The 57,671-nt window shown below is 49.4% G+C and carries 46 protein-coding genes and 1 pseudogene; 24 read left to right on the forward strand and 23 right to left on the reverse strand.

All coding sequences use genetic code 11. From position 1 onward, the window contains the following. On the reverse strand, window positions 1-523 hold a 523-nt coding region (locus C7379_RS07415), incomplete at its 3' end, for an IS30 family transposase (protein ID WP_116616728.1). 291 nt (window positions 524-814) lie between these two features. Between C7379_RS07415 and C7379_RS07420 the strand changes: the two genes are divergently transcribed. Together C7379_RS07420 and C7379_RS07425 are read left to right on the forward strand one after the other, a co-directional pair. Further along, on the forward strand, window positions 815-1,735 hold the full coding sequence (locus C7379_RS07420) for a hypothetical protein (protein ID WP_116616729.1): 921 nt from the start codon (window positions 815-817) through the stop codon (window positions 1,733-1,735). Then, the gene (locus C7379_RS07425) at window positions 1,716-3,998 is read left to right on the forward strand and encodes a hypothetical protein (RefSeq protein ID WP_165815044.1); all 2,283 of its coding nucleotides are present in this window, start codon (window positions 1,716-1,718) and stop codon (window positions 3,996-3,998) included. Before C7379_RS07420 ends, C7379_RS07425 begins: the two co-directional genes overlap by 20 nt. A gap of 178 nt (window positions 3,999-4,176) precedes the next feature. Here the strand turns inward: C7379_RS07425 and C7379_RS07430 are convergent, their stop codons facing one another. Further along, a complete protein-coding gene (locus tag C7379_RS07430) occupies window positions 4,177-5,562 on the reverse strand; it encodes a BspA family leucine-rich repeat surface protein (RefSeq protein ID WP_243406749.1) in 1,386 nt (461 codons plus the stop codon). Window positions 5,563-5,869: 307 nt separating this feature from the next. After that, window positions 5,870-6,810 (reverse strand): annotated as a pseudogene (locus C7379_RS07435) (IS30 family transposase). 256 nt (window positions 6,811-7,066) lie between these two features. Between C7379_RS07435 and C7379_RS07440 the strand changes: the two are divergent. From C7379_RS07440 to C7379_RS12955, 3 genes are all read left to right on the forward strand, one after another. Next, window positions 7,067-7,378, forward strand: coding sequence for an integrase core domain-containing protein (locus tag C7379_RS07440; protein ID WP_116616731.1), 312 nt, complete (start codon window positions 7,067-7,069; stop codon window positions 7,376-7,378). Between the two features lie 294 nt (window positions 7,379-7,672). Beyond that, window positions 7,673-9,751 (forward strand): outer membrane beta-barrel family protein, encoded by a 2,079-nt coding sequence (locus C7379_RS07445; RefSeq protein WP_243406750.1) that lies wholly within the window; start codon window positions 7,673-7,675, stop codon window positions 9,749-9,751. Next, complete coding sequence (locus C7379_RS12955; RefSeq protein ID WP_262500762.1) at window positions 9,751-9,954, forward strand: cysteine peptidase family C39 domain-containing protein; 204 nt, start codon at window positions 9,751-9,753, stop codon at window positions 9,952-9,954. The genes C7379_RS07445 and C7379_RS12955 overlap by 1 nt, the downstream gene beginning before the upstream one ends. 316 nt (window positions 9,955-10,270) lie before the next feature. Here the strand turns inward: C7379_RS12955 and C7379_RS07455 are convergent, their stop codons facing one another. The 7 genes from C7379_RS07455 to C7379_RS07485 form a co-directional block, all read right to left on the reverse strand. Beyond that, window positions 10,271-12,004 (reverse strand): M6 family metalloprotease domain-containing protein, encoded by a 1,734-nt coding sequence (locus tag C7379_RS07455; RefSeq protein WP_116616733.1) that lies wholly within the window; start codon window positions 12,002-12,004, stop codon window positions 10,271-10,273. Between the two features lie 27 nt (window positions 12,005-12,031). Beyond that, entirely contained in the window at window positions 12,032-12,829 is a 798-nt protein-coding gene (locus tag C7379_RS07460) for an EFR1 family ferrodoxin (RefSeq protein ID WP_116616734.1), read from the reverse strand. 124 nt (window positions 12,830-12,953) lie between these two features. Next, on the reverse strand, window positions 12,954-13,562 hold the full coding sequence (locus tag C7379_RS07465; RefSeq protein ID WP_207773406.1) for a tetratricopeptide repeat protein: 609 nt from the start codon (window positions 13,560-13,562) through the stop codon (window positions 12,954-12,956). A 6-nt stretch (window positions 13,563-13,568) separates the two neighbouring features. Further along, on the reverse strand, window positions 13,569-14,810 hold the full coding sequence (locus tag C7379_RS07470) for a M64 family metallopeptidase (RefSeq protein WP_116616735.1): 1,242 nt from the start codon (window positions 14,808-14,810) through the stop codon (window positions 13,569-13,571). Window positions 14,811-14,834: 24 nt separating this feature from the next. After that, window positions 14,835-15,761 carry a glucosaminidase domain-containing protein gene (locus C7379_RS07475; protein WP_116616736.1) on the reverse strand — a complete coding sequence of 309 codons (927 nt, stop codon included), beginning with the start codon at window positions 15,759-15,761 and terminating at the stop codon, window positions 14,835-14,837. A gap of 63 nt (window positions 15,762-15,824) precedes the next feature. Beyond that, a complete protein-coding gene (rho, locus tag C7379_RS07480) occupies window positions 15,825-17,831 on the reverse strand; it encodes a transcription termination factor Rho (protein ID WP_116616737.1) in 2,007 nt (668 codons plus the stop codon). 374 nt (window positions 17,832-18,205) lie between these two features. Next, window positions 18,206-19,384, reverse strand: a complete 1,179-nt coding sequence (locus tag C7379_RS07485; protein WP_207773407.1) for a M20 aminoacylase family protein — start codon at window positions 19,382-19,384, stop codon at window positions 18,206-18,208. Window positions 19,385-19,938: 554 nt separating this feature from the next. On the opposite strand from C7379_RS07485, the gene C7379_RS07490 reads away from it, so the two are divergent. The 13 genes from C7379_RS07490 to C7379_RS07545 all read left to right on the forward strand — a co-directional run bounded on the left by C7379_RS07490 (window position 19,939) and on the right by C7379_RS07545 (window position 32,055). Continuing rightward, complete coding sequence (locus C7379_RS07490) at window positions 19,939-21,189, forward strand: MFS transporter (RefSeq protein ID WP_116616738.1); 1,251 nt, start codon at window positions 19,939-19,941, stop codon at window positions 21,187-21,189. Window positions 21,190-21,316: 127 nt separating this feature from the next. Next, the gene (locus C7379_RS07495; RefSeq protein ID WP_207773410.1) at window positions 21,317-21,916 is read left to right on the forward strand and encodes a DUF151 domain-containing protein; all 600 of its coding nucleotides are present in this window, start codon (window positions 21,317-21,319) and stop codon (window positions 21,914-21,916) included. Next, window positions 21,913-22,635, forward strand: coding sequence for a 16S rRNA (uracil(1498)-N(3))-methyltransferase (locus C7379_RS07500; RefSeq protein WP_116616739.1), 723 nt, complete (start codon window positions 21,913-21,915; stop codon window positions 22,633-22,635). The genes C7379_RS07495 and C7379_RS07500 overlap by 4 nt, the downstream gene beginning before the upstream one ends. Next, the gene (locus C7379_RS07505) at window positions 22,635-23,963 is read left to right on the forward strand and encodes a DUF4836 family protein (protein WP_116616740.1); all 1,329 of its coding nucleotides are present in this window, start codon (window positions 22,635-22,637) and stop codon (window positions 23,961-23,963) included. Before C7379_RS07500 ends, C7379_RS07505 begins: the two co-directional genes overlap by 1 nt. 4 nt (window positions 23,964-23,967) lie before the next feature. Beyond that, on the forward strand, window positions 23,968-24,612 hold the full coding sequence (locus C7379_RS07510) for an ATP-binding cassette domain-containing protein (RefSeq protein ID WP_116616741.1): 645 nt from the start codon (window positions 23,968-23,970) through the stop codon (window positions 24,610-24,612). Continuing rightward, window positions 24,609-25,808, forward strand: coding sequence for an ABC transporter permease (locus tag C7379_RS07515; RefSeq protein ID WP_116616742.1), 1,200 nt, complete (start codon window positions 24,609-24,611; stop codon window positions 25,806-25,808). Before C7379_RS07510 ends, C7379_RS07515 begins: the two co-directional genes overlap by 4 nt. A 17-nt stretch (window positions 25,809-25,825) precedes the next feature. Continuing rightward, the gene (locus tag C7379_RS07520; protein WP_116616743.1) at window positions 25,826-26,740 is read left to right on the forward strand and encodes an RluA family pseudouridine synthase; all 915 of its coding nucleotides are present in this window, start codon (window positions 25,826-25,828) and stop codon (window positions 26,738-26,740) included. 384 nt (window positions 26,741-27,124) lie between these two features. Then, on the forward strand, window positions 27,125-28,690 hold the full coding sequence (locus tag C7379_RS07525; protein WP_116616744.1) for an acyl-CoA carboxylase subunit beta: 1,566 nt from the start codon (window positions 27,125-27,127) through the stop codon (window positions 28,688-28,690). 36 nt (window positions 28,691-28,726) lie between these two features. Further along, window positions 28,727-28,876: a hypothetical protein gene (locus C7379_RS12735; protein WP_165815045.1), complete on the forward strand. Its 150-nt coding sequence runs from the start codon at window positions 28,727-28,729 to the stop codon at window positions 28,874-28,876. A gap of 6 nt (window positions 28,877-28,882) precedes the next feature. Next, window positions 28,883-29,320, forward strand: coding sequence for a biotin/lipoyl-containing protein (locus tag C7379_RS07530; protein ID WP_116616745.1), 438 nt, complete (start codon window positions 28,883-28,885; stop codon window positions 29,318-29,320). Window positions 29,321-29,540: 220 nt separating this feature from the next. Further along, entirely contained in the window at window positions 29,541-30,347 is an 807-nt protein-coding gene (locus C7379_RS07535; protein ID WP_116616746.1) for a glycogen/starch synthase, read from the forward strand. A 53-nt stretch (window positions 30,348-30,400) separates the two neighbouring features. Then, on the forward strand, window positions 30,401-31,927 hold the full coding sequence (locus C7379_RS07540) for a DUF4270 domain-containing protein (protein ID WP_116616747.1): 1,527 nt from the start codon (window positions 30,401-30,403) through the stop codon (window positions 31,925-31,927). Continuing rightward, entirely contained in the window at window positions 31,927-32,055 is a 129-nt protein-coding gene (locus C7379_RS07545; protein ID WP_116616748.1) for a dehydrogenase, read from the forward strand. The genes C7379_RS07540 and C7379_RS07545 overlap by 1 nt, the downstream gene beginning before the upstream one ends. A 303-nt stretch (window positions 32,056-32,358) precedes the next feature. On the opposite strand, the gene nqrF is transcribed toward C7379_RS07545, so the two are convergent. The 6 genes from nqrF to C7379_RS07575 are packed head-to-tail and all read right to left on the reverse strand — an operon-like array spanning window position 32,359 to window position 38,154. Next, window positions 32,359-33,630, reverse strand: coding sequence for an NADH:ubiquinone reductase (Na(+)-transporting) subunit F (nqrF, locus tag C7379_RS07550; protein WP_116616749.1), 1,272 nt, complete (start codon window positions 33,628-33,630; stop codon window positions 32,359-32,361). A 9-nt stretch (window positions 33,631-33,639) separates the two neighbouring features. Continuing rightward, window positions 33,640-34,248, reverse strand: a complete 609-nt coding sequence (gene nqrE / locus C7379_RS07555) for an NADH:ubiquinone reductase (Na(+)-transporting) subunit E (RefSeq protein WP_116616750.1) — start codon at window positions 34,246-34,248, stop codon at window positions 33,640-33,642. A gap of 2 nt (window positions 34,249-34,250) precedes the next feature. Beyond that, entirely contained in the window at window positions 34,251-34,883 is a 633-nt protein-coding gene (locus tag C7379_RS07560; protein ID WP_116616751.1) for an NADH:ubiquinone reductase (Na(+)-transporting) subunit D, read from the reverse strand. A gap of 6 nt (window positions 34,884-34,889) precedes the next feature. Continuing rightward, the gene (gene nqrC / locus C7379_RS07565) at window positions 34,890-35,588 is read right to left on the reverse strand and encodes an NADH:ubiquinone reductase (Na(+)-transporting) subunit C (RefSeq protein ID WP_116616752.1); all 699 of its coding nucleotides are present in this window, start codon (window positions 35,586-35,588) and stop codon (window positions 34,890-34,892) included. Continuing rightward, a complete protein-coding gene (locus C7379_RS07570; protein WP_116616753.1) occupies window positions 35,585-36,760 on the reverse strand; it encodes an NADH:ubiquinone reductase (Na(+)-transporting) subunit B in 1,176 nt (391 codons plus the stop codon). Before C7379_RS07570 ends, nqrC begins: the two co-directional genes overlap by 4 nt. A gap of 41 nt (window positions 36,761-36,801) precedes the next feature. Continuing rightward, the gene (locus tag C7379_RS07575; protein WP_116616754.1) at window positions 36,802-38,154 is read right to left on the reverse strand and encodes a Na(+)-translocating NADH-quinone reductase subunit A; all 1,353 of its coding nucleotides are present in this window, start codon (window positions 38,152-38,154) and stop codon (window positions 36,802-36,804) included. Between the two features lie 359 nt (window positions 38,155-38,513). Here C7379_RS07575 and C7379_RS07580 point away from each other — a divergent pair, with 359 nt between their 5' ends. Next, on the forward strand, window positions 38,514-42,998 hold the full coding sequence (locus tag C7379_RS07580) for a translocation/assembly module TamB domain-containing protein (protein WP_243406751.1): 4,485 nt from the start codon (window positions 38,514-38,516) through the stop codon (window positions 42,996-42,998). 170 nt (window positions 42,999-43,168) lie between these two features. Here C7379_RS07580 and C7379_RS07585 read toward each other — a convergent pair whose 3' ends face one another. From C7379_RS07585 to C7379_RS07595, 3 genes are all read right to left on the reverse strand, one after another. Further along, the gene (locus C7379_RS07585; protein ID WP_116616755.1) at window positions 43,169-44,674 is read right to left on the reverse strand and encodes a DUF5687 family protein; all 1,506 of its coding nucleotides are present in this window, start codon (window positions 44,672-44,674) and stop codon (window positions 43,169-43,171) included. Between the two features lie 33 nt (window positions 44,675-44,707). Continuing rightward, entirely contained in the window at window positions 44,708-45,316 is a 609-nt protein-coding gene (gene lolA1, locus C7379_RS07590) for an outer membrane lipoprotein periplasmic chaperone LolA1 (protein WP_116616756.1), read from the reverse strand. An 83-nt stretch (window positions 45,317-45,399) separates the two neighbouring features. Further along, window positions 45,400-47,850 (reverse strand): FtsK/SpoIIIE family DNA translocase, encoded by a 2,451-nt coding sequence (locus C7379_RS07595; RefSeq protein WP_116616757.1) that lies wholly within the window; start codon window positions 47,848-47,850, stop codon window positions 45,400-45,402. Between the two features lie 820 nt (window positions 47,851-48,670). Here C7379_RS07595 and C7379_RS07600 point away from each other — a divergent pair. From C7379_RS07600 to C7379_RS07615, 4 genes are all read left to right on the forward strand, one after another. Continuing rightward, window positions 48,671-49,444, forward strand: coding sequence for a 3'-5' exonuclease (locus C7379_RS07600; RefSeq protein WP_116616758.1), 774 nt, complete (start codon window positions 48,671-48,673; stop codon window positions 49,442-49,444). Then, complete coding sequence (locus C7379_RS07605; protein ID WP_116616759.1) at window positions 49,441-50,631, forward strand: class I SAM-dependent rRNA methyltransferase; 1,191 nt, start codon at window positions 49,441-49,443, stop codon at window positions 50,629-50,631. The genes C7379_RS07600 and C7379_RS07605 overlap by 4 nt, the downstream gene beginning before the upstream one ends. Before the next feature lie 9 nt (window positions 50,632-50,640). Next, window positions 50,641-52,008 (forward strand): tRNA lysidine(34) synthetase TilS, encoded by a 1,368-nt coding sequence (gene tilS / locus C7379_RS07610; protein WP_116616760.1) that lies wholly within the window; start codon window positions 50,641-50,643, stop codon window positions 52,006-52,008. A gap of 111 nt (window positions 52,009-52,119) precedes the next feature. Beyond that, window positions 52,120-53,640, forward strand: coding sequence for a DUF4301 family protein (locus C7379_RS07615; protein ID WP_116616761.1), 1,521 nt, complete (start codon window positions 52,120-52,122; stop codon window positions 53,638-53,640). Window positions 53,641-53,768: 128 nt separating this feature from the next. Here the strand turns inward: C7379_RS07615 and C7379_RS07620 are convergent, their stop codons facing one another. From C7379_RS07620 to rsmG, 4 genes are all read right to left on the reverse strand, one after another. Next, window positions 53,769-54,251 (reverse strand): hypothetical protein, encoded by a 483-nt coding sequence (locus tag C7379_RS07620; RefSeq protein ID WP_116616791.1) that lies wholly within the window; start codon window positions 54,249-54,251, stop codon window positions 53,769-53,771. A 138-nt stretch (window positions 54,252-54,389) separates the two neighbouring features. Further along, the gene (gene ruvC, locus C7379_RS07625; RefSeq protein WP_116616762.1) at window positions 54,390-54,971 is read right to left on the reverse strand and encodes a crossover junction endodeoxyribonuclease RuvC; all 582 of its coding nucleotides are present in this window, start codon (window positions 54,969-54,971) and stop codon (window positions 54,390-54,392) included. Window positions 54,972-55,002: 31 nt separating this feature from the next. Further along, window positions 55,003-55,650, reverse strand: a complete 648-nt coding sequence (locus C7379_RS07630; protein WP_116616763.1) for an MBL fold metallo-hydrolase — start codon at window positions 55,648-55,650, stop codon at window positions 55,003-55,005. Between the two features lie 40 nt (window positions 55,651-55,690). Continuing rightward, entirely contained in the window at window positions 55,691-56,317 is a 627-nt protein-coding gene (gene rsmG, locus C7379_RS07635; RefSeq protein ID WP_116616764.1) for a 16S rRNA (guanine(527)-N(7))-methyltransferase RsmG, read from the reverse strand. A gap of 56 nt (window positions 56,318-56,373) precedes the next feature. On the opposite strand from rsmG, the gene C7379_RS07640 reads away from it, so the two are divergent. After that, window positions 56,374-57,021: an HAD family hydrolase gene (locus C7379_RS07640; protein WP_116616765.1), complete on the forward strand. Its 648-nt coding sequence runs from the start codon at window positions 56,374-56,376 to the stop codon at window positions 57,019-57,021. Window positions 57,022-57,671: the final 650 nt, after the last annotated feature.

Here is a 57,671-nt window from a genome sequence, read left to right on the forward strand (position 1 = left end):
GGTCTACGATCAAGTCCATCTCAAAATCTCCGAATCTCTTTCCGTCAACTTCCTTACTTCTTTCATGGATGCTCACCCTGTCTTTGATTGGAAGAAGTCTGCCCTTGGGACGATGCCTATATTTCATCTTATGCCTTGTGTGCTTGGCAAGTTCCCCTGATGTGTCATTGTGGATGATGTTATAGATGGATTGGTGGGACACCTTTATCCCCTCATTCATGCGCAGATAACCTGATATTTGTCTTGGAGACCACTGGTCATTGATGATATATTCCTTGATTCTCCAGACCAATTCGTCGGAGAGTTTGGCGTTCGTTACCGTCCTCTTTCTGCGCTGCATGGCCATATCGTGCGCCTTCGTCCAGATATACTTTACCGATGGCGTCCTGTTTCTCTCAAGCTCACGACTGATCGTAGCCTCACTCGTGCCCACAATGCGGGCAATTTCTTTTCTCGCTTTTTTCTTTTGGAGTAAGGCAAAAAATTGCGACCTTTGCTCCGAGGTTATTTGATGATATTTCACAATACAAAGTTAATTAACCTTTGGGAGACTGCAGTCTCCCCTTTTTATTTGTATTGCTGGTTGTTGTTTTCCTCGCCGAGAGATGCAGACGTTCTCGAAGCGTAGCGAGAGGTTGTCTGCATCTCTCGGCAAGGGGGTACTCTTTTATTGCACTTCGATTTTTAATCTGCAACGCGACTCGTGTGTTCTGGCTCGAATATGGTATTTTTTTTGCCTTCCTTGCCTATATTTGTCCTCATTGTTTTTGTTGTTAGTCAATATTTTTATAATTTTATTCAAAAATTCCGGAGAATGACTAAACTTTGGACATCACTCTTTTGTATTTTGCTCCTTGCAGCTTGTGGTGGCAGGCAACCAAACGAAGTTGCCACCCGCAGCATTTATTACTGGCGCACCACTTTCCGACTTGATTCTGCCGAGCGTGCCTTCCTTCACATGCACCATGTGAAAAAACTCTACGTCAGATATTTCGACGTGACACCAGACGACGAGATGCACCCCATGCCCAATGCCACAACTGCCTTTGCCGACACCCTGCCGCAAGGTGTCGAGATTGTGCCAGTGGTGTTTATCGTCAATCGCTTCCAAGCGGGAAGCATTGATGACATAGCCGACCAAGTGTTTCGCCGTATTCTACAGATGAACGAAACGCACGACATCAAGGGCATCAAGGAAATCCAAATAGACTGCGACTGGACCATGAGCACGCAGAAACGCTATTTCAGTATGCTCCGACGTATGCGCGATCTCTGCCACGAACATGGACTGACACTGTCGGCTACCATCCGTCTGCATCAGTTGTCGCTCGAAGTTCCGCCTGTGGACAAAGGCATCTTGATGATGTACAACACCGGCGATTTTACCCAACTCTCCGTCCACAAGCCCATTCTTGACATGAAAGACGTGAGACCTTATCTGCACAGTTTGTCCCGATACAAATTGCCGCTCAACGTCGCTTACCCGCTATTCACGTGGCGTGTGTTGTTCCGCGATGGCAAATATGTGGGTATTATGCATGGTGATGACGATTTTCCCGTGTTGCAGGGCGACAGCGTAGCCACGCGCCAGCCTGAACTTGATGACATCATGGCTGCCCGGCGGGCTGTGGACAGTCTGCGCCCGGAGGCCAACAGCGAGGTGATACTCTATCATCTCAACAATAAGAATATCAACCGTTTTACTCCCAACGACTATGAAAATATCTATCAGTAGCATTAATTTTCGGACAGGATTAGTTACCCTGATTCTGTCTCTGATGCCCTGTCTCGGCGCGATGGCATGCGCATTTGAGGGGCCTACCCACAACTATTACCTTTTCAGCGTGTTTCATCGCAGCTTGATGGGAGATCGTTTCGGAACCGAGACCGAGGTGTTTTGGAACAAATATGTCGGCAACGATCCCCGTTTTTCTTCCTATCGGTGGAGCCGGGAGGTGGTAATGGATGTGGCCAAGCGCAGGGGAGACACCGAGATGATGGCCTACCTGAGGTTGCTCAATTCCTACATCGATGCCTCTGTCTTTTACGACGCTTGGGAATATCCGTCGAAGGAGAAAATTGCCCAGAGCCAGGCCACCATGCGAGAACTTCAGGCTGAGGCCCGAAAATACAAGGGAAAAAGGTTTCGAGCGCAATATATGCTGATGGTGATGCGCACGCATTTCGCCCTGAAACAATATCGCGAGACCATGAACTGTTGGACGCGGCAAGGACAAAAACTGCCACAAAGCGTCTACCGAGACCTGATGCAAAACCTCTATGCGGGTTGTCTCTTGCGCCTTGGGCAACGTCGTGAGGCAGTGGAAATCTATGCTGCGCAGGAAGACTTCGCAAGTTTGCAATACAGCGTGCGCAACTATCGCAACCTTGCCGGTATCAGCAAGGTGTTTGTCGAAAATCCCAATTCGCCCACGTTGCTCTATCTTGTGCAGGACTTTGTGAACAACTTGCAGGAAACGCAGGATGTCTATGCCAACGAATGGCTCTCGAAAGAAGTTTATCCAGAGGATTCCGACAAGGTGAACTGGATTAGGGAGATAGGTGCACAGCCCATCTATAAACCCGAAGCTCGGCAGTTTATCGATTTTGCCCGTAGGGTGGTGGCCAGTGGAAAGAGCCGTACGCCCTGCCTCTGGATGTCGGCCATAGGTTGTCTGGAGCACCAAATGGGCGACTATCAACGGGCTAAAATCGACCTCGCCAAAGCGCTCACCCTCAACGGAACGCCGCGCATGAAGGACAATGCGCGCGCCATCTTCGCGGCCAACTCGGTGTTTGTGGAGCCGATGAAAAGGAAGTATCGCCAATGGTTGGCGGCCGAATTGCAGTGGCTCGATGCCAAGTCGAAGCAGGATATAACCGACAGTGTGCTGACCGACGACCATTATCGTGACGTGAAAGAACGCATCGTGTACAACGGATTGGTGCCCCGCTATTTCAAATCGGGCGACCGCACGATGGCCATGGCGATGCTCTGCATGATGGATAACGAGTTCAATCGCATTGTGGGTATGCCCAACTGGCGGCATCCCGACTTTAAAGCTGCCGACAAGCCATGGAACTCAGACTATTGGGGCGAGTATTTCGAGGCTCTCGACAGCGTTAATGTGGAGCAGCTCAAGCATTACGCGCGTTTTCTCAGCAAGAAGCCCAAGGATGCTTTGCAACGCTATGTGTGGGGTAAATGCTATCGCGCTGCCGATTATTACAACGACCTGATCGGCACCAAACTCATGGCACGAGGGATGTTTGCCGAGGCTATTCCCTATCTTGAAAAGGTGAGTATGGCCTTTCTGAATACCCAGAACATCGTGCCTTATGTCCGTCATCGCAGCTATGAGACGGAGCGATGGCTGACCAAACAGAAAGTGGGGGACGAGTTTGAGGGTTACATGCCCCTGCTTACCACAAACCGGAAAGTAGAGTTTTGCCGTCGTATTCTTGCTGCGCAGCACCTCTATCGCAACATGCGGCCATCGGAGCAGCGTCTCGAAAAGGCCTACGAACTGGCCTCGCTCTATTATCAGGCCAGTTATTTGGGCGACTGCTGGTGGCTCACGCAGTATGGTCTCAGCTCTGCGCAAGACAGCACTAAGACCGGCAACATGGACTTCGTGGGCCATGCCATCAACCTGTTGGAAGAGAGTGCGCGCTCGACAGACTTCTCGTTGAAGCAGAAAAGCCTTTACGCCCTGGCTTTTATCCCGCAGGATTCGTGGTATGAGAAAGGGTGGGACGGCACCATCGGGGTATATCACGACCTTAGCAACCCTTCCGTGCATCCTGCTTCGCGACAATACCGAGCCATGATGCGACTCGCGGAATTTGCACACGACAATGCCGAGCGCATCGCCCCATACATCTCCCGTTGTGAGGAACTCAAAGCTTTCGAGAGAACCAGACTGACGACACCCTTCGCATTTTCCCCCTACGATGATTGTCTCTTAGAAGAATTTACTTACCCCCTACTGAATTAAAGATAATCGGTGTCACCCGTAGGGGCGTGATTTATCACGCTCCGAAATATATCCGGGAAATGGTGTGATGCTTCCGGAATTTATCTTCAGTCGTTGTTTGTAACCATTCGAAAACACTCCACTCCGTTCTCCTATAGGAGGGTGGAGTGGAGTGTTGCGTTAGGTTGGGATAGAATTTCTATTTCTGAATATATTTCTTTCCGTTCTTAATGACGATGCCTTTGTAGCTCTCGTTCACACGGCGGCCGCTGAGGTCGTATGCTTTGCCATCGCCTGCCCGGTCGGCAGTCTTCACGTGGTCAATACCTGTGGTCTTGCTTGTGAAGTAACCCGTGGTGGGGTTAGCCATCTCAATGCCTGTTTTGCTTGCGTCGAACGAAGTGTTGGTACCTTTCAGCTTCGTACAGTTATTAAACATATTAACTCCAACTTTGTAACCAACTTTCCAGTTACTGTTGCAGAAAATAGTGGTCAGTGAAGTGCAGTCAGAGAACATGTCGGCCATGTCGATGATTTTTTGAGTGTTGAAGTTGCTTACATCAAGTGATGTCAGTGCCTTGCAATCAGAGAATATTGTGCGCATGTCGGTGACCTTTTCGGTGTCGAAACTGCTCACATTGAGCGATATCAATGCCTCGCATCCAGAGAACATACCATACATATCGGTGACATTTTCGGTGTTGAAGTTGCTTAGGTCGAGCGATGTCAATGCCTTGCAGTTATAGAACATGCACCACATGTCGGTGACCTTTTCGGTGTCGAAACTGCTCACATTGAGCGATGTCAATGCTTGGCAGCCAGAGAACATGCGGTACATGCTGGTGACGTTTTGGGTATTGAAGTTGCTCACATCGAGCGATGTCAATGCCTCGCAGTCATAGAACATGTTGAGCATGTTGGTGACGTTTTGGGTATTGAAGTTGCTTAGGTCGAGCGCTGTCAATGCGTCGCAGCCATCGAACATGTAGCGCATGTCGGTGACCTTTTCGGTATTGAAGTTGCTCAGGTCGAGCGATGTCAATGCTTGGCAGCCATTGAACATGTAGCTCATGCCGGTGACGTTTGCGGTATTGAAGTTGCTCAAGTCGAGCGATGTCAATCTCCGGCAGCCAGCGAACATGCCACTCATGTTGGTGACGTTTTCGGTATTGAAGTTGCTCAGGTCGAGCGATGTCAATACCCAGCAGTCAGAGAACATGCTGCCCATGTTGGTGACCTTTTCGGTGTTAAGATTTCGTATGCCTTTGATGTCCTGCAAACTGATGCAATATGAGAACCAGATGCGGGTGCTGGTGGGGCGGTACCCGGAAAAGGAATCGTCGAACACAACGTGCTTGATTTTTTCAGGGGCGTACGTACTATAACCTGTCCAAGCAGGATGGTTTCCATGTTCGGGAATATCAAAGACGAGACCATAATCTCGATGGATGGTGCGCTGATTGTCATAATAGAAAGTGAGTGTCCCGTCTGGCGTTAATGCCGCATAAGCCTCTTGTGCTGACACAGGCAGGCTACCCGAGACCGCCAAAAGGGCGACGAGGAGTGAAAGTAGATAATTTCTCATGATGATTGGTTTAAATGAATAATAAGAAGAGGTCATCCGTCCGTCTTGTTTCCCAAAGGGGGCTTGGGCAAACTCGTGACCGTGAATAATTATCAATTGCGTATTGCAGTAAACATTCTTCTTTTCGTGAACAGATGATGTTCCTGCATCGAAAATCTCACCTTAGCCATATCGGTTGCGTATCGCAGAAGGTGAATACGAACACAAAAGTAAATATATAAATCAGAAAAACAACGGTTTACCCTAAAAATATTTGAACGATCAATCGTTTCAAGTCAAGGCGTAGAGTCAACCAGCAAGTGCAAAATTACAAAACGTGTTTGAAGAACTCGCACATAGGTGTAGAAAAGTTTAATTTTTCTCTCGGTCTTTCGTTCAGTTTCTTTTGTATCGACATAATTCTCTTGTCTGTGTAATGTTCAAACGAATCCTTTTTCGGTATATATTGTCTGATTAGTTTATTTGTATTCTCAATAGCTCCCTTTTGCCATGAGCAATATGGATCGGCGAAGTACACGGGCACGCCTAAGTAGTTGGTAATATCCTTATGTGCCGCAAATTCAGGTCCGTTGTCTGTTGTAATGGTCTTCAGGCATTCCTTGTATGGCAGCAACAGTTTTCTGACGCCTTTGCCAGAGGCTTTGCCTGCTTCCCAAATGGCAGTTTCTGCATAAGCAACATATTAGTGGACTTCTCCACCAGCGTGAGTATGGCATGCTGGTCAGGGTCTACGATCAAGTCCATCTCAAAATCTCCGAATCTCTTTCTGTCAACTTCCTTACTTCTTTCATGGATACTCACCCTGTCTATGATTGGAAGATGTCTGCCCTTGGTACGATGCCTATATTTCATCTTATGCCTTGTGTGCTTGACAAGCTCACCTGTTGTGTCATTGTGGATGATGTTATAGGTGGATTGGCGGGACACCTTTATCCCCTCTTTCTTGCGCAGATATCCTGATATTTGTCTTGGAGACCACTGGTCATTGATGATATATTCCTTGATTTTCCAGACCAATTCGTCGCAGAGCCTGACGTTCGTTACTGTCCTCTTTCTGCGCTGCATGGCCATATCGTGCGCCTTTGCCCAGATATACTTTACCGATGGCGTGCTGTTTCTCTCAAGCTCACGACTGATCGTAGCCTCACTCGTGCCCACAATGCGGGCAATTTCTTTTCTCGCTTTTTTCTTTTGGAGTAAGGCAAAAAATTGCGACCTTTGCTCCGAGGTTATTTGATGATATTTCACAATACAAAGTTAATTAACCTTTGGGAGACTGCAGTCTCCTTTTTTTGTTTGTATTGCCGGTTGTTTCTTTTTCCTCCTTACCTTCAGAATTGCGGATAAGCGAGGATCAAGATTCCAGTACCTTGACGGACTGAAGGATGTCATCGGCTTGCTTGGCAGGGAACACGAACCAGTCATCCTGTATACCGACCGGGGAAGCGTCTATGCCTCAATGGCATATGGGGAGCTGGTCAGGTAGGCAAACATCACAAGGTCGATGTCAAGACCAGGCAAGGCCACCGACAACCCTGTCAATGAATCACTCAACGGATGGATAAAGGAAGAACTGATAGCAGACTTTCACATCGACAAGTTGAGAAACGAGTTTGATATAGCAAGGGCTTTCGAGCAATATGTGGAATACTGGAATACACAAAGACCATGCTATGCCATAGCATACCATATGCCAAGGCAATATTTTGACTTGTACCAACAGGGTAAGCTCAAAAAAGAGAACATGTTTGAAAACAAGGTGCTCACAACGGTACCCAAGTTCGTGACGGTAAAAAAGCAAATGGCTGAAAAATGAAAAGAATAAGGATAAAAATATATAAATATGAAGACAAAAACAAGAAAAAAGAACAATTATGTATACTTTTGAAAATAGAATTTAATAATAACTTTTTTTGTGTAAACTTTTGAGGGCTATTACATGTAGAATTCCTAAACAAGTATGTTATAGAGATATTGTAAGAAAATATGGTACCAAACATTGGGATTATCCTGACGTAAATTGTCCAAAGTGCTTATGAAAAAGTATTTTTACATTTTTTGTTTTTTGCACTGTGCACTAACGTGCTTTGCACAGAACAAACATACCTTAATGTCAGACTCAATAAAGCTTTCCGAAGTAACTGTATTAGCAGAAAGACCATTTGTTCAACGTAAGGCAGACAGAATGATAGTTAGTGTAGAACATAGTAAATTATTAAAAGCTCGTTCTCTTTCTAATATTTTGAGTTTGATTCCTGGTGTAAGTTATGATGGTGAAGGTGGCGTTACCATCATGGGGAATGGCATCAAGATATATGAAAATGGAAGAATGGTAAAACTAAGTGGTGCACAACTTAAAAGATATTTGTCTTCTTTACGTGGCAATGACATTAAGAGTTTAGAGATAATGCCTCAAGCAACAGCTGAGTATGATGCGGAAGGAGGAATGGGAATTCTTGTTATCAATCGTCAGAAGAAGCATGATTATGGACTTTCTGGTTATGGAGGTAGCGAATATGAACGAAAAAGTAAAAATTCATTCTCAGAATTTACAGGATTAACATATTCGTGGGGAAACTTTGCTCTTTATGCTAACATGATGTTAGGGCAGTCGGAAAGTCTAAGTAAAATAGCTGAAAGTGACGATGGACGAAATATAACAGTTAATAGTATATCTGAAAGTACAGATAAAAGTCTATACTATATGGCTAAATTGGGTTTTGACTTTTATATATCTCCCAAGCAATATTTAGGTGTTGAATGGTCTGGTAATTACGCAAAAGATTATTCCAATGACTGTTGGGTTCATTCTACTATTACCGACAATAGTCCTTATCAAACAAGTATTAGGAGTTATGCTCCATATACATTAAAGTCTAATACCAATAATGTTACATTAAATTATGAATGGAAAACAGATACACTGGGTAGTAAACTAACCATTATTGCCGATTATGCAGGAAGAAGAGAGCATGATTTGTACGAATATGAAAATAAATATACTTTAGGCATAAGTTTGGATAGCATTATATCTAAGTCGCAACCCTCATTTGAGTGCGTAGATATATATAGTGCACAAGTAGACTTTGCAAAGTATTTTAACCATCATCAGTTTACTTTTGGTGCCAAGTATGTCTATGCCGGCATTGACTATATTAGTAAGTTACACCTCGGAAATACCACCTTAGATGGAATGTTGTCAGAAGAGATTAACCAACGAGACGATTTCAATTATTTTGAGCAACAATATGCAATATACGGAATGTATAGGTACACATCGCGACCTTGGGATGTTCAAGTGGGGCTACGTAACGAATATACGGAATGGAATACCCGACAAAGGGTAAAAACTCAATTGCATAGCAGTAGAAACGACAATAAAATCTTCCCATCTTTCTTTGTAAGAAAAGACATGGGGCAAGGAAATGCTTTGTCGCTTAGCTATACGCAATCGATAAATCGTCCATCGTACCAAATGGTAAATCCATTTATTTTTCATCTGTCCGAAACATCTTATAAGGAAGGTAATCCTTATTTAAAAGGCGAATTGCTATACAATGCAGCATTACAATTCGTTCTGAAATCAAGATATATTTTCTCGTTATCTGCACTTTTTATCGATAGGAAAATTAATGAGATATACGAGCAGATTGGAGAGAAACAAACACGCTACACCTTAAAGAATGATGGAAATTCAAAGAGGTTGGCTTTATACTTGGAAATACCCTTTACGTGGGGCATATGGAATTGTAGAAATAATGCCGAGCTAAGTCAGAGTATATATCAGAATAGTGATAAGCGTGTCAATGATTTTGGCGTTGTTCTATCAAGTATTAATCGTTTCAGGTTGTCAAAACAACTTACCGCGATGGCAAATTTACGCTATATCAGGCATTATAAACGACTTTATCTTATTCAAAAGACAGATTACTTTGGTGTAGATATTGAGGGAGATTATAATTGTTTGAAAGACAAACTAAATATTAATTTTGGTGTAAATGACTTGTTAAATAGTAGAGGAAAGAATCAACAAATATTCAAAAATGGTAATTTTGAACACCTTTCAGACTTTAATTCTGTTTCACGAAAGTTCTTTGTTAGCGTAACGTTTAGTTTCTCGGCTGGATTAAAACGAGCAAGCCAACACTATAAGACGCATTCTAATAGAGAAGAAAAAAAAAGAATGTAATGGGTAGTTTCCCTTTGATTAGGCAACATGATTCGATGGAGTGTGGTATCACATGTCTTGCGATGGTACGTAAATTCTTTAGAATGAAATATTCAATAGAATATCTTTCTAGAATTTGCTTTGCAACCACAGAAGGAGTCTCACTACTTGGTATTAATGAAACAGCTTTACAACTTGCGGTTACCTATGGCAAAATCAGGTAATGGTTTGGTAACTGAACTTCTGCCTAAATCTGCATATTCCTGCTCATTTTGAAAAGAGTACTTTTATGCAAATCGTTCTGTTTCTCACTCATTATCAGTTAGGTTACACAAACATCGATTTTTCTTCATATTCAAGGATTAGTTGCATTGCCATCGCTATCTAATCGCATTGCCATTAGTGCTTGAACGCAAGCAGGTGCTGTCTTAAATTTTGTGGTGTGGGCAACCTAAGGACGCCCCAAAATGAGCCACGCTTTTTCATAATGTTGAGTGGTTGCTTTCCGCCGTGGACGGTTTCTGGAAGGTGCCCGTATGGTTACTTCACAAATTTTTTCCCGCCACGTATGTAGACGCCCTTTGGCAGCGCCTCTATCGACGTGCCCATGCGGCGGCCGTCAATGGTGTATATCATCTTGGCTAATGACGGGTCTATATGGCGCTCGGCTATGCCGGACGGCTTGAGATGCTTCAGATAGTCTATGTACACGCAGTCGTCCTTGTACGTGATGTTGTAGACGGGCATGTCTGGGGCGGACACGCGCCATTTGGCGTTGGGCAAATCCATGCTCTGTCTGAACGTGGAGTCGGCGTGCTCGTCATCCACCCGAAAGATGTCGCCGTTCACTTGTTTGGCGTAGTCGAGGCGAGAGATGGTGTTGCCCGAGGTCTTTTTGCCAATGCTGTAAGACGATACGAGACGACCGTCGGCCGGCACGACAGTCATGCGCGGTTTCCCTACCTCGTTGTTCACGTCGTTGGCCATCAGGCTAAAGAGGTTGGCGTCGTAATTGACGTGGTAGATTAATAACCCCTTGGTGGATGGGTCGTACACCACATTGTCTTTGCCTTTATACCATGCCATGCGTTTGTTCCACCCCTTGTCCTCGAAAAGCTGCAACACGAAGTACTCGTTGGCGTCGTTGGGATTGACCACTTTGACGGCGTTGGTGCCCCCCGACACGCTGCCATCCAACCTGACGTGCGCCGCTTCGGTGAGCGTGGGTATATGGTCCCAGCCCATGGCCTCGCGCTCCCACGCCGTGTAGGCTGTCGGACAAAAACCTCCGCCCACATACTCGCCTCCGTCCATCAAGTCCCAGTCTTCCATGCCTTGGTTGTCGTGTGTATCGTCCAGTGTGGTGGGATAGAAGTCGGGCAAGCCCAAGCAGTGTGAAAACTCATGACAGAAGAGGCCGATGCCGTTTATTTGATCGGTGCTTTGGCCATAAAGCTCATTGCTGATGCCACCTTGGTTTACCCCTTTGCCGTCAAACTTCACGTCGCTAAACCCCAAAAAACGTTTGGGCCACATGGTCTCCACCGCGCCGCCAGAACTTTGACCTTGGCCAGCGTAGACCACGTATACAAGATCGATGTTGCCATCGTTGTCTTGGTCGTATGGCGCGAAATCCACCGTTCCGTCCACGGCCGCGCAGGCATCTTTGAGTAGCTGAATGTGTCGTTCACCTTGCCCGTTAGGGTCTGTTCCACCGTAATAGGCCATCTTCTCAGGCAGGGTGATGGGCCCTTGAATGTCAAATTGTGGGCAGAACCTGCCATTGCTCTGTGCCATGAAATACTGCTTCACACTGCCATAGTTGCGGTTTTCGCCATTGCCCAGGTTTCGTGGATGGCCATCTGTTGCGTTGAAATACTGCTCGAACGATGCTCGTGGGTTTTTCAAGGCAAACTTCTTGTCCTGGTATTCGGCCAATATGACTAACACTTTGGGCGAACCCGTGTGTGGGAATATCGCCGTGGATGTTGCTATTGGCTCGCGGCGCATGGCTCGCGCGCGAGTGGCTTGGCGTGCGCGGGTTAAGTAAGTGGTGGGGTCTACGCTCAGCTTTTTGAAGTCGTTGCCGTGGCGTTCGAGGATGTTGCCATTCATGTCGGTGTACCACGAGAAGGTGTCGTCGCCGTGGAGTTGCACGGTGATGGTGGTTCCATTGCTCTGCACGAAGGTCATGGGGTAGGGCCATGCCTTATGCGCGTGTGCGCATAGCGTATCAAAGATTGCGACAAGGAGTATAAGTAGTGATTTTTTCATGATGTTTGGGGTTATATATGCTGATGGTCATGCCATGTCATTCTCTTCATGCCGTTGATGATTGAAGAAATATTGTCCCTTTCGTCGTGTCTGCCGACCGAATTCAATGGCGTGCGTGGGGCAGTGGTGATAGCATGTGAAGCAGGTGAGGCACATTCCGTTGTGCAGCCATGTGGGCGTATGGCTCGGCTCAGCCGCGATGTCGTTGACTGGGCAAACCTTGGCGCACGTGCCACATTTGAGGCATCGGTCTTGCACCACGTGAAACGGTTTGTCGGTGACAAGATATTTCACGAATACGCCCCCGATGAGTCTTGAGTTGATCTTGGGCCACCTGCCAATGTGCAACGGTTGCTTGTTTTCTTGCCTGTTAACGATGGCGCGCGTGGCTGTGTCAAGCTGGCGGTCGGCCGCCTCGAGTTTACGACGCTCGTCCTTGGCGTTGTCAACGTCCATGAAAGGCACGCCGACGTAAGTCTCGGGCATGACGATGGAGAAGGCGGCAGAAAGTGTTAGGCCACGCTTCTCAAGGTCTTGGGTCAGGATGTCGATGGTCTCACCAATGGTGTTGCCCGCCGTGCAGAGCGCGTAGACATAATGGCCGTCGGCTTTGAGCGTGATATTGCCAATGAACTGGCGCACAATTTTGGGCGGCCTCCATCCGTGCACGGGAAAGCAAAATCCCACTCGCTCGCCGGATTTCAACTGGTAAGCGTGGGCGTTGTCAAGATGATCTGCGATAAATACGAGCTGCTCGTTGGTGGCTTCGGCCAATCGTTTGGCGGCCCACAAGGTATTGCCCGTACCCGAGAAATAGAATATCATGTTGCAAAGTTACTAAAAATAAGGCAAATGTCGCATCCGGAATTAATAAAAATAATGTGTTACACATCTTGTATCTCTTCTCAGGCCAACGATGTAGAAGATGATGAAAAACGACCTTCACAGGTCAATGACCTTGTTTTATTTTATCGCAGCATCCCTTTATCATGTTTCTTATTTGCGCTATGCGGGCTTGCTCTTCGGGTCGGTGCCGCCGATAATAAACCAAGGCACTTTGCAGATTGTCGAGGGCGGCTATCCATTCATGTCGATACGTATGGATGAAGCCAATGCGATAAAAGGCGTCGGGCATCTCGTTTGGCTTGCAAAGACTGAGCATTGTTTGGTAAAGAGGCAGCGCTTGGTCGTATTGCTCCAAGAAAAAATGGCTCTCGGCGTTGGCGAAATAATAGATGGATCGCTCTTGTGGGGCGAATGCCGATAATTGTGGGATGACAGAATCTAACAGGGTGGTGGCTTGTTTGTAATCCCACTCGTAATAGCAACACACGCCGAGATATGCCTTGAAGCGTGGGTTCAAGCGGTAATGGGCATTGAGTTTTTGCAGCAGTAGGCGCGCCTCGTGATATTTGCCACTCTGAAAATAATCCAAGGCCATACCCAGACGGTCGCTGTCTGACATCTGTGCGCTGGCTTTCGCGCACGGCGCCAGCGCCATTGTTGCCACCGCTACAAGCCAAAGGGTAAGGCGCAAGATTGGGGCGTGACGGCGCATGGGCGATTATTTCACGTAAAAATCGATGAGCGCGCGGATGGCCTTTTGGCAGGCTGGACAAAACTCAGGGTTCTCGTTGGTGCGCATTCGGCAATCGTCATAGGCTCGGTAAACGCCTTTTAGCTTGTAGCCTGCGCCCTCGAAAAAGCCCGCCTTGGGGTCGTGGCCGATGAGGTCTTGCCATTTGCCGCTGAAGTTTGCCTTGGTGGTGATGTTTTGTTCCCACGGCTCCACGTCCAAGGGATACATGTCTATCTCATCGCCTTCGTAAGCGTATTCGTCAGCAAGGCCGGCGAAGCTGTGCCCGAACTCGTGCACCACGACCGGCTCCGACCATCTATTGTGCGTGGTGGAGAGCACGTATGAGTTGAGTATGCCACCACCGCCATAACGCGCTGAGTTGACCAAAACGAGAATATGCTCATAGGGGATGCCGGCCAGCAGGTGGTGCATGGTTTTCAAATGCGACGTGGTGAGGTAGCGCTCGCTGTAGTTGGTGTACCAATGTGAGCCAAGGGCGGTGTTCTTCCACAGTTTCTTGCCCGGCTCGCTGGCGCCGCTTTGGGCGGAGACGGCCTTGACGGCTACCACGTTGAAAGCTCCGCGAGCGGTCTTGAAAGGCTCGTGTGCGAAGATGGCTTCCATTGCCTTTTTGGCGTCTTGTATAAAAATGGGCATCTCCTCAGCCCTGTACCCCTCTGCCAAGAATGCTAAATGGATGCAGCGGGTGGTGTCGGCGGCTGTCTGTAGCGTCTCGAACGGTGTGATGTCGCACTCGCCGATGGGACGAATGAGGATGTCGGTGGGCACCACTTGGTGTGTTTGTGAGGCGCACACTTGGCGGCGGTTGTCTCGCAGTTGTACGGTGATGTCCACGGTGTCTTTGGGCATGGGCACCAAAAAGACATTCTCGAACGCTCGGCGCGCGTGCAAGGCCTCGGGCTCTTGCTGCCACTCTTGGAACAGCGTGGAAAAAGCGTTGCGGTAGATTACACGCTGTGAGCGATGGTCGCGCACAATGATTTGTCCGTTGCCCTCTACGGGCGTGTTGGCCAATCGGTGGCGTTTGCCATACCAATGGGGCGAAACCAACAGCTCGTCCACGGCAATCTGCTGGTCGGCGTGGCTGCCTGAGAAGATATAATCAACGCGAAGCGTACGGTCTTCGAAATAATCGTCGAAAGCCTGCGCTTGGGCGGTGGCGCTTGTGACAAGCGCCGCGAGGAGCGACAAAAATGTTTTTTTCATAGTGGTGTCATTCTTGCTCGTTATTTAGTACACGCGCAACTGTCGTCCCACTTCAATTTGATAATCAGGCGGCAGTTTGTTCATTTTATAAAGACTCTTCAGCCTTATGCCGTAATGTTGGGCTATGGAATACATGCTTTCGCCCGGTTGCACGGTATGTGGCTTGTTTTTGAATGCCTTGGGCGCATGTTTGCGTTTCTTTTTGAGGTACACAATCTCGCCGGCTTGAAGCACGTCGTGGTAGTTGCGCTCATTGTATTTGGCGATTTTGCGGCCCGACAGTTCGATCTCTTTGCCAATGGCTTTGAAAGTGTCGCCCTCGCGGGCCATCATATAATAATTCTTGTTGAAGATGCGTATGGGGTGCAAGCGATGGCTCTGGTCCACGGGTTGGGCCACTCCCGAGCGCTCGGCCATGAAGTGATCGTAAGTGGTGGCGTTGTCGTAAAGGTACAATTTGTACAGCTCGATAATCTCAATGAGCTTGTATGCGTAACGTGGGTTGGTGGCGTAGCCGCATGCTTTCAGTCCGTGCGCCCATCCTTTGTAGTCTGTGAGGTCAAGTGAGAAGAGGCGAGCGTATCTCTTGCTCCGTGTGAGAAAGGCGCTGTGGTCTTCGTAGCTCTGCTTGGGATTGTCGTAAACGCGGAAACATTCTCCAATTTCGTCGTCATCGTAGGTCATGCTTCGCCCTGTCCACCCATGACATTTAATGCCGAAATGGTTGTTGCCCCGTGTGGCTAGGAGGCTCGTACCCGCCGCGCTCTCAAACACGCCTTGTGCCAATGTGATGCTGGCGGGTATGCGGTGGCGCAACATCTGCTCGATAGCCATGTCTTTGTATTGGTCGAAATATATTTGGTATTGGTTGTTCCACTTTGTCTGCGCTTGCCCATAGAGGGTGGCGCAGATGCAGAATAGGCAACACAAAAAAAGTTTCAATCTATACATGGGAATATGGATTTGAGGGGTGTAGGGCCCGTCGAACTATTGGCTAAGCGACGTGGGTGGTGGCTACCCATTCATGGAGAGGAGGAACTCCGAGTTGTCTCGTGTCTTCTCCATGCGATCATGGATGGCGTTCATGGCTTCCAATGGGTTCATGTCGGCGATGTACTTGCGCAAGATCCACATGCGGTCGAGGGTGGTCTTGTCGTGCAAAAGGTCGTCTCGACGAGTGCTCGAGGCTATGAGGTTGACAGATGGGAATATGCGTTTGTTGCTCAAAGAGCGATCCAATTGCAGCTCCATGTTGCCCGTACCCTTAAACTCTTCGAATATTACTTCGTCCATTTTGCTGCCGGTGTCTATGAGAGCAGTGGCGACAATGGTGAGAGAACCTCCTCCCTCAATGTTTCGGGCAGCGCCAAAAAAGCGCTTGGGCTTCTGCAAAGCATTGGCGTCGACGCCACCAGTGAGCACCTTGCCGCTGGCTGGCGACACCGTGTTGTAGGCGCGTGCGAGCCGTGTTATGGAGTCGAGGAATATCACCACGTCGTGCCCGCACTCTACCATGCGCTTGGCTTTCTCCAATACGATGCCGGCTATTTTGACGTGACGCTCGGCCGCTTCGTCGAACGTAGAGGCTATAACTTCTGCATTGACGGTGCGCGCCATGTCTGTGACCTCTTCCGGGCGCTCATCGATAAGCAGCATCATGAGGTAGGCCTCAGGGTGGTTGGCGGCTATGGCGTTGGCGATATTCTTCATCAATATGGTCTTACCGGTCTTGGGTTGGGCCACGATCAAGGCGCGTTGACCTTTGCCTATGGGTGAGAAGAGGTCGACAATGCGTGTGGATAGATTGGTGGTCTTGGGATCTCCGCAGAGTGTGAACTTTTCTTCGGGGAAGAGCGGGGTGAGGTGCTCAAACGGTATGCGGTCGCGAATTTCGGCCGGCGTGCGCCCATTGATTTTATCAATACCCGTCAGTGGAAAATATTTCTCGCCCTCGCGCGGTGGTCTTACATGACATTCCACCACGTCGCCGGTCTTCAAATTGAAGTGCTTGATTTGCTGGGCAGCCACGTATACGTCGTCGGGCGATGATAAATAGTTATAGTCGCTGGAGCGTAAGAAGCCATAGCCGTCTGGCATGATCTCCAAGACTCCGATGCCTTTGATGAGATCCGTGAAGTCGTATGTTTGCTGGTTGCCATTCGATGTATTGCCGCTTGGCTGATAGCTCGGGGTCGCTGGCTGCGCAGAAGAGTTGATGGGATTGTCGAACATGTCATAATTGGGCACCTCGCCTTGGTCTTCAATGGGCAGGTCGGTCACAATCAAGAAGTCTGACCCATCGCCCGGATCTCCAGCCCAAACACCATCGGGTTTTTCAGATTCCTCGCTGTCTGTGTCGTCGTCCTTGCGCGAATTGATTTTTGCTTGTAACTTGGCGATCAGTTCGTCGTTGGCCTTGTTGTCCTCATTCTCGCCTTTTTTGGCAAACGAGGCTTCTGGGATGACAGCCTCTTCGTCGTTTGTGATGGCGTCAACGTTGTCTTTTTTCACGGTCTTTTGATTTTGTGTTTCTTTCTGGATGGTGTCTTGGGTGTTGTCCTCGCCATCGTTTGCCTTGAGGGCTTCAATTTCTTCGATGAGTTTGCGTTCTTGTTTCGTTTTTGGGCCACGATGTTTTGGCATGGCTGCCAATTGCGCTTCTAATTCTGAAATTTTCTTTTGTGGATTGCTTTCCTCTGTTTTTGAAGTGGTTGTAACAGTATTGTTTTTGAATAGTTGCAACTGTGTGTTCCCGTTTTTTCCGTTTCTCGTGTCGAAGTTTTCGCCATCCTTTCCTTTCACCGAGTACACGCGGTCTGGCTCGCTACGCCCTATACGCATGCGCTTGTGCTTGGCAGATAACAATGTTTGGTTTTTGCTCTCGTCTTCTGCCTGCTTGTCAAGGATGGCGTATATTAGTTGGTCGGTATCATTATAATCATTTGAGTTAATGCCAAGGTTGTCGGCAATATCTCCCAATGCAGAGATACCTTTGGATAATAATTCCTCTTTGCTATACATGTTTGTATGGTAAAATTTGTTTTAATGGGAAGAATGCTTCAAAAGTGAAGCATTTTTATGAAATGTGTTGCAAAGGTAATAAAATGTGTCGATTTACGAAATTTATGCTCCATAAAATCTTCTTTATTAACATATATTTATTTTTCTCTTGTTGCAAAATCATTTCTTGTTGGTACGAGGTCGTTTTTCCGCGAGCGAGACGCCCAGACAAGCATGACGCTTGTCTGGGCGTTTGATACGAAGCCTTATATTATATAAGGTGTAGTTATGTGTTATATGAGGCTCGTCCTACTTAGCTTGCTTCATGATTAAACAAGAGTTGCTGTAGGGTGGCAAGTGTTATCGTAGTTTGTGTCTTGAATAAGTTAAAGTTGTTATTTCAAGTATTCCTCACAGAGTGCCACCCAGAGCGATGCTCCCACAGCCAGGATGTCTTGGTCGAAGATATATGCCGGATTGTGCACCATAGGCGTGTCTCCGTTGCCAATCATCACGTAGCTGCCCGGTTTGTGCTGTAACATGAATGCGAAGTCTTCGCTGCTCATCATGGGTTTGCATGGGTACACCACGCTGTCTTCGCCAAATCGTTGGCGGGCCACGTTGGCGGCGAACTGGGTTTCTTCTCGTGTGTTCACCAACACGGCGCCCGGTTGTCCCTCCTTGATGTCGTACTCGCACCCGAAGCATTCGGCTTGGGCGGCCGTAATCTCTCTTATGCGCCGCAACGCTGCCTTGCGTGCATCTGTCTGCATGTTGCGCATGGAGAGCTTGAGCATGGCCTCGTTGGGTATGACATTGCCCGAGTTTCCGGCTTGAAATGAGCCGATTGTCACCACGCTGTTTTGCCAAGGTGACAGGTTGCGCGACACGATGGTCTGCAGGGCCATCACCAGTGACGCGCCAGCCACCACGGGGTCTATGGTCAGCTCGGGCATGGAGCCGTGCCCACCCTTGCCCGTAAGTCGTATCTCCCAATTGTCCACGGCTGACATAGTCTCGCCCTCATGGAAGTGAAACACTCCCTTTGGCAATCCCGGTATGTTGTGCATGGCGTATACCCGATCCACGTCGAAGCGCTCAAAAAGACCGTCGGCAATCATTGATGGGCCACCCTGCATGGTCTCTTCGGCCGGCTGGAATATGAAACGTACCGTTCCATTGAACTTCTTGGTCTTGGCAAGGTATTTGGCGGCGCCTAAGGCCATGGCAGAATGGCCGTCGTGCCCGCACAGGTGCGACACGTGGTCGTGCTTGCTCTTGTATGGCAAGTCGTTTGTCTCGGTCATTGGTAGGGCGTCCATGTCTGCCCTGATGCCAATGCTTTTTTTGCCATCTCCGTGGCGCATGGTAGCCACCAATCCCTCTATGTCGTTCTTGCCTACATGTTCGCAGACCTCGTATCCCCATTCTCTGAGTAGCGTCGCTATGTATTTAGCGGTGTTACGCTCTTGGGTGGACACCTCTGGGTTGGCATGGATATGGCACATCCACGATTTCATCTCGGGCAGTAGCTCTGCCACTCCCACGATAGGTTTTGCTTTTATTTCACTCATATCGCATTGTTGTTGCGCCTGCCTTATCCATAATAAAGGCCTGCCGTTAGTCTGTTTTGTCTGTCTGTATATTTGATAATATTAATGCAAAAATACCAAACATTGTCGATATAACTCGTGTGAAGTTGATAATATTACATTTTTTTTTATTGGCATTGGGAAAAACAGATGGTGGTGGCATGAAATGTGGTATGTATTTTTTAAATCAAAGTGTAAAAGCGATTGGTCGCGTAATGAACCACGCTCCTTTGCTTATTTACATATTTCCTCAAAAAAATGAAAAGCTGATAAGACAGCCATATAGAGCCTATCTTTAAAAAGTTTTTCCCTCACAATCCCCATTGTCATATCACGATAACAGCTAATAGGCCAACAGCAGATAAGATTGCTTGGGAATGTGGTGTTATTATACCTTGAAATAAGAGAGCCACTTATATTTCTGTCGTAAAAATGTACAAAAATGTTTTTTTATGGAGAAAAGTATTATCTTTGCAATTGAAAAAACAAGGAGAGGGATGCCTGTAGGGAGCTTCCCGTCATAAAATCGAATTGATATGAATTTGAAAGTGCGCTTGGCGCTGATGAACTTTTTGGAGTTTGCCGTTTGGGGTGCCTATCTCACGTGCATGGGCATCTATCTGAGCAATATCGGCATGGCTTCGCATATCGGAGCATTTTTTGCCATGCAAGGTATCGTGTCTATCTTTATGCCTGCTTTGATGGGTATCATTGCCGACCGATGGGTGCCAGCCCAACGACTGTTGGGCTATTGTCACCTCTTGGCCGGTGCGTTCATGCTCATGACGGCTTGGTACGGCCATGCGCAGGGCCAAGAGGCACAGTTCGGCACGCTGTTTGGACTTTACTCCTTGAGTGTGGCGTTCTACATGCCAACGCTTGCCCTGACCAACTCGGTGGCCTATAACGCCCTGACTCGAGCCGGGCTTGACACCGTGAAGGATTTTCCGCCCATTCGGGTGCTTGGCACCGTGGGTTTCATCTGCACGATGTGGTTTGTCGATATCATGGGTTTCAAGACCAATGAACTGCAATTTGTCACGAGCGGTGTGTTGAGCGTGGTGCTCTTCTTGTACTCGTTCACGCTGCCAGCCTGTCCCGTGTCGTGTGATGACGAGCGCAAATCCGTGGTCGATGCTTTGGGATTGCGTGCGTTCAGCCTGTTCAAAGACCGGCACATGGCTATCTTTTTCATCTTTTCCATGCTCTTGGGTGTGAGCTTGCAAATCACCAATGGCTTTGCCACACCGTTCATAGAGAGTTTTGCAAAGATACCTGAATATGCCGAAACCTTTGGCGTGAAGCACTCGGTGATACTCTATTCCATATCACAAGTGAGCGAGACGCTTTGCATCTTGATGATACCTTTCTTTATGAAACGTTATGGCATCAAGAATGTCATGCTTATCGCCATGTTCGCATGGGTGCTGCGTTTTGGGTTGCTGGGCGCCGGCAATCCCGGGTCGGGCGTATGGATGTTTGTGGCATCGATGATAATATACGGTGTAGCTTTCGACTTTTTCAATATTTCTGGCTCGCTATTCGTGGACCGTTCCACTGACCCACATCTGCGCTCGTCGGCCCAAGGTCTGTTCATGCTAATGACCAATGGGTTGGGAGCCACCATCGGTTCGTTTGCCGCGCAAGCCGTGGTTAACGCCAACACTGTGGACGGCGTGACGGCGTGGCAAACCTGTTGGTACACCTTCGCGGCGTATGCTTTGGTGGTGGGCGTTGCTTTTGCCATCATTTTCAGACCTAAAAGTAGCGTGAACGCACAAAAATAGAAATAAGAGTCGCATGGGTCTGAGCGATATGGCAACAAAAATGATATGTGACCGCGCGAATGCCCCATCACTCTTGCGCACGTTTCTTGCCCCCCTTATCTCTCAAAATAAACGAAGGAAATATTTGATGATAAAAAGAGTAAGACTCATATTCAAGAGCGTCTCGGAGATAGTAGGCGCCAAAAACATAGGATTGTTGGTACTTACCGACTCTGCCGAGATGCGACAGGTGGTCTTGCCGTGCGACGAGCGTACGTTGCAAGCGTTTGCCATGCGTATAAAGCGCACGCCCACGGTGGACAAGCTGTTGCCCGAGGTGTTGACCAACGTGGTGCAATGGCAGACCGAATTGCGTTTGGAAGTACACATAGATCGCCTGCGTAAGGGCAAATATCAGGCCGTGTTGAGCAATGAAGATACACTCGATGAGGTGCCCATCATGGCTGCTGATGGTGTGTTATTGTCGTTTGTGACACGTGGTGACATACCCGTGATGATGGCGGAGGAACTGTTTATGCGCCAAAGTACCGTCTACGACGATGGCGCGAGCGGTGTGTCGCTACCCGTAAATACCATAAGCGACGAGATGTTGCAAAGTGCGTTGGACAAGGCCATTAAGAACGAGAACTATGAGATGGCGTCGGATCTCAGAGACGAAATGAACCGGCGCAAGAAGGTATCACGCGGTGATGTTGGCAGCGTCGAGCCCCAAAATGGCAAGGAATGAAAGAAACGCGGTTTTTTTATGTGCCCCAAGCGGCAAGCAGTGACGAGTTGCCCGAGGAGGAAGCCAAGCATGCCGTGCGTGTGTTGCGGTTGCAGGCAGGCGACGAACTATACCTGATGGATGGACAGGGCACCTTTTATGACGCGGAGCTGACACTCGCCTCTGCCAAGCATTGCTTCTATCGCATTGCGCGCGCGCTGCCGCAACAGAAAAGATGGCAAGGACGTATACATTTGGCCATAGCCCCCACCAAGATGATGGAGCGCATGGAATGGCTTTTGGAGAAAGCCACTGAGATCGGTTTTGACGAGGCTACGTTGCTGCTCTGCCGTTTCTCGGAGCGCAAGACCGCTCGCGTTGATCGGCTTGACAGGATTGTGATAGCCGCTACTAAGCAGAGCAGGCAAGGGTGGAAACCCACATTGACGAGTCTCACGCCGTTTGCACATTTTGTGCAGACCCCACGCGCCGGTCGCAAATTTATCTGCCATTGCTATGAGGAGGTGCCCAAGGTGGATCTCTATGACACGTTGCGCGCTATGCCACCGCATGACGAGGTGACGGTGCTCGTGGGACCAGAGGGCGATTTTTCTTTGGACGAGGTGAGGCTGGCCATGGCCCACGGCTATGAGAGTGTGACGCTTGGCAATAGCAGGTTGCGCACCGAGACGGCCGGACTGATGGCGGTGACGATGGCTCAACTATCAAAAAGATTGTGATGAAAAAAATATTTTATGGTTTGATGGCGCTGCTCATGACGGCGCTCGCATCGTGCTCGGACACCGATTATCTTAACGCTGTGCCAGCCGAGAGTAAACTTATCATGGGAATAGACCCAGTGAAAGTGAGTGGTACGGGCAACCAGCTCGTGTTGAAGACATTGCTGCATGTGTCTGATTTGGACAAGACCGGGATAGACCTCTCGGCGCGGGTGTACTTCTTTGAGGATGCACAAGGCAATTTGGGATTGTGCGCCAAGGTGACAAACCGAGACCGTTTGGACACGACGCTCGGCAAGATAGGTCAAGCGTTAGCTCGCAAAAAAGATTTCGACTTCACGGCACTGCCGAGCCATTGGATAGCCGGCAGGTCTGACAAGGCGTTGCTGCTCATGGGTCCGGCGTTGCCCGCCGAAGAGGATAAGTTGACGACCATGATGTCAAGGTATTTGTCGGCGGACGAGGAAACCGGTATCGTGGGCACGCCGATGTTTGCCAAATTAGACTCTATCAAGGCACCGATGTCCTTGGTGTGCAGTGCCGACGCATTGCCCGAGCAGTTGGTGACACCATTCACTTTGGGCGCGCCACGCGACGCAGACGATTCGCAAGTGATGATTGCCGCCGAGATGAGGGTGGAGAAGGGAAGCTTGATGATAGACGGCGAGACGTTTTCTTTTATCCCAAAGATAAACCAAGCGCTTAAGAAGGCCGCAGAGGTGTACCGTCCAATAGAGGGACGCTATGCCGCCACAATGGCTGACAGTGCCGCATATGGCCTGTTTGTTAACGTGGACGGCTCGCGTTTTATACAGCTCATGCGGCACAACAGTGGCTTGAAGGCTATGCTCTCGGGTATCAATACGGCTATAGACATGGACAATATCATCAAGAGCGTGGATGGAGACATGGCCTTGATAACCCCCGTGGCGGGAACCAATGATTTCAGTATGACGATGGCGGCCAAGCTCAAACACGCTGATTGGTTGGCCGATGTGGATTATTGGAAACGTAGCGTGCCGGCCGGTGGACATATCGGAGACTGGGGGCGCGACTGCTATTATTATATAGGTGGCCACACATCCTACTATTTTGGGGTGACCGATGATTGGCAATACATGAGTGGCGCTAACAAGGCGGCAGCCTTGGCCAGCGTGAAACCATCGGCAAACCCTATCGACAAAACGTTGAGAGATAAGATAAAAGGTGAGAAGATGGTGCTGATTGTCAATTTTAACGCACTGCACGCCGACAAGGCCGAGGCGGTGAAGGCTATGCTCAAACCCATGTTTGGAACGGTCAACACCATCGTTTACACTTTGAAATAGAACAATGAACACGATCAGTTTGTCATCGGTACTGCCCGATGTTTTCGCTCGACGCACAGATTTGCGCTCGCAGGTGTGGCAGAGCGACATTAAGTTTGAGAAAGGAGCCAGATACCTTATAGAAGCCAACTCTGGGAAAGGGAAAAGCACTTTTTGTAGTTATATACTGGGCTATCGCCGTGACTATAGTGGGCATTTGGCTTTTGATGGCCGAGACGCCCAAACGTTGAGAGTGGGCGAGTGGGTGGATTTGCGCCAAAAACACGTGAGCATGCTTTTTCAGGAGTTGCGCCTTTTTCCCGAGTTGACTGCTATGGAAAACGTGCTGATCAAGAATGCGTTGACCCATTTCAAGACAACCATACAAATCGCCACATGGTTTGAGCGCATGGGCATAGCCGACAAAATGGATGTCAAGGTAGGGCTCATGTCGTTCGGGCAGCAGCAGCGGGTAGCTTTCATGCGGACGTTGGTGCAGCCATTTGACTTCATTCTGGCTGATGAGCCTATCTCCCACCTTGATGATGACAACGCAAAGATAATGGCCGACATCATGATGGAGGAGACCACAGCGCAGGGTGCCGGTGTCATCGTGACGAGCATTGGCCGCAATTTGCCTTTGAACTACGATAAAACATTCGAGCTATGAGTTTGGTTTGGAAATTGTTGAGGCAGCACATTAGCGTGCCTCAGTTTGTAGGATTTGCCGTAGCCAACCTTGTGGGCATGTGCATCGTGCTGTTAGGTTGCCAGATTTACTTCGATGTCGTGCCTGTATTGACGGGTGCCGACTCATTTATGAAAACTGATTATCTCATCTTGAGCAAGGCCGTCGGTACCGGCAGCACCATCTCTGGGCGTAGCAATGCATTTGACAACAGCGAGATGGAAGAGCTGCAGCGACAGCCGTTTGTCAAGAGAATGGGACGCTTCACGACATCGGCTTACAAGGTGGACGGACGAATGGGCGTGGCTGGAACCGAGGTGCTGAATACCGAATTGTTCTTGGAGAGCATACCAGATGCGTTTGTTGACGCGGCCTCTAAAGATTGGCATTTCAGCGCTGGTGATCGGGAGGTGCCCATTATATTGCCTCGAAGCTATATCGCCATGTATAATTTCGGGTTCGCGCAAAGCCGGAGACTGCCTAAAATAAGCGATGGCCTCGTGGGTATGATAGACTTGAGGATTTTCGTGCGAGGCAATGGGCGCAAGGAGATGTTCAAGGGACGAGTCATCGGTTTTTCCAACAGGCTTAGCGCCATACTCGTGCCGCAATCCTTTATGGATTGGAGCAACGCCCGATTTGCGCCCGGACAGCAAACCGAAACCACTCGCGTGGTGGTGGATGCGGTGGACGCTGGATCGGAAAAGGTGACCAAATATATAGACCGAAAGGGCTACGAGGTGGAAAATGGACAGCTCGAAGCTGAGAAAACCACCTACCTATTGCGATTGATGATGGCCACGGTGATGGTCGTGGGGCTTGTTATATCGACACTCAGTTTCTATATACTCATGTTGAGTATATACTTGCTTGTGCAGAAGAATACAACCAAATTGGAGAATCTTTTGTTAATAGGTTATAGTCCCATAAGGGTGGCAAAACCTTATCAATGGCTGACCATTTTGCTAAATGTGTCGGTGCTTCTGTTGGCGTGGGTGGTGGTGATAGTGGCGCGCCATTACTATATGGGCATCATTGGCACGCTCTTCCCTGATGCCGACGGAGGCTCCTTGATGTCCGCGATGTTGTTGGGGTTGTCGCTTTTTGGCGTGGTAAGCGTGTTCAACATGGTGGCCATACGTCGCAAGATAGTGTCCATCTGGAAACGTAAGGAATAGAAGGGAAACGTAACGGTATGAGCAAAAAACAGAAAAGCAACACGCGACAAACGGCAATAGAGTCGCAGGGGCGTTTTGACTATTACACGGTGGAAGAAGAAGCGCCACTGTTAGACTGGCTGCTGGCACACTTGGGCGAGAGTCGTTCAAAAGTTAAGGCCACGTTGCAAGGGCAAGGTGTAAAGGTGAACAGAAAGGTAGTGACCCAGTTTGACTATCCCTTGGCGCCGGGCATGAAAGTGAGCGTGAGCAAGACCAAGCGTAATTTGACGTTGAAAAGTCGCTATGTGAAGATGGTGTACGAGGACGATTACTTGGTGGTGGTTGAAAAAAATGTCGGCATACTGTCTATGGCGGCTGGCCATGGCACGCTGAATGTGAAAAGCGTGCTTGATGAGTATTTTGACCATACCAAGCAGCATTGTCGGGCGCATGTGGTGCATCGCCTTGACCGAGACACCAGCGGACTGATGATTTATGCCAAAGACAAGCGCACCGCGTTGACGCTTGAGTCCGACTGGCACAACAACGTGTATGACCGTCGCTACGTGGCGGTGTTGTCTGGAGTGATGGAAGACGATCAAGGCACCATTGCCAACTGGTTGAAAGACAACCGTGCCTACGTCACCTACAGTAGTGATGTGGATAACGGTGGCAAATATGCCGTAACCCATTTTTACACGCTCGACCGTTCTCCATGGCACTCGCTTGTGGAGTTCAAGTTGGAAACAGGCCGGAAAAACCAAATACGCGTCCATGCAGCAGACATGGGACATCCGGTGTGTGGCGATATAAAATATGGCAATGGTGACGACCCTGTCAAACGGTTGTGCCTGCATGCCTATGTGTTATGCTTCTATCATCCCGTGACGCACAAGCCCATGGAGTTTGAAACAAAGATACCACAAGTGTTCAAGCAATTGTTCAAATAATAATTTTTAGCCTTATCAATTCTAATTTCTCATATTACGTGTTTGTCTTGGTGGCCATCGTGGTGGGGCTCATCATCATTAAGAAAATATCGAGCTGTCTTGTACGCGCGATTATTATCTTACTGGTCGTGGCTGTCATGGCATACATCTACCTCACGTTTTTTAAATAAGAGCGCCGATGTGTGGCTGTTGGCATGGCAAGAAACGTTGTCTGTAAAGCCCGCCATGGTCATTCGTGGACTGCTTAAAAAATGTAAATTGAGATTGGGTGGATGACGTGGTATGGCGTGTAATAACATTATTTTAAATCACAAAACAAGGTATGTCGAATTTTATTCGTACTTTTGCAATCTATCTGTAATTAAAGCAACAACAAGACATATTATGAGTAAGCAAACTGAAAAAATTAAAGAGCTTGTAGCCAAACGCGAGAAAGCTCGTCTCGGTGGTGGCGAGAAAGCCATCGAGAAACAGCATGCACGTGGCAAATATACAGCCCGCGAACGCATTGAGATGCTCGTGGATAAAGGAAGTTTTGAGGAGTATGACATGTTCAAACTTCATCGCTGTCACAACTTTGGCATGGAAAAGAAGCAGTTTCTCGGCGATGGTGTCGTGACCGGTTCTGCCACCATTGATGGTCGGTTGGTTTATCTGTATGCGCAAGACTTTACGGTCAATGGCGGCTCGCTGTCTGAGACGATGGCGCAGAAAATTTGCAAGGTGATGGACATGGCTATGCAAAACGGTGCGCCCATGATCTGTATGAACGACTCCGGAGGAGCTCGAATCCAAGAGGGAATATCCGCTTTGGCTGGATATGGCGAGATATTTGAGCGCAATATATTAGCCTCGGGTGTCATTCCGCAGATTAGCGCCATCCTTGGTCCTTGTGCCGGCGGTGCGGTTTACTCACCTGCGCTCACCGATTTTGTCATGATGTTGGAGGGTACCAGCTACATGTTTCTCACTGGCCCGAAAGTGGTGAAAACCGTAACGGGCGAAGAAATAGACTCCGAGCACCTCGGCGGTGCCAGCGTGCACGCCACCAAGAGTGGTGTGACGAGCTTCACGGCCAAGACCGAGGAGGAGGCCATGGAAATGCTCAAGATGCTGTTGAGCTATATTCCGTCCAACAACATGGAAGAGGCTCCGCGTGTAGAGTGCACCGATCCCATAGACCGCAAGGAAGACTTGCTCAACGATATTTTGCCTGACGACCCCAACAAGGCATATGATATGTACAAGGTGATAACGGCATTGACAGACAATGGTGAGTTTTTTGAGGTTCAGCCCAAGTTCGCCAAGAATATCATTATTGGCTTTGCTCGTTTTAATGGCCAAAGTGTGGGTATCGTGGCTAACCAGCCTTCGGCTTACGCGGGTGTGCTTGACGTGAACGCAAGTAGGAAAGGCGCTCGCTTCGTGCGTTTTTGCGATGCCTTTAACATCCCCATCGTGAGCCTTGTTGACGTGCCCGGTTTCTTGCCTGGGACGGGACAGGAATACAACGCCGTGATCCTTCACGGCGCCCAATTGCTTTTCGCTTACGGTGAGGCCACTGTTCCCAAGATCACCATCAACTTGCGCAAGAGCTATGGTGGCTCGCACATAGTGATGGGGTGTAAGCAACTCCGCGCCGACTTGAATTTCGCTTGGCCAACGGCTGAAATTGCCGTGATGGGTGCTTCTGGCGCCGTGGCGGTGCTGAATGGCAAGGAAGCCAAGAAAATTAAGGAAGAAGGTGGTGACGTGAAAGCTTTTCTTGCGGAAAAAGAGGACGAATACACGGAGACTTTTGCCAATCCGTACCAAGCGGCTCAGTTTGGCTATATAGACGACGTGATAGAGCCTCGCAACACACGTTTCCGTATCTGCCGCGCTTTGGCGCAGTTGGCCAACAAGCGACAGAGCCTGCCTAACAAGAAGCATGGTTGCATGCCTATGTAAGGAACGTGGGAACACTATCATAAAGAAATAATGATTATGGATAAAAATATCTATGCTGCCATAGCCATGGCACTCTATGAGTATCAGGGAAACAATGTGCATGACAGAGAGCCCGGTGTCATTACCATCAAGCCAAAGCAGACGATGTGGAACGCCAAATTTCTATCATTCACCTCAAAACCATAAAAGAATATGAAAGCATTTAAATATACTATCGACGGAAAGGAATACACGGTCGAGATTGGTGACATTAACGAAGAGACCTGCTTGGCCAATGTAACGGTCAATGGCGAGGCTTATGAGGTGGGAATTGAAAAACCCGCTGAGCCCGAAAAGAAAAAGGTGGAATTGGGCAAACCCGTAGCGGAAGAGTCCAATGCGGACGCCGACACCAGCTCTACGGCAAATGTTGACACTGCCAACGCCGTGAAAGCGCCTTTGCCAGGCACCATAACCGCCATCAACGTTAAAGTGGGCGATGAGGTTCACGCGGGCGACGCGCTGCTGGTGCTTGAGGCCATGAAGATGGCAAATAACATCGAATCGGAAAAAGACGGCAAGGTCACCGCCATTTGTGTGAAAGTGGGGCAGAGCGTGATGGAAGACGACGCGCTTGTCGTTGTGGAATAATCACGTAGCTGACAATTTTCGAAGCTATTGTAGAAACCAAGAAAAGGCTTGGGCAGAAGGTCTTGACATATTTTGCAAGACCTGGCGCCCAAGCCTTTTTTCGGCGTTGTAAAGAAGAGTAAAACACTCGGTTTAGTGTGAAATCATGCAAAATCAAGTGTATCTTCAATTATATTTCGTACCTTTGCAAACAGTATATTAACTTAGGATAAATACACAAATGACTAAAAAAAGGGTTTTGTTCATCAATCAGGAGATCACTCCATACGTTCCAGAGTCTGAATTGTCGATAATGGGAAAGGAGCTGCCTGAGAAAATGCAAGAAAAGGGATTGGAAATTCGTACGTTCATGCCCAAATGGGGATCGATTAATGAGCGTCGCGGACAACTGCACGAAGTAATCCGGCTTTCTGGCATGAATCTTATCATTGATGACACCGATCACCCATTGATCATCAAAGTGGCAAGTATTCCTGTTTCTCGACTTCAAGTATATTTTATTGACAATGAAGATTATTTCATCAAGCGTCAAGCCATGACAGAGGACGAGTCCGGTGCCGAATATCCCGACAATGGGGAGCGCGCCATTTTCTTCGCGCGTGGTGTGCTGGAAACTGTCAAGAAGTTGAGGTGGACGCCAGACATCGTCCAATGCCAAGGCTGGATGGCCGCCGTGGTGCCACTTTATATCAAAAAGGCATACCATGAAGACCCTTCTTTTGCAAACACCAAGGTGGTCACCTCGCTCTTTCACAATCAGCTTAAAACCTCATTGGGCGATAATTTCAAACGCTGTGTGGAATTTAGGGATGTTAAATTAGACCTGCTTGAACCTTATTCAGAAAAATTTGATTTCATGGAATTGGGCAAAATGGCGATCGATTACAGTGACGCCGTCATAGAGGCTGGCCAAGACGTAAATCTCAATCTTATGAATTATGCCAAGGAAAAGAAACTGCCATTCTTGGATTATCCCGGAGAAGACTACGCGTCGGCCTACAATGCATTCTACGATAAACTCTTGTAAGATAGCCTTTATACCTTATTTATAAGTATAACAATTCAATACACTTCATATACATGAACACGAAGTTTATAGCGGGAATTGCGCTTGTGTGTGCTTTTTTCACAGCTTGCGATGATTCTACGGACAGTATCGGTTCTTCTTTGATAGAGGGAAACAAGGGCGTTTCGATAGAGACGGCATCGTTTGATATTGCAAGTAACTCGGTAAAGACAGACTCTGTTCTTTCCCGGAACGTAACGGGATATTTGGGCAAGGTTCGCGATCCAGAAACTGGGGCCTATATCACGGGCGACTTCATGACGCAATTCAATTATATCAACAACAACGCGATACCTCCGATAGACAGTCTTATCACCTATGATGCCAACGGCAAAGAGGTGCTGGGGAAAAAAGGAACTATCAAGGTAGACTCGTGTGAGATTAGGCTGATATACAACAATTACTATGGCGACAAGAGACAAAGCATGAAGCTCACGGCCTATGAGATGGGACAAACGATGAATGAGAACCGACTTTACTATAGTAATTTCGACCCGATAAAAGAGGGATTTGTTCGAAAGGACGGTATTCGGCAGGATAAAGTGTACAATTTAACCGACTACAATATTCCCCAATCCAAACGCGACTCTAACGCATACCTGCCCTTTATCACCGTGTCGCTCAATGGGGCTTACACATCCAAGGATGGCAAGAGGTTTAACAACTATGGCTCTTATGTGCTGCAAAGCTATTACGATCACCCCGAATATTTCAAAAACTCCTACACTTTCAGGAACCATGTGGTTCCCGGTTTCTTCTTCAAGATGAAGAGTGGATTGGGCAATATGGCTACGATCACGTCGTCTCAACTCAATATTTACTATAAGTATATGATAAAAAAGCCATACGTTGTAAAAACGAATGGCAACACTGTTACGCACTATAAGGATACTGTCTACAACCGTGTGACGATATTTTGGGGTACCGAGGAGGTGCTGCAATCGACAACGATCACAAACGACAAGGCCACCATCGACGAATTGGTCGCAGACCCAAGTTGCACGTATCTCAAATCGCCCTCAGGCGTTTTCACGGAACTTACGCTTCCTGTTGAGGAGATTATGAAAGGCCATGAGCAAGATTCCATCGTTTCTGCCAAGGTTATTGTATCGCGTATGAATAACAAGTTTGGATCAAAATACGATTTCGCTATACCCCAAAACGTGCTGATGGTGCCTGTCAATGCCCTGCGCTCGTTTTTCGAGAAAAATACGTTGCACGATAATAAGGTCACCTATATAGCATCGTATAAGAACGTGGGAGGTGGAGCTTCTGCCAACAATAGTTACACGTTCCATAACATTGCTGGCCTAATCTCGGCGATGTATCATTCCAAGGATAGGTCGGCCAATTGGAACAAGGTCGCGCTCGTGCCTATTTCATTGTCCACCACGACCACCACGTCGGCCTATAACAATAAGCCACAAACCGTTATTACCAAGGTGAGCAACGACATGTCGTTAACCAGTACGAGATTGGTCAAGGGAACAAGCCATAACAGCCCGATCAAGGTTGATGTCATTTATAGCAGGATAAAGTGATGGCAGACAATTTTCTTGAGAGGCATCGGCAAGACTACGAGATGCGCAAGGCTGCGTGGTTAAGAAACAAGAAGCGCATGCCCAAGGTAAAGCGCGAGCTTGAGAGACCAGCCGATGAAAGTCTATGACATATTTGAAGCTCCTGAAACTCCTCTTGACATGAGATATTTCAGGAGCTTTTCGTTATCCCTATATGGCAGGGCGCCATTTCCCTGTCACTATATTTTTGTCATTTAAATGGTTTGGGAGATGGCTTGTCGTGAAATGAATGCACATAAAAGAAGTTACTTTAATTGTCCTGTCAACAACCCACGCATGGTGATACCCCATGCTTGCACATTTGTCACAATCTTATGAAACAAGCCCGACCGTGCGCCATAGAGGCTGCGGGTCGGGCTTGTTTCATGATAAATGTGGGTATTGTATTTTGTTTATCCGAAGTCGTCAAACATGATACTCTCTTTTTCCACGCCTAAAGAGTCTAAGTAAGTGGTCACCGTCTTGATGAGCATGGGTGGCCCGCAGAGGTAATACTCACAGTCTTCGGGAGCCTCATGGTCTTTCAAATAGGTGTCGCGCACACAGTTCACGGCAAATCCGGCGTAATATTTCACGCCAGCCTCGTCAGCTTTCGGGTCTGGACGGTCAAGCGACAGGTGGAAATGGAAATTGGGGAACTCCTTTTCCAGCTCCCAGAAATCTTCCAAGAAGAATGCCTCCACCAAGGCACGTGCGCCATAGAAGAAGTGCATCTCCCTATCCGTGGTGTGCAAAGTCTTGGTCATGTGCATGATTTGCGAGCGCAATGGCGCCATGCCCGCGCCACCGCCAATCCATATCATCTCTCTCTTGGAGTTGAAATGAGGGTGGAAATCACCAAACGGACCGCTCATCATCACTTTGTCGCCCGGTTTCAGACTGAAGATATAAGACGAACCAATGCCCGTGGGTACATTTTGAAAACCTATCTGCGGACGTGGCAAGAACGGTGTTGACGCTATTCTAACGGTCAGCGTTATGATGTCTCCCTCGGCTGGATAGTTGGCCATGGAGTAGGCGCGCACGGTAGGTTCAGGATTAGACGCTTTTAATGAGAGCAGGTTAAATTTCTTCCAAGCCCCTATATAGTCCTCGCCAATAAGGTCTTTGTCGAAGTCCTTGTCATAGTCTATGCAGTCGTAAGCCGGAATTTTGATTTGTGCGTAAGACCCCGGGATGAAGTCCATGTGCTCTCCGGGGGGCAGCGCCACTTTAAATTCTTTGATGAACGAAGACACGTTTTTGTTTGAAATGACCTCGCACTCCCATTCCTTGGCACCGAGAATGGCCTCGTCTATCTTTATTTTCAAGTTGCCTTTCACCTTGGCTTGGCATCCCAAACGCCAGTTTTGTTTGATTTGCTTGCGTGTGAAGTGAGGCTTTTCTGAGTCGAGAATTTCGCCGCCACCCTCCAATATTTGGCATTTGCATTGTCCGCAACTGGCCTTGCCGCCACATGCTGATGGCAGGAATATGCCGTTGGCGTTGAGAGTTGTCATCACGCTGTCACCTTGTGGCACCTCCAAAACCTTGTCGTCGTTGATGGTAATGGTCACCTTTCCGCTTGGACTAAGATATTTCTTGGCTATCAGCAGAATAATGACAAGCAGGAGTATCACCACCAAGAAAACTCCCACGCTACCTAATATAAAGCTCGTGTTCATGTCTTAAAACTAAATTTTGAGTCCCGAGAAGCACATCATGGCCATAGCCATGAGTCCCACCGTAATAAATGTGATACCCAATCCCCTCAATGGTTTAGGTACGTCGCTGTATTCCATTTTCTCTCTGATGGCTCCCATCAGCACGATAGCCAACAACCAGCCCAGACCGGAGCCAAGTGCATAGATTATGGCGTCCCATACGGAGCCTATGTATTGCGAGTTGGCCGGGTCCATGTTAATGCGCTGCTGCATGAACAGTGAGGCACCCATAACGGCGCAGTTCACGGCGATTAGCGGCAGGAATATTCCCAATGAGTTGTAGAGTGCTGGCGAATATCGTTCCACCACCATCTCCACGATTTGCACTATACCGGCTATGACGGCTATGAAAAGGATGAAACTCAAATATGAGAGCCCCATAGGATCGAGCACTTTGGTCTGTAAGAGATAGTCCACGGGCACGGTCACCACCAGCACGAAAGTAACGGCCAAGCCCAATCCGAAAGATGTCTTGACGTTCTTGGATACGGCGAGGAAAGAGCACATGCCAAGAAAAAACGCGAATATCATATTGTCCACAAAGATGGACCTGAAGAATAAATTAATGAGATGTTCCATAGTTATTTATTTTCCTCTTCTTTATAAAAGTAAGCCCTGTGCGCCCAAATGACGCATCCCACCAATATAAGAGCCATCGCCGGCATGGTCATCATGCCATTGTTCATGTAGCCCATGTTATAGAGGCTCTCTGGCAAAATTTGGAAACCAAGCAGAGATCCGCGCCCCAGCAACTCACGCACGGCGCCCACGATCACCAATATCAGGGCATAGCCCAAGCCGTTACCGATGCCATCAAGAAAGCTGGGCCATGGCTTGTTCATCATGGCGAAAGCCTCCAACCGCCCCATTAATATGCAGTTGGTGATGATCAGGCCCACATACACCGACAATTGCACGCTCACGTCGTATGCGAAAGCCTTGAGCATTTGGCTCACAATGGTCACGAGCGCGGCTACGACCACCAATTGTACGATGATGCGTATGCGCATGGGGATGGTTTTTCTGATAATGGAGATGATCACGTTAGAGAATGCCGTGATGACCGTCACGGCGAGACCCATCACGATGGCGGGCTTCAATTGCGAGGTGACAGCCAGCGCCGAGCATATACCCAATACTTGGACGAGAATGGGGTTGTCCAAGTTGAGAGGCTTGCCGAGTACGTCTTTATTTTGTTTTGAGAATAATGCCATAGCCTTTTATTTTTCTTTTAAGAATTTCATGTATTTTCCAAATCCTTCCTTGAACATGTCGTTCACGCCGTTGGACGTTAGCGTGGCTCCCGTGACGGCATCCACCTGCGAGGCTGGATCGTCTATTTTTTTCACCGCGGCAAGCCCAATTTCATTTGTTTGGGGCTTGAATATTTTTTTGCCTTGGAATTGTTGTTGCCATTGCAGGTTGTCCTTGATTTCGGCGCCAAGCCCAGCTGTCTCGCTGTCATGGTTGAAATAGGCGCCATAGACGGTGTTTTTGTCATCGTTCAGGGCCACAAAAGCGTTGATTGGGCCCCACAATCCCATGCCGTATACAGGCAACACGTATTTTGTCTCGCCGTTCACCTTGCACACATAGAGAGCCAACCGGCCCGCCTTGTAATCTGCGGAGTTTAGTTTGAAGCCTGCTTGCGTGCCGCCTTGCGTGCCCTGTTCAAGAATTTTTCCATTCTCGTCAATCACGCGGTCGGCCATTACCACCTCCTTGTATTTGGCGGCGGCGGCTTTGTCATCGAGACCGCGTATGTTCAGCGAGTATAGTATTTGCCTCTGCTGGTCGAGCGCCACGTTGACATCTTGCATGGGTTTCAGTATCTGAAAGACAAATGCCAACAAGAAAGCCACGACGATGACCAATATTGCCGAGTAAATAATCGTGTATGAGTTTGTGTTCGTTTTCATTCCTTGCCCTCCTTTTTTATAATGGCGCGCTTAGCTCGCTTGGAAATGTTGGTGCTCACCACGCAGTAGTCTATTAATGGCGCTATCATGTTACCGAAGAAGATAGCGAGCATCATTCCTTCTGGATAGCCCATGTTCATCACCCGCACAATGATAGCCATCGCACCGATGAAGAAGCCGTAAATGTATTTGCCGGTCTCCGTGCGAGCCGACGTGACGGGGTCTGTGGCCATAAACACGGCGCCAAAGCAGAAACCTCCCATTACCAGATGCTCATACCACGGTGTGCCCGAGGCTCCTGTCTGGTTGAACAGCAAGCCCATGACTATGCCGCCCACAAACACGCTCAGCATTGTTTTCCAGCTGGCCACGCCCGTCCAGAGCAGTATTACGGCGCCTAATGCGATGGCGATGACCGATGTTTCGCCGATAGAGCCGGGAATGAAACCGTACACCATGTCGGCTATCGTGGCCGTGGGAGCTGTGCCTAACGCTATCTGTCCCAACGGCGTTGCGGCCGTGAAGGCGTCAGGAAGGTCATAGCCCAAGCCCAAGATACTGTTTTGCGCCACCCACACCGTCTCACCGGTCATGCACGTGGGGTAGGAGAAGAAGAGAAACATGCGCACGGCGATGGCCACGTTGAAAAGGTTCATGCCCGTGCCGCCGAATATCTCTTTGACGAATATCACGCAGAAAGCGATGGCGATGACAATCATCCACAGCGGCGTGTTAATGGGGATGATGAGCGGAATAAGTATCCCTGTCACCAAATATCCCTCCTGTATCTCCTCGTGTTTCCACTGAGCCCAAGCAAACTCGATACCCAGTCCCACGATGTAGCTCACCAAGAGCTTGGGCAGCACGGCCAAGAAGCCATAGCCAAACATGGCCCAGAAACTTGTCTCGGCCAATTTGTTGGCGGCCAATGCGTTCTGGTAGCCCACGTTGTACATGCCAAAGAGCAGTGCCGGTATCAAGGCGATGACCACCAAACTCATAATGCGCTTGGAGTCTACGGCGTCGTGTATGCTCACGCCCGTCCTCGAAGTGGTGTTCGGGACAAACAGGAACGTTTCGAATCCATCAAACACACTTTGGAAGGCGTGGAGCTTGCCACCCTCCTCAAAATGTGGTTTGACGCTTTCTAAATATTTTTTTAATGCACTCATATTTACGATTTTATGTTTTATGCTTTACAACGAGTAACTGCCTATGCGTTTTCCTTGCGAAGAATGTCCAACCCCTGCCGCACTATTTGCTGCAACGGCTGCTTAGAGGAGTCCACAAACTCGGCCACGGCAAAGTCTTCAGGGCTTACCTCGTATATGCCCAACTGCTCTTGCTTGTCTATGTCTCCGACGATGATGGCCTTTATCAGGTACTCGGCGTATATGTCCATGGGCAGCACCTTGTCGTATTCGCCACTCATGATAATGTGCCGTTTGCCGCCCTTGACGCGCGCGTCGAGGTCGTATTCGTGTTTTTTGCCCTGTAACCAAGTGAGATAACTACGCGACATGGAAAACTCGTTGGGGCGCGGCATGATCCATCCCAAAAGCTCATCCTTGTCGTCGCCCTCCGGTATGACTGTCACTTCAGAGGTGTGCGCCCCCAAGAAGCCATCCGCCGAAGATACTCGGCCCGTCAGCGGGTTGCCGTCTATGATGCGTGTGTGCGCCTCGCTCTCCATGTTGTCGCGGAGAATATCGCCTATCTGCGTACCCACAAGTGCATCCACGTAGGCAGGGTCTTTCACGCGGCTGCCAGCCACTGCCACGGTGCGGCGCAAGTCCACTTTGCCCGTGAGGAACAGCCTGCCGAAGAATATCACGGCCGATGGGTCTACCGTCCATACCGTCTCGTTATGGCTCATGGGCGCAATGTGGTTTATTTGTACGCCCACGTTGCCAGCCGGACATGGCCCGTCAAAGATGTGTACCTTTGCATTTTTCACTTCCACGAGCGCTCGCGCGTCTTGTTTGGCACCTATGCCAAGGTGTACGGGGGCTATTTTTGACAAGGCGGTAATGCCTGCCTGGAAAGCCTCCTCGTTGCCTTGAAGCTCAAACTCGAAGCTGCCAGCCAGCGGCATGTCTCTCAGCGCCGACACGAAGATGCCACTTGGCGTGGTGTTTGGCGTGGTGGAGATAGCGTAAGGCAACTGGTTGATGTACCCGAACAGGCCTGCCTCAAGCAGGGCCGCTTTCACCTTGTCGCCGTTGGAGGCGTTTATGTCCAAGCGCTCGAAAATCCGGTTTTGCTGCGTCTCGTCAGCTTTCACCTTCACGCACATCACCTTGCGGCGCTCACCTCTAAGCACCTCGGTAACCGTTCCACTCACGGGAGACGAAAATCTCACTTCTGGGCATGCCTTGTTTACGAACAGAGGGTCGCCAACGAGCACGTGGTCGCCCACCTTGACAATCACCTTAGGGGTAATGCCAACAAAGCTTTCTGGCACCAAGCCATACGTCGCGGAGCTTCGCGACGGCAGTTTCTTTTCCTTGGCCCTGCCTTTCAGGTTTATATCCAAACCCTTGCGCAACTTAATTACATTTGCCATAGAAAATTCATAATTGTAAATTGGTAATATTATTTCGCATCCCATCTCCAATCTTGGCGTCTCGGTCATCCCACCTCCATTTTCTTTTCCATGTTCATAGCTTTTCGAGCCGCGTTGCGATTAGGCATTAATCATGCTCCGATTAGGCATTAATCGCATCCCGATTAGGGCCTGATGGCAAAAGTTATGGCTGTGGTGGGGCATACTTGGGAAAAGTCATGGCAAAATGTCCGCACGACCAACCTTGGAATGTTTTTGCTTATTCGTTGATGCAAATTTACTCAAAAATAACCTAAATGTGATAAAAATTTTGGTTTAATTTCCGTTATGAGTCCTTTTTTTTTAATTTTGTAAACTGATTGAAAACGCTCAGACATTATATTAATATCCTGCTGTGGAGCTTGGTGGCAATGTACGTGGCAGTGTCGATCATGGTGAACATACCGATCGTGCAATCGTACATGGGTGCCCGGGTGGCCTCCGCACTCTCACACAAGTTGTGTACCAAAGTGAGCGTGGGACGGGTCAGCCTTGGTTTTTTCAATCGAGTTATTGTGGATGACGTGGATATTCGCGACCAAAAGGGGCTGTCCATGCTTCGCGTGGCACGCGCTTCTGCCAAGCCTGATGTAATGGCTTTGGTTCGCGGACAGTTGTATTTCAATTCGGTACAGCTCTTTGGGCTTAAGGCGAATTTCTACCAAGCCACGGCCACGGCCAAGCCCAACTACCAGTTTGCGTTAGACTCGCTTGCCTCGAAAGACACCACCGCTCACCGCCCTCTTGACGTGTCGCTCAAAAGTTTGATCATCAGACGGGGCGAAATTTGCTATAATCGGCTCGACAAACCCCGGCGTCCATTTCTCGACCCCTATCACCTGAACGTCCAGAACCTTAGCTCGCACATCGTGCTCAACGCTCTGCGATCCGACTCGCTGAACCTCAATGTCAAGCGGTTGTCGCTCACCGAGGCTTCGGGCTTGGACATTCGCTCGCTCGCTTTCAAACTTGTGGGTAACAAGCGGCACGCTACCATGCGCTCGCTCTGCTTAGAGTTGCCCTCGTCTAAATTGTCATTGGCCGACGTTGAGGCTCGTTATGCGTTTAAGGATGGTATGCCCTCGTTGCCGTCGCTGCGCTTCTCCGGTAGTGTATGCGAGTCTGTCGTGGCTCTTCCCGATATAGCGGCCTTGTGGCCCAAGGTAGGCAAGCGCAATCTCTCGGTGGCTCTGCGCACTCAATTTGCGGGCTCGGCCACTGCCCTCAGGGTTCGAGACATGGTCGTGTCCGTGCCGCAAAAGGGCATGCGGCGACAGACAGGGGCCCCTGCCGACATCCGTCTGTCTATGGATGGCACTGTCAGCGAGCTTGATGGCACGCCTCGATGGTGGGCTGATATCGAGAACTTGACGATCAGCGAGAGGGGTTTGCGCCTCTTGGGCGGAAGCGTCCCCGCGCCCATCGCCCGCATGAACAACATACAGTTTCGTGGGCAAGCCCGTGCCCACGGGCAGTTCGCGAGCGTCAAAGGGACATTGCTCTCGGGCGTGGGAAACGCCAATTTGGACGTGTCGTTGCGTGGCAACGACTTTGCGGGACACTTGGACACACGGGGCATCAACCTTCGCCAAATACTCGACGACTACCGGTTTGGCATCCTGGCGGCAAACATCCACGTGGCAGGCAATGTAAAGCGCAAGTACTACAAAGCCAACGGCACTGTCAAGCAGATAGACTACAACGACTATTCTTACTGTGACGCGCGCATGGATGGCAGCTATGACAATGGCTTGCTCAACGGCACGCTCCACGTGAACGACCCTAACCTCGTGGCTGATCTCAATGGCTCGCTCAGCGCCAGCAGTCGCAACATGTCGGCGCACCTTACGGCTGATGTCAAACATATTCACCCGGCGGCTCTCCACTTATGGGAGAGCGTGTTTGGAAACGCTGCTTACAGCGGCAACGTCGTGGCCTCGTTTACGGGCAATGACCTGAACACGGCCAAGGGAACTCTGAGCTTAACCCATTTTAGCCAGTCGTCCGCGAGCGAGCAGTACACGCTCGACTCGCTGAAATTGCAAGCTGGCAACGATCACCGAGGGCACTACCTGACTCTCGAGAGCGACTTTGCGGAAGCGGAGGTGACGGGGCGTTTCGACTACGCCACGCTCATCCAAAGCGTTAAAAACGCCATCGCCGCTAAGTTGCCCAACATACAGCAACTCACGAATATCAAATACAAGAAGACGCATGCCAACGATTTCGCTTTGCGCGCCGTCGTGCGTCGCGCCGACTGGCTGCGCCATTTTTTTGATGTGCCGGTAACGCTCGTGGAGCCACTGCGGCTCACGGCCGCGATGACCAACGCCGACAACAATCTTGAGCTACGAGCTTTCGCTCCACGATTGGTTTATGACGGCATCCGATACCGTGACCTCTCGGCTATCGTGACCTCCCCCCACAACTATCTCAATGCCGACATTAGCGCTGTGAGGATAGGCGACGACGGCACGGGCACGGAGTATCGTCTGGAGGCTTCGGCCGTGGACGACCGGTTGGCGTCGGTGATCCATGTGGACAATCATGCTCATCAAAACCGCCTGCGCGGACGGCTCAACACCCTTGTGAGCTTTGGTCGCGACGGCTATGGGCTTGCCGAGGCGCGGATGGACATAAAGCCGTCAACGTTTAGCATTGGCGACAGTGTGTTTGAGGTGCGCCCCTCTCAGGTGATCTACGGCAAGAACCGCCTCGATGTGCGTCGGTTTGCCTTGGAGGGAAATGGCCAGCGCATCGTTGTCAATGGCTGTGCGTCCAAGGATTCTAAAGATTCGCTCGTCGTGGACATGCACGACGTGAACGTGAGCTACTTGATGGATTTGCTCGATTTCCATCCCGTGGAGTTTGGTGGGCGAGCCACGGGCAAGGCTTTGTTGTCGCGATTGTTTGACAAACCGCGTGTGGACGGCAAACTTGAGATTGCCGATTTCAGTTTTGAGCGAGGGGCGTTGGGCACGCTTCATGCCGACGTGGCGTGGAATGAGGATCGCGAGCGCATAGACATTGATGCCGTGGCTGTGGACACGGCGAACGCGTTGGTGGCGCCATCGCGATACAGATACACCTTTGTCAAGGGCTATGTGTCGCCCAAGCGCAACTATATCGACCTCGATATACGAGCCGATAACATGCGGGGTGAGTTTGTGGAGTCGTTCTGTGCCTCTTTTATGAACCGCACAAACCTTTCTCTCAACGGTGGCGTAAGGCTGTGGGGCGACCTTGGAGAGCTTAATCTCACGGGCAACCTCGTGGCCAATGGGCAGGTGGGCATAGAGCCGCTCAACACGGTTTATACGCTGCGCGACGCGGAGGTGCGCTGCCTCATCAACGAGATGCAGTTCCCCGGCGACACCATTTACGACCGGCATGGCAACAAAGGGGTGCTCGCTGGCAGCCTGTACCATGATCACATCACCAACCTGAGGTACAATTTGCGCGCGAAATTAAGTAATCTCTTGGCTTACGATTGGGGGCCAAGCCACGGCAATACGTTTTACGGCACGGTATATGGCACGGGCAACGTGGATATCAGGGGTAAGTCGGGGTTGCTCGACGTGGATGTGAACGTCACGCCCAACCGGGGCACGACGGTGGTGTATGATGCCTCTTCGCCCGAAGCAATCAGTTCGCAAGAGTTTATAAAATGGTCGTCGCGCGACTCGGTGGCTGCCACGGCTCCCGTGCTCAACACGTTGCTCGCGAGAATGGACAGCATTGGGCAGATGGGAGATCTGGCTAATGAGGAAGACGCCCCGACTGATATTCATGTCAATTTTATTATCAACGCCACGCCTGCCGCTACGCTCAAAGTGGTCATGGACCGTAAAACGGGCGATTGTGTCAATCTCGTGGGGGAGGGAGCGTTACGTGCCGACTATTACAACAAGGGGGCGGTGAACATTTTTGGCAACTATGTCATAGACGAGGGCGTGTACAAACTCACCATCCAAAATATCATCAAGCGCGACTTCAAGTTTGCGCATGGTGGCTCCATTGTTTTTGGAGGCGACCCGGGCAGGGCTGCGCTGAACCTCAAGGCGCAATACACGCTCAACTCCGTAAGTCTTTCTGACCTGCAGATAGGGCGCAGTTTCTCGGGTAACAATATTCGCGTGAACTGCATCATGAATATCACAGGTACCCCCGAGGCGCCCAAGGTGGAGTTTGACTTGGACTTACCCACCGTGGGAACCGATGCCAAGCAGATGATATACAGCCTTATCAATAGTGAGGAGGAGATGAACCAGCAGGTGCTTTATTTGCTTGCCGTGGGGCGTTTCTACTCGCAACCCAGCAACAATGCGGCTGCTTCTGACGCACCAGACAGCCAAACCACGTTGGCCATGCAGAGCATTATTAGCGGACAGATAAGCCAACAGATAAACACAGTGCTAAACTCTGTGGTGAAAAACAATAACTGGAATTTTGGCGCGAACATCTCCACGGGCGACGAGGGATGGAATAACGCCGAGTACGAAGGTTTGCTTAGTGGTAGAATGCTGAACAATAGGCTCATATTCAACGGGGAGTTTGGCTATCGTGACAATAAAAACACCACCACGTCTTTTATAGGTGACTTTGATCTTAGGTACCTCATCTTCCCTAATGGAAATCTCAGCATCCACGTGTACAATCAATCCAACGATCGTTATTTCGTGCGCAACTCGCTCAATACGCAGGGCGTGGGAATCATCTTGAAGAAGGATTTTGACAGTTGGAGGTCTCTGTTGGGCATTAGAAAAAAAAATGAAACTGCGGTCGATGACGGTGGCAAGAAATGATTTTTACAGTTCACGGTTTTCAATTTTCAGTTCACGTTTTAATGCGTTTGTAATTGAAAATTCAAGTTTTAAAAAATTAATTGCGCCCCATCACATTCCAGCCGTCATCTTATGCGTATTTTTTCATGGCACATCAATGGATTGATGGCCCATGCGCAAGTTGGCCAACACTAAGTGTGGAAAGCCTCCATGTTTTTGTAACGCCGTTTCATCAGTCGGTTGTAGATGCTGCGCAGCCATAGCTTATGGGTGGCAATAAAGCCTAAGCCAATGGCTATCATCACAAACCATGCCGTGTTTTCTTCAAGAAATGTCTCTAATGCCATGATACATATAAGTGGCGAAAATAGCCCGATAATTGTCCCGGCCAAAAGCAAATAATTGGTTTGCGCTCCGCCTTTAGTGGTTATTTTCTCGTTAAGTGGCATGCGATGGTTGTTGTATATGGCCGACTGCATGAATATGAAATACTGAAAACCAGCCGTAAAAATGCCATACGATACAAGCATCAGTATGTCCCATTTGCCTACAAAAACCATAGGGAGCATCAAAACAAATGGCAAAATGAGTAGCAATGAGTAGAAATAGTATTTTGATTCTAATAGCTTGAGAATGTTTTCACGGTGTACCATCAACACGTCTATATAATTTCCCTCGAATAGCATCACTCTTATGAGCAATGTGGTGGCGTATATAGCAAAGTTGTACACGCACCAAAAGTTGGTCATCGTGTCGCTATCGTATATTTCCGTGAGTGTCATTATGGCGCTGATGGCTATGATAATGGCCGTGGCGGAGAGGAAACCGTTGCGTGGATTCTTGTTGCGCAACAGTAACTTCACTTCCAACTTGAGATACTCACCCAACTCGCCCAAACGGTCAAGCATGGTGAATTTGATTACCTTGTTGGGTTTGTCGTCGGTTTTTTTGCCTATCTCTTGCATTACACAAGCGTTTTGCACCCGTCTGTTTATGGCTATGAGCGAGGCTAACATGATCAAGGCTACACAGTGAGGCAGCAGGTTGCCTGATTCGAGTCCATTGCCGATGGCGGCGTAGAAGATAATGAAGTGCTCGAAATCTTTAAGTAGCCACGGCATGATGATGGCTACGATCACGGTCACCGGCACCATCCACCACAGTATGTTGCGATTGGATAATGTACGGATGATAGCATACCACTGGCTGTTTGCTAATATGATGATGGTATACAAAAGAAGTATTGAGAGAGCCGTCAACACGCCATAGCTGAACACCACGGCCATCAAGCAATAGGGTATGAGCAGAGTGAGCCATGTGATATTGCCCCAATTGAATAGCGATGTGATAATAAAACTGTCAATATAAATGGTTTTGGGCAGTGGCGTTAGCAGGTAAGGCTTGACAATTTGGGCTGGCGTTTGCTGTGCGAGAGCCCTAAACCAAAAGTCGCAAACCAATATGAATGGCATCACGCTCATGATAAACTCTGACGCGGTGAACCTATTGGTATCTATTGCGGCTAACGCAAGTAGCACAGCTATGAAAATGAGGTATAGCAATGAGATTGCGAAACTGAAGCCAACAAACCATTTGGCTATTTTGCTGGATTCGTATAGGGGGTCGCGTCGAGCTGCTAACTTGCGGTGTTGTCGCAGAATTTTTAGGAGTTGAAAGAATGATAGGCTGGATGTCATGGCGATATCGGTTAGAGGGACGAGACCGAGTGGTTATCTCAAGTCAATGACCTCAGCTTTGGGATAGTCTTTCGAGTTGAACGAGAAGAGGCTGTTAGGCAGGGCCTTGGTTTGGAAATTAGAGATGTAAATAGTGGTCCAATTGCCTCCTTCGCGCATTTTGATGACACTGGGTGTGTACGATTTGCGGTTGATGGTGAGGTAAATTTCCTGCACGGAGCGTTGCTTGTTTTGGGCTCTCATGCGCACCTGATAGTTGGCTCCTTTGCTGGTCACGCCTAACGCGTAGCCTTTTTTGTACATCGTGATGAAAGTATAGGGGTTCATGCGCATGCGTTGCGCCTCGGTGGGTGTGCTCACGTTCACCTCGTTGGTCGACTTGAGATAGCTCCATTGTGTCTTGCCGTTAAACCAAACGGTGGCGTTGCCCGTGGTAGCGTAAAACTTGTTGCCCTTGATAGAGATACGTCCGCTCGCTCCTCCCATTTTTGCACTCGCTATCTTAAAGTTGGCCGTGGCCCCTCCTTTGTTGCCTACAATGGCTGCTGTCTTGTCCAGTATTTTTTTCGCCAAGGCGGTGTTTTGCGCTGTTGCTGCTACTGTCATCACCAACATGATGACGCATAAGATGTATTTTTTCATTTTTTCGTTTATTGTTAGGGTTACGTTGGTATAAACGTGCCCCATTGTACGATTGTTGCGCACGTTAATATCGTTTAACCCTTTCAGTTGCTATGTATTTGTATCAATAGGGAGTTGAGCGAGTTCTCGTCGGTGATGAGCACCTCTCGAGGTTTTGACCCTTGCGCGGCTCCCACGATGCCGGCAGCCTCCAGCTGGTCCATCAGTCGGCCCGCGCGGTTATAGCCGATAGAGAATCTACGTTGAATCATACTGGTAGACCCTTGCTGCGTTATGACGATGGCATGTGCCGCCTCATCGAAGTAGGGGTCGAGGCTCTTCGAGTCGGTAGCGCCCGCGTTGCCTCCAATGGCCCCGTTGTTGTCATCTGGCTCCGGAAGCTCCATTGGGTCCACGGGTCCGGGCTGGTCGGCTATGTAGCTACAGATCTCCTCTATCTCAGGCGTGTCAATAAAAGCGCATTGCAATCGCACTGGCTCGCCACCCGCAAGGAAGAGCATGTCGCCCCGCCCGATGAGCTGGTCTGCGCCGGTAGTGTCGAGGATGGTGCGCGAGTCGATTTGCGAAGTCACCCTGAAGGCCATGCGCCCGGGGAAGTTAGCCTTGATATTTCCGGTAATAATCTTGGTGGTAGGGCGCTGCGTTGCGATAATCATGTGTATGCCCACGGCGCGCGCCAACTGCGCTATGCGCTGTATCGGAAGCTCTATTTCCTTGCCCGCCGTCATGATAAGGTCGCCAAACTCATCTATCAACACCACGATGTAAGGCATGTAGTCGTGCCCGTCCGTGAGCTTGAGGCGGTGGTGAATGAACTTGTCGTTGTACTCGTCTATCTTTTTCACTTGTGCCTTTTTCAGCAGGTCGTAGCGGTGGTCCATCAGCTTGCACAGCGAGTTGAGGGTGCGCACCACACGTTGCACGTCTGTGATGATAGGTTCATCCTCGTTTTCTGGCAGGGCGGCCATATAGTGGGGGGCTATCTTGTTGTATATGCTAAATTCCACCTTTTTGGGGTCCACGAGCACGAATTTCAACTCGTTGGGGTGTTTTTTGTAGAGTAGCGACGATATGATGGCGTTCAGCCCCACAGACTTTCCTTGTCCGGTGGCGCCGGCAACCAGCAGGTGTGGTATCTTCACCAAGTCCACCATGTACACCTCGTTGGTAATGGTTTTCCCCAAAGCCATGGGCAAAATCATCTTCGTGGTCTGGAATTTCTTGGTGTTCAGCACGCTCTCTATGGACACGATTTGTGGGTTCTTGTTGGGCACCTCAATGCCGATGGTGCCCTTTCCGGGTATGGGGGCTATGATGCGGATGCCCAGCGCGGCCAAGCTCAAGGCGATATCGTCTTCCAAACCACGTATCTTGGCGATGCGCACTCCCTCCGCTGGCGTTATCTCATAGAGCGTGACCGTGGGGCCCACGGTGGCGTTTATCTTGCTTATTTTTACGCTAAAGCTGTTCAGCACCTCTACGATGCGGGCGTTGTTGGCCTTGATTTCGTCCATGTCGATCACCGGCTTGTTGTTGTACTTCTTAAGCAAGTCACAACTTGGAAACTTGTATCTGGTGAACGGCTCCCATGGGTTGATGGGCGTGTTGAGGTCTATGGTCTCGCCAAGCGATTTCCCCAACGCTTTGTCTTCTTGCTTCACATCGTCCACGGTGAGCTTATCCGTGTCGTCTTCGCTAATCTGAACGGTGGGCGTGATAGGCTCTGTGGCTGTGTGCGATGGTTGGGACGGTTGTCCTTGCGACATGTCGGTGAGATCCACCACGGTCGCGTCTATCTCCTCTTCAGAGGGTGTTTCCACGGTCAGGTCTCCGTCCTGGCTATCTGTGACATTTGGGTCGGTCTCCTTGGTGGTGTGGTTTGTGACGGTGAATTTCACTTTGTCGGTGATATATTTCACCGGGTTGAGCGTTTTTCGCACTATTTCTATGGTCTCGGTGCTGAGATAAGTGAGAAACGCCAAGGCCACGATGAGCAGTGTGGCCGTAAGTCCCGGCGGCCCGATGATATTCTCCATGGTGCGCACGCAGAGCAATCCGTGGTTACCTCCGGGGTTGAACGACAGGTTGCCCATGATGGGTGTGAGAAATTTGGCCAATGTGACAGATGCCCACACCATGACCAATGCCATGCCGAGAAACCATTTCCAGAGGTTCACGCTGTAGGCGTGCATGAGCTTGAGCGCCACTAACATGATGAAAGCCGGTATGAGAAACGCGGGGAGTCCAAAATTGACGCTGATGAGAAAATAGGAGACGATGGCCCCGATGGAGCCGCAATAATTGGTAAACTGCCTGTCTTGGTTGAGCCATTCGCCGGGGCGCATGTTTTCCAAGATGCTTTGGTCGGCCTCGCCAGTGGTAAGAAATGATCCCATCGCGATTGCCATGACGATGGCAAGGGCGAACAAGACGAGTCCAAAAAAGAAGTCGGTGGTTTCGTTGCCAAATATATGTCGGATGCCTATTGCTTCGCTAAAGCTTTTCTGCTTACGCTTAGGTCTTTTATTTGCCATTGTGTCGCTGTTCTTATTCTTTGTGCAAAATTAGTGTTTTTTGGCCGAATTTCAAAACAAAAGATGGCTAAGTTTCCCATTTTTTCTATTTATTTTTTATATCATTATAAGTGGCTGATTTAAAAGTTGTTTCGTCTTTGGGCTTGCAAGCCGCTTTAAGATTGTCGCAAGTTGTGTCACTACAAAGTACGTGTAGACACCTCACAACGTTGATAGGTTTTTAGATATTGTTAAGATAAATGACAAAAATTAATCTCTCAAATGCGCAATGATCTATCCAAAAAACACCTTTTTTATCTTCATTTTGGTGTTGTTAGACCGTGGTGCGCATTCCTTGTTTTTGTCATTAGGCTTTATTCACGCTGCGTGCAAGTGCTATTCGTGATATGATTAGACACCGAAGCCACTGCGTTTAGGCATTATTCGAGTGGCCATTAAGCATTAATCGCGACGTAGCAAAGCATGCGTGAAACTATGATTTAATGCGCATGATCTATAAACGTATGATTATCAGCTTGTTGCAAAATATGTCGTTTTTGGGCAATTTTATGACCTACGATGCGTTTTTGAATGAGAAAATACGGTTTTGAGATGTGATTGTAAAATATATTCAGTATTTTTTCGCCCTGTAACCACCCCGAAAGATAGGACTGATGGCAAGTGTCGCGCCATGCCCACACACCTGTCTCGTGTAGCCTCGCATATTTGACGTATCGTCTTAGCAAGGCCGCTTGGCACACGATGAGGCTTGAAATATTCTGGAGAAATAACGATTTAATCAGTCATTTTTTTATAATTTTGCATATTGTAAACAGATACGATGAGAAAAAAGATATATAGCAAGTTTGATAAAAAGGGTATAACCGATTTGCCATTGGTTCAATTCCCGGGGCGAATAATCTCCATTATCACCGCTCGCGAGGCCGAGAAGGCTGTGGATTACCTTTTGTCGAGCGACATTTTGGGCGTAGACACCGAGACCAAACCCTCGTTTCGCCGTGGAGAGCAGCACCAAGTGTGCTTGTTGCAGGTAGCCAATCGCGACACGTGCTTCTTGTTCAGGCTGCATCTCACAGGCATAACGCCAGCCATAAAACGGCTGTTGGAGGATACCTCTGTAAGGAAAATAGGGCTTTCGTGGCACGACGACATCCGGGGGCTCGAGGCGCGGGAACAGTTTGTCCCGGGGTTTTTTGTCGATCTTCAAGACATTGTGCCGTCGCTTGGCGTGCACGACCTAAGTTTGCAAAAGCTGTATGCCAATTTTTTTCATTTGAAAATCTCCAAGCGTCAGCGCCTTTCCAATTGGGAGGCTCCATTCTTGAGCGACAAGCAAAAGCAGTATGCGGCCATAGATGCGTGGAGTTGTATCAATCTATATGAGGAGATAGACCGGTTGAAACGGACGGGCGATTACGACCTTGTAAAAGTGGAAGAGCCTGAGACCGAACCCGTATGCGCGCCGTCTGCCACCCCGGACGACAAACCTAATGGGGCGAGCGCTAAGACCACACGCAAGTCTTGCGCCACGCGTGCCACCACCGCCACGCGCAAATCTAAACCCAAAGAACCAAAACAAACAAAGAAATCATGACGGAGAACTATAAAAATATATACTTGAAGCGTGGTAAACAAGAGTCGTTGCTACGTTTTCACCCATGGATTTTCAGTGGTGCCATCCACCACGCCGACACCGATATTCAAGAGGGCGACGTGGTGCGCGTGATCACTGCCGATGGCGATTTTGTCGCCGTGGGGCACTATCAGGTGGGCACCATCGCCGTGCGTGTGTTGTCTTTTAGAGATGTATCTATCGACCATGCGTTTTGGGTGTCGCGCCTGCAAGCCGCGCTCGACATGCGTCGTGGCATCGGCCTGGCCGACAACCAGCGTGGCGACACCTACCGGTTGGTGCATGGCGAGGGCGACAACCTGCCCGGGCTGATCATAGATTGCTATGGCCATACGGCCGTGATGCAAGCCCACAGCGTGGGTATGCACATGTGTCGCGAGCATATTTGTGAGGCGTTGACGCAGGTGATGGGCGACAGGATTAGCAGCGTGTATTACAAAAGCGAGGGCACGCTTCCTTTCAAGGCCGACCTTGGAGAGGAGAATGGCTTTATCTTTGGCCAGACAAGTGACAACGTGGCGGTGGAGAACGGCCTGAAATTTCTCATTGATTGGCGGCGTGGGCAGAAGACAGGCTTCTTCATTGACCAACGGGAGAACAGGGCATTGCTTGAGCGTTACGCAAAGGATAAGTCTGTGCTCAACATGTTTTGTTACACGGGTGGCTTCTCGGCTTATGCCATGCGTGGCGGGGCCAAGTTGGTGCACTCGGTGGACAGCAGTGCCAAGGCCATCGACCTGACCAATCAGAATGTGGCGTTGAACTTCCCCGGCGACGCCCGTCACGAGGCTTTTTGTGACGACGCGTTCAAGTTTATGGATGCCAATGACGACAAATACGACCTCATAGTGCTTGACCCGCCGGCTTTTGCGAAGCATCGTGGCGCGCTGCGCAACGCTCTCAAGGGCTACACCCGGCTTAATGTGAAAGGCTTGGAGCGCATCAAGCGCGGTGGCATCCTGTTCACGTTCAGTTGCTCGCAAGTGGTAACCAAAGATCAATTTCGTGCCGCCGTGTTCACTGCGGCGGCGCAGACGGGGCGCAAGGTGCGCATATTGCACCAGTTACACCAACCCGCGGATCATCCCATCAATATTTATCATCCTGAGGGTGAGTATCTTAAGGGATTGGTACTCTACGTGGAGTAGGCCGATAGCATGACTTTCCCAGATATTATCCAGCGTTTCATAGTGCGTCATCGGCTCATGCGTCGCGATGGCTTTTACTTGGTGGCACTGTCTGGCGGGGCCGACAGCGTGGCGTTGTTGCGTGCGCTTGTGGGGCTGGGTTATCGTGTGGCGGCCGTGCATTGCAACTTTCGTTTGCGAGGGGCAGAGAGCGATCGTGATGAGATTTTTTGCGAGTCGCTTTGCCAAGCATTGGGCGTGACGCTGCACAAGGCGCATTTTGACACGGCAGCTTATGCCGAATTGCACAAAATATCAATTGAGATGGCGGCGCGCGACTTGCGCTATGGCTATTTTGAACAGCTCGCCAAGGCTGTCGGGGCGGATGGCATTTGCGTGGCGCACCACCGTGACGACCAAGTTGAGACGGTGTTGCTCAACCTTGTAAGGGGTACGGGCTTGCAGGGCTTGCAGGGCATGCGCCCACGTAACGGACGTGTGCTGCGCCCCATGTTGGACGTGTCTCGGCGGCAAGCGCAAACCTATCTCGACCATTTGGGGCAGGCGTTTGTCGTGGATAGCACCAATCTCGAGACCGATGCCATGCGCAACAAGCTGCGCTTGCAGGTGCTGCCGCTGCTCGAGGAAATCAATCCGGCCGTGAAAGAGAACGTGGCGCGAATGACAGAGAATGTGCGCGAGGCGGGCAAGGTGGTGGAGCACGCCATGCGCCAGGCCATTAGCGCTATTCGTTCTGACAACGGCGGCTACCGCCTCAAGGCGTTGGACGAGTTGCCATCTCCCATTTACGCACTACGGACGATATTGGAGTGGCGTGGTTTTAACCGTGCTCAGCTGTTGGAGATGCTCGCTCATCGGCGCGACGGCGCGTTGTGGATGTCAAATCATTGGGTAGCTGTCATGGACCGAGACTACCTTTTTGTGGTGGAGCGGAAGGCTTGGGAGCGCCCCCTGCCCAATCTCGTGATACCCGAGCGAGGCACTTATCGGTATCCTGTCGGACCCTTGACCGCACTTGCCGATGGTGCGGAGGAAACTGCAATGAGGCTTCGACTCGAGCTCAAAAACGTGGACGCCAACTTCCAGATTGACCCTTCGGCCACTGTGGCCAACCTTGATGCCTCTCTTGTGAAATATCCTTTGGTGGTCAGGCCCTTGCGCAAGGGAGACCGTTTCGTGCCATTGGGCATGAAAAACAGCAAGTTGGCGAGCGATTTTCTCACTGACCATAAAGTGCCATTGTTACTTCGCCGTCGCCAGTTGGTGGTGCAAGACGATCGTGGCGATATCGTGTGGCTTGTAGGACAGCGTGTTGATGGTCGTTTCGCCATCTGTCCGGGCAAGTCGCGCGAGGCGTTGATCATCCAGCTCTTGTAAGGCAACGCAGAGACTAAAATTATTTTTTGTTTTTTCATCTCTATTTCTTTCACATTCCAGAATAAATGGCTATTTTTGTTGAGTAAGTAAAACCTAAAAACTCAACACGCCATGTTTACAGACGCAGAAAAAAAACAAATAGAGACCCGGGGCATGACTTTGGGCCAAGTGGAGCATCAGATGGAACAATTAAGGCACGGGTTTCCATTCCTCCGTTTGGCCGCCACCGCTGCTGTGGGCAATGGAATTATGGTTCCTGACGATGCTGCGCAAGCGCGCGCCACGCAAGAATGGGATCATTATAAAAAAGATGGCGCGCACCAAGTGGTCAAGTTCGTACCAGCCTCGGGAGCCGCCAGCCGCATGTTTAAGAATATGTTCGCGTTTCTTTCGGCAAGCTATGACAAACCTACGACCGATTTTGAGAAGCACTTTTTCGCCGATATCAAGAACTTTGCGTTCTATCAAGCGCTCGATGACAAGTGCCAATCGCTGCATGGCAAAACCGTCGACGAGCTTGTTGGCGATGGCGATTACAAGACAGTGGTAGCCTGCCTATTGCGCGCCGATGGCTTGAACTATGGACAATTACCCAAGGGCTTGCTGCTCTTCCATGCCTATGATGACGGTGCTCGCACGCCTATGGAGGAGCATTTGGTGGAGGCCGCGCTTTACACTGCTGTGGCTGGGGTAGCCCATGTGCACTTTACCGTGTCGCATGAGCACCTTGACTTGTTTGAGAAAAGGGTGGAGGAGAAAGCGCGAAACTATGAAAAGAAGTTTGGAATAAAATATGACATATCGTTCTCCGAGCAGAAGCCGAGCACCGATACCATAGCGGTCAACCCCGACAACACGCCTTTCAGGAATGACGATGGGAGCCTGCTTTTCAGGCCAGGAGGCCACGGTGCCCTCATCGAGAACCTCAATGACTTGGACGCCGACATCGTATTCATCAAGAATATCGACAACGTTGTGCCTGACCGTTTGAAGCCGGAGACGGTGCGATGGAAACAAATCATCGCTGGTATTTTGGTGGAGACGCAGCGTCAAGCGTTTGATTACATGCGAGCATTGGATGGTGACACGCCCAACCATGAGCTGTTGAGCGAGATCCATGAGTTTGTGCGGCGAGACCTATGCTGCCTCTATGACGAGGCCGCGCGGTTCGATGATGCCGCGCTCGCGGACTGGCTGAGAAAAAAACTTAACCGTCCTATGCGTGTGTGTGGTGTGGTGAGAAACGTTGGAGAGCCCGGTGGCGGTCCATTTTTAGCCTATAATCGCGATGGCAGCGTCAGTCCACAAATACTTGAGAGCAGTCAAATAGACAAGTCGGACGAGTCGTATGTGAAGATGTTTGAGGATGGCACGCACTTCAATCCGGTAGACTTGGTATGCGCCATCAAAGACTATCGAGGACGTCATTTCGACCTTACTCACTACGTGGACGAGCGTACCGGCTTTATCAGTGCTAAGAGCAAGGATGGCCGAGAGCTTAAGGCCCTCGAGCTACCGGGGCTTTGGAATGGCGCAATGAGCGACTGGAACACCATTTTTGTGGAAGTTCCGCTTTCCACGTTCAATCCTGTCAAGACGGTGAACGATTTGTTGCGGGATGCCCACCAATAAGAGGTGCGATAGACACCAAAAACTCGTGGCATCCTTACCAATAAAATAAATCGTGTTTAATAGGCCCGACTCACAATTTTTGTCAGGCCTATTAAACACGATTTTGTTTACAGAAGCTATGGGGAACGTTAGTTCCAGTTCTTGCTTCTAATCTCTTTTAACGCATTTACCCAATCGGTATCGAGCGAGAAAGGTGTGGGAAACTTGGCGTTGTTGTAATATCCCAACACCAAATCTTTGTCCATGTCGTTGAACAAACTGTTGTTAATGCTGGCATTCTTGAAACGCGAAGTAGCAATCTCTCGTTTGGACTTGGTGTTCGCTTCGGCCAAGCGTTTGAAATAAAGGTTCACGAAATCGGTCATGGCGATGGTTTGCTCCCCCAATTTTTTCTCGGTGAAAGTGCTGTCATCGTTTGCCTTTAAGAGCATGTACTCTATGGCATCCCATTTAAATGAGGCCACTCTGCGCTCGTCCATAGACTTGGCTTTGTCGTATTTTACGGTCGCAAAGCTCTTTTGCATGCGTTTCACCTCTTTGTAAATTTCTTGTGCTTGCGCATTGCCCATCATGACAAGAAGCATGGTCAAGGCCATCAATGTTTTTTTCATGTGTGATATTTTATCTTTATGGTTGGTCTTTTTATGGTGTGTTTGACGTTTGCCCATGACTTTTTTTTTCAAGAAGTCGTGCCATGGCTATACGTCTCACGTTCATATCATAGACGCAGTTGGTGAGATGAATGTTTCCTATTTTTTTATTTTTTTAGGGTTTCTCTTGGCGTAGTCAGCCCAGCTGCCGTATCTCGGTGTGTCCATGTCAGGGGTGGTCAGTTGCATGAAATGGCAGTATGCCGCTCCCAACGCATCTGTGGCATCCATGAATGTGGGCATCTCTTCCTTGTCTATGTGTAACAGTCTTTGTAGCATGGCCGCCACCTGTTCTTTGGATGCCTGCCCCTGGCCGGTGATGGCCATCTTGATTTTCAGTGGCGCATACTCATGTATGAAGATGTCACGGTGTATGGCGGCAGCTATTGCCACGCCCTGCGCACGCCCCAATTTGATAAGCGACTGCACGTTTTTGCTGAAAAATGGAGCCTCGATGGCCATCTCGTCGGGGTGGTACTCGTCTATGACACCGATGACACGCTCGAATATCTTGCCCAATTTGAGATAGACATCCTTGGTTTTTCGCATGTCTATCACCCCCAGAGCTACCATCTCTGGCTTGCCTGCTGTCACGCGAAGCACGCCATAGCCCATGACGTTGGTGCCTGGGTCTATGCCGAGAATGACCCGCTCGGTGGGATGCCTGTTGATGGATGTCATGTTGTGTAAGAGTCTCTGGTTGCGCGTTGGGCTATCGGTCCATGTAGGGATTGTGCCCCACCTCCTCACCTATGGTCGTGGTTTTGCCGTGCCCGGGATATACACGTGTGTCGTCGGGCAGTTGCGAGAGCATGCGCAAGCTCTGGATGAGCATAAACATGGAGCTTCCCGGCAGGTCGCAGCGACCCACGCTGTGGTAAAAAAGAGTGTCGCCTGAGAAGCCCACGCGCTCTGCCTCACAGTAAAAGAACACGCCACCGGGCGTATGCCCGGGTGTCTCTAATACCTCGAGGCTATGGTTGCCAAACGAGATAACCTCTCCTGCCCGCAAGTATCGACCTACGGGCGCTACGTCGTCATCGCCCATTCGCACGCCGCAAATGGCCATAGCCTGCGCTGGTAGTGACTTGATGAGCAGCTCGTCGGCGCCAGAAAGCTCCACCCGTAGCCCCCATGTGTCTTGCACGAACTTGTTGCCGAAATTGTGATCCACGTGTCCATGAGTGGCCAACAGGTGTACGGGGCGCAATTTGTTTGTCTCGATGTATTGGCGTATAGACTCCTTGTCCTCGTCGTATAACGCTCCGCAATCTATGATGACGGCTTCGCGTGTGTCGTCACTTACCACGTAGCAGTTCTCACGTATCATGTTGCAAACGAATGTTTTGATGTTCAGCATAGCTTGATATATAAGTGTAAGACCATTAAAAGCGGTGCGGTCACAGTGGCAGGTACACCAACTGCTTGTCGGCGAACCACTCGTCGGCAAACCACTCGTTGATGGGTGTGAGCGATACCGCCTTGCCAAAAGGCTTGGTTTCAACTTTGAGGTCGCCACCCTTGAGAGCGATGAGACCGTTGGGCAGAGCGTTGAGCTGTTCTTTGGAGATGTTCTTGCGTACGATTTTCACCAAGTCGGGCAAGGGCATCACGGCACGCGACACCACGAAGTGGAACTTGTCTTTTTCCTCCTCGCCACGTCGCTGCACGGCCTCCACGTTGGTCAGGCCGATGGCCGACGCCACCTCCGTGGCCACTTTTATTTTTTTGCCGACGCCATCAATAAGCCTAAAATAACAGTCGGGAAACATAATGGCTAAGGGAATGCCCGGGAATCCGCCCCCCGTGCCGATGTCGAGCACGTGCGTTCCGGGCTTGAAGCCAATGAGCTTGGCGATGGCCAGTGAGTGAAGCACGTGGTGAAGGTACAGGTTGTCGATGTCTTTGCGAGAGATGACGTTGATCTTGGCGTTCCAGTCACGGTACAAAGCATCGAGCGCCTCAAACTGTCGCTGCTGCGTGGCGGTGAGCGACGCGAAATGATTGAAAATAATCGATTTGTCCATTATCGCCACAAAGTTACGATTTTTTGGCGTAACTTTGTGGTCAAATACTTATAATAATGATTAAAGCCGCTTTATTTGACCTTGATGGCGTAGTCTTGGACACCGAAAGACAGTACACCAACTTTTGGGGAGGACAGATGAGACGTTACCACCCTGAAATCCCGGGATTGGAGCATAAGATAAAAGGCATGACGCTCGACCAGGTTTTTGACGCTTACTTTTATGGCCAACCCGAACGGCGAGAAGCCATCACGCATGCGCTTGACGATTTTGAGCGTACCATGACCTTTAGCTACATACCGGGCTTCGAGGCCTTCGTGGCACAACTAAAAAATCTCGACATACGCACGGCTGTGGTTACAAGCAGCAACCTTCCCAAAATGAAAAGCGTGTATAAGAAGTTGCCCGAGCTGCCCCGTCACTTTGACAGGATACTCACCAGTGAGGATTTTGCAAGGAGTAAGCCACATCCCGACTGCTATCTACGCGCCGCCGCCACGTTCGGTGCAGAACCGAGTGCCTGCGTGGGTTTTGAAGATAGCGTGAACGGATTGAAGGCCGTTAGGGCTGCGGGGATGTACGCTGTGGCCTTGACAACGACCAACGGCCGTGACGTGGTGCAACCGTTGAGTGACCGCGTGGTGGACGATTTCACGCAATTGAACGTGAACGAGCTGTTGCATGCGGCCTGCTGCCAACCGTAATGTCACCTTGACAGGACGTGCTTAGTGGTATAAGCTGGAGGAAAAAGATGAGGTGACACGCCGCTGTCCTATTGTTACGCAACCATTTGCAATCCCTTGTTGTTATCAAAAGGATGCGTCTCCGAAAGAAAAAAACTGTGTATTTTTTTTGACAACAACGTGTCTATGCTTCGCTTATTTAAAAATAAAAAGCCTTTAGTTCAAAATACGGCAAAAATGACCGATGTTTATAAGTCTTTGCAAGACAGCTATTTGAATGCGAATGCTTATTTTTGTCACTTTCGTGTGGATGCTCATGTGGCACGATTAAGGCGTAATGGCATCGCGATTGAGTGCTAAAGGCGTCATGAATGAGCCTTAAACGCGATGCGAAAAGAGCCTAAAGGCGACTCCATTAAGCCTTAAACGCGCGCCGCCAGTGTTCAAATGAGCGACAGATGCTGTGTTGGCGCACTTGCGGATGGCCTTTTTTGATAAAATAACAATCAGACGATTTTTATTTCATCCTTTTTTTAGACACGAAAAAGCATCGCCTTTTTTGACATTATATGGTGTCAAGGGTGATGCTTTTGCATGTCATAAATGGTATGTGAAAAAATTTTTAGGGATGCCTAAATCGCCTGCTGTCCATACCGTCTGGGCGGTTTGTA

This window comes from Hallella colorans, assembly GCF_003096815.1.
GTDB lineage: Bacteria > Bacteroidota > Bacteroidia > Bacteroidales > Bacteroidaceae > Prevotella > Prevotella colorans.

Excerpts from the sequence above, each read along its gene's own strand:
- C7379_RS07420 (WP_116616729.1), top strand. The coding sequence starts at position 815 with ATGACTAAACTTTGGACATCACTCTTTTGTATTTTGCTCCTTGCAGCT.
- C7379_RS07425 (WP_165815044.1), top strand. The coding sequence starts at position 1,716 with ATGAAAATATCTATCAGTAGCATTAATTTTCGGACAGGATTAGTTACC.
- C7379_RS07430 (WP_243406749.1), bottom strand. The coding sequence starts at position 5,562 with ATGAGAAATTATCTACTTTCACTCCTCGTCGCCCTTTTGGCGGTCTCG.
- C7379_RS07440 (WP_116616731.1), top strand. The coding sequence starts at position 7,067 with ATGTCAAGACCAGGCAAGGCCACCGACAACCCTGTCAATGAATCACTC.
- C7379_RS07445 (WP_243406750.1), top strand. The coding sequence starts at position 7,673 with ATGTCAGACTCAATAAAGCTTTCCGAAGTAACTGTATTAGCAGAAAGA.
- C7379_RS12955 (WP_262500762.1), top strand. The coding sequence starts at position 9,751 with ATGGGTAGTTTCCCTTTGATTAGGCAACATGATTCGATGGAGTGTGGT.
- C7379_RS07455 (WP_116616733.1), bottom strand. The coding sequence starts at position 12,004 with ATGAAAAAATCACTACTTATACTCCTTGTCGCAATCTTTGATACGCTA.
- C7379_RS07460 (WP_116616734.1), bottom strand. The coding sequence starts at position 12,829 with ATGATATTCTATTTCTCGGGTACGGGCAATACCTTGTGGGCCGCCAAA.
- C7379_RS07465 (WP_207773406.1), bottom strand. The coding sequence starts at position 13,562 with ATGCGCCGTCACGCCCCAATCTTGCGCCTTACCCTTTGGCTTGTAGCG.
- C7379_RS07470 (WP_116616735.1), bottom strand. The coding sequence starts at position 14,810 with ATGAAAAAAACATTTTTGTCGCTCCTCGCGGCGCTTGTCACAAGCGCC.
- C7379_RS07475 (WP_116616736.1), bottom strand. The coding sequence starts at position 15,761 with ATGTATAGATTGAAACTTTTTTTGTGTTGCCTATTCTGCATCTGCGCC.
- rho (WP_116616737.1), bottom strand. The coding sequence starts at position 17,831 with ATGTATAGCAAAGAGGAATTATTATCCAAAGGTATCTCTGCATTGGGA.
- C7379_RS07485 (WP_207773407.1), bottom strand. The coding sequence starts at position 19,384 with ATGAGTGAAATAAAAGCAAAACCTATCGTGGGAGTGGCAGAGCTACTG.
- C7379_RS07490 (WP_116616738.1), top strand. The coding sequence starts at position 19,939 with ATGAATTTGAAAGTGCGCTTGGCGCTGATGAACTTTTTGGAGTTTGCC.
- C7379_RS07495 (WP_207773410.1), top strand. The coding sequence starts at position 21,317 with ATGATAAAAAGAGTAAGACTCATATTCAAGAGCGTCTCGGAGATAGTA.
- C7379_RS07500 (WP_116616739.1), top strand. The coding sequence starts at position 21,913 with ATGAAAGAAACGCGGTTTTTTTATGTGCCCCAAGCGGCAAGCAGTGAC.
- C7379_RS07505 (WP_116616740.1), top strand. The coding sequence starts at position 22,635 with ATGAAAAAAATATTTTATGGTTTGATGGCGCTGCTCATGACGGCGCTC.
- C7379_RS07510 (WP_116616741.1), top strand. The coding sequence starts at position 23,968 with ATGAACACGATCAGTTTGTCATCGGTACTGCCCGATGTTTTCGCTCGA.
- C7379_RS07515 (WP_116616742.1), top strand. The coding sequence starts at position 24,609 with ATGAGTTTGGTTTGGAAATTGTTGAGGCAGCACATTAGCGTGCCTCAG.
- C7379_RS07520 (WP_116616743.1), top strand. The coding sequence starts at position 25,826 with ATGAGCAAAAAACAGAAAAGCAACACGCGACAAACGGCAATAGAGTCG.
- C7379_RS07525 (WP_116616744.1), top strand. The coding sequence starts at position 27,125 with ATGAGTAAGCAAACTGAAAAAATTAAAGAGCTTGTAGCCAAACGCGAG.
- C7379_RS12735 (WP_165815045.1), top strand. The coding sequence starts at position 28,727 with ATGGATAAAAATATCTATGCTGCCATAGCCATGGCACTCTATGAGTAT.
- C7379_RS07530 (WP_116616745.1), top strand. The coding sequence starts at position 28,883 with ATGAAAGCATTTAAATATACTATCGACGGAAAGGAATACACGGTCGAG.
- C7379_RS07535 (WP_116616746.1), top strand. The coding sequence starts at position 29,541 with ATGACTAAAAAAAGGGTTTTGTTCATCAATCAGGAGATCACTCCATAC.
- C7379_RS07540 (WP_116616747.1), top strand. The coding sequence starts at position 30,401 with ATGAACACGAAGTTTATAGCGGGAATTGCGCTTGTGTGTGCTTTTTTC.
- C7379_RS07545 (WP_116616748.1), top strand. The coding sequence starts at position 31,927 with ATGGCAGACAATTTTCTTGAGAGGCATCGGCAAGACTACGAGATGCGC.
- nqrF (WP_116616749.1), bottom strand. The coding sequence starts at position 33,630 with ATGAACACGAGCTTTATATTAGGTAGCGTGGGAGTTTTCTTGGTGGTG.
- nqrE (WP_116616750.1), bottom strand. The coding sequence starts at position 34,248 with ATGGAACATCTCATTAATTTATTCTTCAGGTCCATCTTTGTGGACAAT.
- C7379_RS07560 (WP_116616751.1), bottom strand. The coding sequence starts at position 34,883 with ATGGCATTATTCTCAAAACAAAATAAAGACGTACTCGGCAAGCCTCTC.
- nqrC (WP_116616752.1), bottom strand. The coding sequence starts at position 35,588 with ATGAAAACGAACACAAACTCATACACGATTATTTACTCGGCAATATTG.
- C7379_RS07570 (WP_116616753.1), bottom strand. The coding sequence starts at position 36,760 with ATGAGTGCATTAAAAAAATATTTAGAAAGCGTCAAACCACATTTTGAG.
- C7379_RS07575 (WP_116616754.1), bottom strand. The coding sequence starts at position 38,154 with ATGGCAAATGTAATTAAGTTGCGCAAGGGTTTGGATATAAACCTGAAA.
- C7379_RS07585 (WP_116616755.1), bottom strand. The coding sequence starts at position 44,674 with ATGACATCCAGCCTATCATTCTTTCAACTCCTAAAAATTCTGCGACAA.
- lolA1 (WP_116616756.1), bottom strand. The coding sequence starts at position 45,316 with ATGAAAAAATACATCTTATGCGTCATCATGTTGGTGATGACAGTAGCA.
- C7379_RS07595 (WP_116616757.1), bottom strand. The coding sequence starts at position 47,850 with ATGGCAAATAAAAGACCTAAGCGTAAGCAGAAAAGCTTTAGCGAAGCA.
- C7379_RS07600 (WP_116616758.1), top strand. The coding sequence starts at position 48,671 with ATGAGAAAAAAGATATATAGCAAGTTTGATAAAAAGGGTATAACCGAT.
- C7379_RS07605 (WP_116616759.1), top strand. The coding sequence starts at position 49,441 with ATGACGGAGAACTATAAAAATATATACTTGAAGCGTGGTAAACAAGAG.
- tilS (WP_116616760.1), top strand. The coding sequence starts at position 50,641 with ATGACTTTCCCAGATATTATCCAGCGTTTCATAGTGCGTCATCGGCTC.
- C7379_RS07615 (WP_116616761.1), top strand. The coding sequence starts at position 52,120 with ATGTTTACAGACGCAGAAAAAAAACAAATAGAGACCCGGGGCATGACT.
- C7379_RS07620 (WP_116616791.1), bottom strand. The coding sequence starts at position 54,251 with ATGAAAAAAACATTGATGGCCTTGACCATGCTTCTTGTCATGATGGGC.
- ruvC (WP_116616762.1), bottom strand. The coding sequence starts at position 54,971 with ATGACATCCATCAACAGGCATCCCACCGAGCGGGTCATTCTCGGCATA.
- C7379_RS07630 (WP_116616763.1), bottom strand. The coding sequence starts at position 55,650 with ATGCTGAACATCAAAACATTCGTTTGCAACATGATACGTGAGAACTGC.
- rsmG (WP_116616764.1), bottom strand. The coding sequence starts at position 56,317 with ATGGACAAATCGATTATTTTCAATCATTTCGCGTCGCTCACCGCCACG.
- C7379_RS07640 (WP_116616765.1), top strand. The coding sequence starts at position 56,374 with ATGATTAAAGCCGCTTTATTTGACCTTGATGGCGTAGTCTTGGACACC.